Source organism: Halosimplex salinum (assembly GCF_003730195.1).
GTDB classification, from domain to species: Archaea; Halobacteriota; Halobacteria; order Halobacteriales; family Haloarculaceae; genus Halosimplex; species Halosimplex salinum.
Genome location: NZ_QWGG01000014.1, coordinates 54,389 through 99,529, shown reverse-complemented (window position 1 = coordinate 99,529; position 45,141 = coordinate 54,389). Strand labels below are relative to the sequence as shown.

40 protein-coding genes, 2 pseudogenes and 1 riboswitch (1 of these 43 running past the window's edge) are annotated in these 45,141 nt (G+C 58.1%); of the genes and pseudogenes, 19 read left to right on the top strand and 23 right to left on the bottom strand.

Translation table 11 applies throughout. The features are described 5' to 3' along the window. Nucleotides 1-2,307, top strand: a 2,307-nt coding sequence (locus D1409_RS23000; protein WP_123539298.1) for an Eco57I restriction-modification methylase domain-containing protein, incomplete at its 5' end; no start/stop codon positions are given. Between the two features lie 8 nt (nucleotides 2,308-2,315). On the opposite strand, the gene D1409_RS22995 is transcribed toward D1409_RS23000, so the two are convergent. The 4 genes from D1409_RS22995 to D1409_RS25485 form a co-directional block, all read right to left on the bottom strand. Continuing rightward, nucleotides 2,316-6,122 carry a helicase-related protein gene (locus tag D1409_RS22995; protein ID WP_123539297.1) on the bottom strand — a complete coding sequence of 1,269 codons (3,807 nt, stop codon included), beginning with the start codon at nucleotides 6,120-6,122 and terminating at the stop codon, nucleotides 2,316-2,318. Between the two features lie 81 nt (nucleotides 6,123-6,203). Continuing rightward, entirely contained in the window at nucleotides 6,204-6,425 is a 222-nt protein-coding gene (locus tag D1409_RS25785) for a hypothetical protein (RefSeq protein WP_071401626.1), read from the bottom strand. Nucleotides 6,426-6,436: 11 nt separating this feature from the next. Then, nucleotides 6,437-7,216, bottom strand: a complete 780-nt coding sequence (locus D1409_RS24960) for a RipA family octameric membrane protein (protein WP_164471862.1) — start codon at nucleotides 7,214-7,216, stop codon at nucleotides 6,437-6,439. A 212-nt stretch (nucleotides 7,217-7,428) separates the two neighbouring features. After that, complete coding sequence (locus tag D1409_RS25485; protein WP_235853703.1) at nucleotides 7,429-8,262, bottom strand: TIR domain-containing protein; 834 nt, start codon at nucleotides 8,260-8,262, stop codon at nucleotides 7,429-7,431. A gap of 224 nt (nucleotides 8,263-8,486) precedes the next feature. Between D1409_RS25485 and D1409_RS22975 the strand changes: the two genes are divergently transcribed. Further along, nucleotides 8,487-9,515, top strand: coding sequence for a Cdc6/Cdc18 family protein (locus D1409_RS22975; RefSeq protein ID WP_123539296.1), 1,029 nt, complete (start codon nucleotides 8,487-8,489; stop codon nucleotides 9,513-9,515). Nucleotides 9,516-9,540: 25 nt separating this feature from the next. Here D1409_RS22975 and D1409_RS22970 read toward each other — a convergent pair. From D1409_RS22970 to D1409_RS22960, 3 genes and pseudogenes are all read right to left on the bottom strand, one after another. Beyond that, a pseudogene (locus tag D1409_RS22970) lies at nucleotides 9,541-9,807 on the bottom strand (SOS response-associated peptidase family protein); the annotation flags it as partial. 73 nt (nucleotides 9,808-9,880) lie between these two features. Beyond that, a complete protein-coding gene (locus D1409_RS22965) occupies nucleotides 9,881-11,134 on the bottom strand; it encodes a hypothetical protein (RefSeq protein ID WP_123539294.1) in 1,254 nt (417 codons plus the stop codon). 256 nt (nucleotides 11,135-11,390) lie between these two features. Beyond that, nucleotides 11,391-12,617 (bottom strand): hypothetical protein, encoded by a 1,227-nt coding sequence (locus D1409_RS22960; protein ID WP_123539293.1) that lies wholly within the window; start codon nucleotides 12,615-12,617, stop codon nucleotides 11,391-11,393. Between the two features lie 340 nt (nucleotides 12,618-12,957). On the opposite strand from D1409_RS22960, the gene D1409_RS22955 reads away from it, so the two are divergent. Then, a complete protein-coding gene (locus tag D1409_RS22955; RefSeq protein WP_394339050.1) occupies nucleotides 12,958-13,899 on the top strand; it encodes a hypothetical protein in 942 nt (313 codons plus the stop codon). Between the two features lie 2 nt (nucleotides 13,900-13,901). Continuing rightward, nucleotides 13,902-14,225, top strand: coding sequence for a hypothetical protein (locus D1409_RS22950; protein WP_123539291.1), 324 nt, complete (start codon nucleotides 13,902-13,904; stop codon nucleotides 14,223-14,225). Nucleotides 14,226-14,400: 175 nt separating this feature from the next. On the opposite strand, the gene D1409_RS24955 is transcribed toward D1409_RS22950, so the two are convergent. Then, nucleotides 14,401-15,459, bottom strand: coding sequence for a hypothetical protein (locus tag D1409_RS24955; RefSeq protein WP_164471861.1), 1,059 nt, complete (start codon nucleotides 15,457-15,459; stop codon nucleotides 14,401-14,403). 345 nt (nucleotides 15,460-15,804) lie between these two features. Between D1409_RS24955 and D1409_RS22945 the strand changes: the two genes are divergently transcribed. Together D1409_RS22945 and D1409_RS22940 are read left to right on the top strand one after the other, a co-directional pair. Beyond that, nucleotides 15,805-17,970: a type B DNA-directed DNA polymerase gene (locus tag D1409_RS22945; RefSeq protein WP_123539290.1), complete on the top strand. Its 2,166-nt coding sequence runs from the start codon at nucleotides 15,805-15,807 to the stop codon at nucleotides 17,968-17,970. Nucleotides 17,971-18,144: 174 nt separating this feature from the next. After that, nucleotides 18,145-19,413, top strand: coding sequence for an orc1/cdc6 family replication initiation protein (locus D1409_RS22940; protein WP_123539289.1), 1,269 nt, complete (start codon nucleotides 18,145-18,147; stop codon nucleotides 19,411-19,413). A 562-nt stretch (nucleotides 19,414-19,975) separates the two neighbouring features. Here D1409_RS22940 and D1409_RS22935 read toward each other — a convergent pair. Then, nucleotides 19,976-20,299: a hypothetical protein gene (locus D1409_RS22935; protein WP_123539288.1), complete on the bottom strand. Its 324-nt coding sequence runs from the start codon at nucleotides 20,297-20,299 to the stop codon at nucleotides 19,976-19,978. 137 nt (nucleotides 20,300-20,436) lie between these two features. Between D1409_RS22935 and D1409_RS22930 the strand changes: the two genes are divergently transcribed. Together D1409_RS22930 and D1409_RS22925 are read left to right on the top strand one after the other, a co-directional pair. Next, nucleotides 20,437-21,363: a helix-turn-helix transcriptional regulator gene (locus D1409_RS22930; protein ID WP_123539287.1), complete on the top strand. Its 927-nt coding sequence runs from the start codon at nucleotides 20,437-20,439 to the stop codon at nucleotides 21,361-21,363. After that, on the top strand, nucleotides 21,360-22,163 hold the full coding sequence (locus D1409_RS22925; RefSeq protein WP_123539286.1) for a DUF6036 family nucleotidyltransferase: 804 nt from the start codon (nucleotides 21,360-21,362) through the stop codon (nucleotides 22,161-22,163). Before D1409_RS22930 ends, D1409_RS22925 begins: the two co-directional genes overlap by 4 nt. Nucleotides 22,164-22,176: 13 nt before the next feature. Here the strand turns inward: D1409_RS22925 and D1409_RS22920 are convergent, their stop codons facing one another. From D1409_RS22920 to D1409_RS22910, 3 genes are all read right to left on the bottom strand, one after another. Then, nucleotides 22,177-22,992: a hypothetical protein gene (locus D1409_RS22920; RefSeq protein WP_123539285.1), complete on the bottom strand. Its 816-nt coding sequence runs from the start codon at nucleotides 22,990-22,992 to the stop codon at nucleotides 22,177-22,179. A 99-nt stretch (nucleotides 22,993-23,091) separates the two neighbouring features. Continuing rightward, complete coding sequence (locus tag D1409_RS22915) at nucleotides 23,092-24,030, bottom strand: ArdC-like ssDNA-binding domain-containing protein (protein ID WP_123539284.1); 939 nt, start codon at nucleotides 24,028-24,030, stop codon at nucleotides 23,092-23,094. Between the two features lie 303 nt (nucleotides 24,031-24,333). After that, nucleotides 24,334-24,681, bottom strand: coding sequence for a hypothetical protein (locus tag D1409_RS22910; RefSeq protein WP_123539283.1), 348 nt, complete (start codon nucleotides 24,679-24,681; stop codon nucleotides 24,334-24,336). 187 nt (nucleotides 24,682-24,868) lie between these two features. Next, nucleotides 24,869-24,933: riboswitch (Fluoride riboswitch) on the top strand. Nucleotides 24,934-24,941: 8 nt separating this feature from the next. Here D1409_RS22910 and D1409_RS22905 point away from each other — a divergent pair. Beyond that, nucleotides 24,942-25,355: a fluoride efflux transporter FluC gene (locus tag D1409_RS22905; protein WP_123539282.1), complete on the top strand. Its 414-nt coding sequence runs from the start codon at nucleotides 24,942-24,944 to the stop codon at nucleotides 25,353-25,355. Beyond that, the gene (crcB, locus tag D1409_RS22900) at nucleotides 25,355-25,696 is read left to right on the top strand and encodes a fluoride efflux transporter CrcB (protein WP_123539281.1); all 342 of its coding nucleotides are present in this window, start codon (nucleotides 25,355-25,357) and stop codon (nucleotides 25,694-25,696) included. The genes D1409_RS22905 and crcB overlap by 1 nt, the downstream gene beginning before the upstream one ends. 67 nt (nucleotides 25,697-25,763) lie before the next feature. Here crcB and D1409_RS22895 read toward each other — a convergent pair whose 3' ends face one another. Together D1409_RS22895 and D1409_RS22890 are read right to left on the bottom strand one after the other, a co-directional pair. Then, entirely contained in the window at nucleotides 25,764-26,765 is a 1,002-nt protein-coding gene (locus tag D1409_RS22895) for a DUF6610 family protein (RefSeq protein WP_123539280.1), read from the bottom strand. Between the two features lie 124 nt (nucleotides 26,766-26,889). Further along, on the bottom strand, nucleotides 26,890-27,105 hold the full coding sequence (locus tag D1409_RS22890; protein WP_123539279.1) for a hypothetical protein: 216 nt from the start codon (nucleotides 27,103-27,105) through the stop codon (nucleotides 26,890-26,892). Nucleotides 27,106-27,237: 132 nt separating this feature from the next. On the opposite strand from D1409_RS22890, the gene D1409_RS22885 reads away from it, so the two are divergent. After that, on the top strand, nucleotides 27,238-27,444 hold the full coding sequence (locus tag D1409_RS22885; protein ID WP_123539278.1) for a heavy-metal-associated domain-containing protein: 207 nt from the start codon (nucleotides 27,238-27,240) through the stop codon (nucleotides 27,442-27,444). Here the strand turns inward: D1409_RS22885 and D1409_RS22880 are convergent. Next, on the bottom strand, nucleotides 27,441-29,717 hold the full coding sequence (locus D1409_RS22880) for a heavy metal translocating P-type ATPase (RefSeq protein WP_123539277.1): 2,277 nt from the start codon (nucleotides 29,715-29,717) through the stop codon (nucleotides 27,441-27,443). The two genes, D1409_RS22885 and D1409_RS22880, sit on opposite strands and share 4 nt — an antisense overlap. A 131-nt stretch (nucleotides 29,718-29,848) precedes the next feature. On the opposite strand from D1409_RS22880, the gene D1409_RS22875 reads away from it, so the two are divergent. Next, nucleotides 29,849-30,403: an ArsR/SmtB family transcription factor gene (locus D1409_RS22875; protein WP_123539276.1), complete on the top strand. Its 555-nt coding sequence runs from the start codon at nucleotides 29,849-29,851 to the stop codon at nucleotides 30,401-30,403. A 58-nt stretch (nucleotides 30,404-30,461) separates the two neighbouring features. Here D1409_RS22875 and lpdA read toward each other — a convergent pair whose 3' ends face one another. Together lpdA and merA are read right to left on the bottom strand one after the other, a co-directional pair. Then, entirely contained in the window at nucleotides 30,462-31,844 is a 1,383-nt protein-coding gene (gene lpdA / locus D1409_RS22870; protein WP_123539275.1) for a dihydrolipoyl dehydrogenase, read from the bottom strand. A 116-nt stretch (nucleotides 31,845-31,960) separates the two neighbouring features. Beyond that, entirely contained in the window at nucleotides 31,961-33,415 is a 1,455-nt protein-coding gene (gene merA / locus D1409_RS22865; RefSeq protein WP_123539274.1) for a mercury(II) reductase, read from the bottom strand. A gap of 78 nt (nucleotides 33,416-33,493) precedes the next feature. On the opposite strand from merA, the gene D1409_RS22860 reads away from it, so the two are divergent. Further along, the gene (locus D1409_RS22860) at nucleotides 33,494-33,838 is read left to right on the top strand and encodes a winged helix-turn-helix transcriptional regulator (protein ID WP_123539273.1); all 345 of its coding nucleotides are present in this window, start codon (nucleotides 33,494-33,496) and stop codon (nucleotides 33,836-33,838) included. An 18-nt stretch (nucleotides 33,839-33,856) separates the two neighbouring features. On the opposite strand, the gene D1409_RS22855 is transcribed toward D1409_RS22860, so the two are convergent. The 4 genes from D1409_RS22855 to D1409_RS22845 all read right to left on the bottom strand — a co-directional run bounded on the left by D1409_RS22855 (nucleotide 33,857) and on the right by D1409_RS22845 (nucleotide 36,591). After that, nucleotides 33,857-35,014 carry a hypothetical protein gene (locus D1409_RS22855; RefSeq protein ID WP_123539308.1) on the bottom strand — a complete coding sequence of 386 codons (1,158 nt, stop codon included), beginning with the start codon at nucleotides 35,012-35,014 and terminating at the stop codon, nucleotides 33,857-33,859. 199 nt (nucleotides 35,015-35,213) lie between these two features. Next, nucleotides 35,214-35,603, bottom strand: a complete 390-nt coding sequence (locus tag D1409_RS22850) for a hypothetical protein (RefSeq protein WP_115862197.1) — start codon at nucleotides 35,601-35,603, stop codon at nucleotides 35,214-35,216. 170 nt (nucleotides 35,604-35,773) lie between these two features. After that, on the bottom strand, nucleotides 35,774-35,905 hold the full coding sequence (locus tag D1409_RS25630; RefSeq protein ID WP_268895837.1) for a hypothetical protein: 132 nt from the start codon (nucleotides 35,903-35,905) through the stop codon (nucleotides 35,774-35,776). Beyond that, on the bottom strand, nucleotides 35,905-36,591 hold the full coding sequence (locus D1409_RS22845; protein WP_123539272.1) for a DUF6166 domain-containing protein: 687 nt from the start codon (nucleotides 36,589-36,591) through the stop codon (nucleotides 35,905-35,907). Before D1409_RS22845 ends, D1409_RS25630 begins: the two co-directional genes overlap by 1 nt. 118 nt (nucleotides 36,592-36,709) lie before the next feature. Between D1409_RS22845 and D1409_RS22840 the strand changes: the two are divergent. Further along, a pseudogene (locus tag D1409_RS22840) lies at nucleotides 36,710-38,074 on the top strand (restriction endonuclease). A 13-nt stretch (nucleotides 38,075-38,087) separates the two neighbouring features. On the opposite strand, the gene D1409_RS22835 reads toward D1409_RS22840, so the two are convergent. Both D1409_RS22835 and D1409_RS22830 read right to left on the bottom strand, forming a co-directional pair. Further along, on the bottom strand, nucleotides 38,088-38,660 hold the full coding sequence (locus D1409_RS22835) for a hypothetical protein (protein ID WP_123539271.1): 573 nt from the start codon (nucleotides 38,658-38,660) through the stop codon (nucleotides 38,088-38,090). A gap of 102 nt (nucleotides 38,661-38,762) precedes the next feature. After that, complete coding sequence (locus D1409_RS22830; RefSeq protein WP_123539270.1) at nucleotides 38,763-39,506, bottom strand: Lrp/AsnC family transcriptional regulator; 744 nt, start codon at nucleotides 39,504-39,506, stop codon at nucleotides 38,763-38,765. A 416-nt stretch (nucleotides 39,507-39,922) separates the two neighbouring features. On the opposite strand from D1409_RS22830, the gene D1409_RS22825 reads away from it, so the two are divergent. The 5 genes from D1409_RS22825 to D1409_RS22805 all read left to right on the top strand — a co-directional run. Then, a complete protein-coding gene (locus D1409_RS22825) occupies nucleotides 39,923-40,378 on the top strand; it encodes a hypothetical protein (protein WP_206425162.1) in 456 nt (151 codons plus the stop codon). 3 nt (nucleotides 40,379-40,381) lie between these two features. Continuing rightward, a complete protein-coding gene (locus tag D1409_RS22820) occupies nucleotides 40,382-40,801 on the top strand; it encodes a universal stress protein (protein ID WP_123539269.1) in 420 nt (139 codons plus the stop codon). Between the two features lie 63 nt (nucleotides 40,802-40,864). Continuing rightward, on the top strand, nucleotides 40,865-43,141 hold the full coding sequence (locus D1409_RS22815) for an amino acid permease (RefSeq protein ID WP_123539268.1): 2,277 nt from the start codon (nucleotides 40,865-40,867) through the stop codon (nucleotides 43,139-43,141). A 5-nt stretch (nucleotides 43,142-43,146) separates the two neighbouring features. Continuing rightward, nucleotides 43,147-43,833 (top strand): potassium channel family protein, encoded by a 687-nt coding sequence (locus D1409_RS22810; RefSeq protein ID WP_123539267.1) that lies wholly within the window; start codon nucleotides 43,147-43,149, stop codon nucleotides 43,831-43,833. A 60-nt stretch (nucleotides 43,834-43,893) separates the two neighbouring features. Next, a protein-coding gene (locus D1409_RS22805) for a TrkH family potassium uptake protein (RefSeq protein WP_123539266.1) crosses the window boundary here: on the top strand, nucleotides 43,894-45,141 show its 5' portion. The gene runs 303 nt beyond the window's last position; the window shows 1,248 of its 1,551 coding nt (coding positions 1-1,248); its start codon is at nucleotides 43,894-43,896; its stop codon lies off the right edge, out of view.

The window sequence follows — 45,141 nt, the reverse complement described above, 5'->3', positions numbered from 1 at the left end:
ATGCAATGCATTGAGTATTTCCAGCGACTCGAAGCTGAAGGGAAAGGCTGGGAGCTAGAATCCAGAACGCGAGAAGAGATAGAGGTAATCGAGTCTGGAAAAGGCTCCTCATCATTGTACGCAAAGCGAACGGCCATCCTCAACAATTTGTACGGAGTCGATATCGACGAAGGTGCTGTTGAGATCTGTAAGCTCAGGCTCTGGTTGTCGATGGTCGCTGATATCGAGGATGAACCGAGCGAGGTGGAGCCGCTCCCCAACATCGATTTCAACGTACGACAGGGCAACAGCCTAATCGGTCAACTCGATACGGACATCGAGAGTAACGAAGACGGAGACAGCGATCTCGATTCTTGGGAGGTGAAAACTCGTTTTGAGGACGTGAAAGAGGCCATCAAGAAGCACAAGAAAGCGGAGACCAGTACTGAAGCTCAAGAATGGCGGAAGGAGGCAGAAGACAGAATAGAGGAACACCGGGACAAATTTGATGAAATCCTTCGGCGAGAATTCCAAGACGCTGGCTTTGACGACATAACGATCGAGGAAATTCGGGAGTGGTCCCCCTTCCACTGGCCGTTGGAGTTCGCCGACGTCTTCGAGAAAGGTGGATTCGACGTGTTCATCGGGAACCCACCATGGGACATGCTCTACGCGAATCGCGACGACTTCTTCATCCGCTACGATGAGCAGTTCCGTACCTATCAGTCGGAGGAAAAAGACGGTGTGATGGAAGACCTCCTCTCAAGCCCTGAAGTTGCGTGGGAATGGGAGGACTACAAGGACTCAATGGAAACTCAGGCAGACTTCTTCACGCAAGGAGATGTCTATAAGCTCCAATCTCCGGTGGTGGGCGGTCGAACGATGCCGACAAAGAACGAACTTTCGGCTCTTTTTCTTGAGCGGGTCTTCCGACTCTCCAGAGACGGCGTGAAGGTGAGTCTGCTCCTCCCCGGTACTATCTTCGGGGGAGTAATGGGGAAAGACCTCCGAATGCATCTGCTGGACCACACGGACGTGGAGAATCTCATCGGGTTCGAGAACAAGGGTATCTTTGAGGCTATCGACGATAGATACCGGTTCGCGATTCTGACGTTCGAATATGGGGGGAAGACATCAGCTCTTCGGGGGATATTCAACCAACGTGACATGGATATAGTCTACAGGATCGAAGATGAGGCAGTCAACATTCCGCGCGACGTACTCGTCAGTTATTCTCCAGAAGGGGGAATCTTCCCATCCATCACCTCGCAGATCGAAGTAAGCGTCTTGGAGAAGGTAGTTGAGCAGCCTTCCTTGGGTGAAGATTTAGAGGACGCTTGGACAGTTGATATGCTCACTAAGGAGTTCGTTGAATCGACTGATAAGGATAGGCTCCTGACATCGCCGGAGGAGGCCGACTATCCCGTCTATGGCGGCAAAAATATCCACCAGTTCCAGTACGATAATACCCACACAGATGCGTTAGATGGACCGCAGTACTGGAGTCGGGGGATGTACGATCCACCGAATAGTGCTCAGTACCGTGTTCGAGAGAAGAAATTCAACAGAGGTAATCTCAAACGGGCAATCTACGACGCCTTTGGAGGTTCAGAGACGAGCAAGTCCCAAGTTCAATTCGTAGATGAACTACTCGAAGAACACCGTAGTCACGGACTTGAGGAAGAAGATGTCCTGCTCGATTGCACTGAATACCGAATCGGCATTCGAGACGTTTCTCGATCCCGGGACGAGCGGACGATAATAGCGACGGTACTTCCGAAGGACGTCATCTGTCTCCACACCATTAACACGTTCAAGCCGTTCGCTATTGAACCGGAAGAGGAACACCTCACAGAGTCCCCACTTCGGTCACCCTACGTCCGGCGATTTACGGATCAAGAACTCTTCGTGGCAACGGGACTCCTGAACAGCATTGCGTTCGATTTCCTGATGCGAACTAAAGTCGAGACGCACATCGTCAAGCGCGAGCTATTGGAATCCCAGCTACCACGGCTCACCGACGGAGATGACTGGTTCCATTATATCGCTGAACGAGCTGCCCGATTGAACTGTTACGGGGAAGAATTTAAAGAAATGCATGAGCGACTCGGCGGAATCGAGGCAGCGGTAGAAGATCAAGAACGCAGAGAATTACAGGCTGAAATCGACGCGGCCGCATTCCAAGCGTATGGCCTGGAACGTCGTGACGTGAAGTTTATTCTCGACGACTTCCATCGCGTTGAGAATCCGAATCTGATGGACGAGATGTACTTCGATCTGGTCTTGGAGAAATATGATTTACTGGATCAGAAGGGGCCCCTACCGTAGCTCCCGAATCACTGTCCGACAACCCCCCAACATACGAGCTTCGCTTGTACATCACTCTCTCCCATCAGTTTCGTCTGGTATTCAGTAGAGGCTTCGACGTTCTTTTCTAAGAACTCCTCAAGCTGACTGAGGAACTCCCCGGTCGGCCACTCTGGGAAAGAGTCGTACTGCTCATTCTGGCGAAAGATCTCTCGTAGGATTCGGTCTTCATCCGTGTTCGCCAGCTTTACCTCCTGCAGCCGCTCTTCGATGTCGGTAGCCCATTCTCCTATCGTTTCAAACTCTTCGACAGGAGCCGGCTCATTGCCGTGATTCGGCTGAACGTAGTGACTGATGAAATCGAGGATCGTCTCCTGTTCCTTCGAGAAGGCCTCCCCCTGTTTGAAAGCACCCTCAACTTGGCCTTCTCGAATCACCTCCAGGCGCTCGTCAAGCACTGCTTGAATCTCACTGCGATTCGATAACACCGTATCTGGATTTCCAGTAATCGGTTCGCCGTCAACTGAAGGGTCAATGTTGAGCGTGCTCACGGGCCGCTCTTTGACCTCGTCGGCGAAGGGCTTGTAGTAGAAAGCACGACGGACGCGACCAAGAGGGGACTCGTGGTCATCATCGTCGAACCAGAGGTGGGCAAGGGCGAATACGCCCGGACGAGGACCGGCATCGTGGTCAGTTACATTCGTGTAGAGGAATTCCCGTTCTTCGGGCGGGTCATCGAAGAAGTCCTCAGCGTACTCGAAGTCTTCCGCAGTTAGGTCATAATCCTCGTTCAGTTCTCGCTTCAGAAGGTACCGCTCGAACGCAGCGTGTTCATTACTCCCAGCATTGCGGAGGAGCGGATTCTTGCTCGTGTCGTCGAGTTCATTCACGTCGTCAATTTCACGGGACTTCTGGAGAGAGTCCTCAATCTCGTCCACCTGTAATTCCCCGATTGTCTTCTCCGTGTCTACACCTGTCTTTTCGAGAATCTGGTCTTCGTTCGGATCGAGGATATTGTTCTCCTTTCCGACGATGAGCGCGATATCGTTGATCTTTGCCTGCAGGCGTTTCAGGAGCTTAATCGCCGCCTCGATGTCGCCGTCCGGGTAGAAGTTGTGGACGTGTTTCTCGGCGGTACTCCCGATCCGGTCGACTCGCCCGACACGCTGGACAATCCGCATCGGGTTCCACGGCAGGTCGTAATTGACCACCACATGAACGTCCTGGAGATTAACCCCTTCACTCAGCGTGTCAGTGGCCACTACGTACTGTAGCTCTGAGTCCCCCGACTCGGCGAGCGTTTGCTGGTAGCCTGACGCCTCGGGAGCAAAGCGTTGAATGATGTCCTGTTTATTCTCGTCGCCACCCTTGACGACGGCACTGTTCGCCTCTGTGAGTGGTGAATCCTCGTTGTCACAGAGGGTTCGATAGACGTAGTCTGCAGTTGCCCGATACTGCGTGAAGATGAGTACCTTCTGATCGTGGTTAGTGAGGACATCTGCAAGTCGGTCGATCTTCGGGTCGCGGAACTCGCGGAGTGAAAAGACGGCCTCGTAAAAGTCGCGTGTGGCAGGGTCGACTTCACTCAGGTCACTATTCGGGTAGAGAATCGGATTCATCTCTTCTTCAGGAATATCGGGGAGGACACCAGCGTCGTGGTCAGCGAGCCATTGACGCGTGGAAACCGCATAATCGCTCACATCACCCGCATCACGGGCGACATCACCGATGAACTGCGAGAGGAAGTACGAGAGAAGGGTGAGGTCCTCCCTGATGTACGTCTTCACCTCGCCGATGGTGGCGTCTGCCAGTTCATCTCCCTCGGTATCAGCTCCTTCTTCCGATTGAATAGCGGTGGTATCGAAACCGAATTCTTCGAGTGTTTGTTCGAGATCTTCAGCAGCGTCGGCTCCTTCGACAAAGTCACCGAGTTCAGAGTCATCCCCTTCCCGAACAGTTCGGAGCATATCGATGTCTTCGTCCTCGGGAAGTTCACCAAGAAGGCCGAGAAGCTGGCGTTCGCTCTGATGTAGCGTCTCGATCGACTGGACGAACGCGTACGTTGAGGACTCGAGCCGTTTGAGGAGGTTCAGCTTGTAGAGAGCTTTCAGCGTGCTCCCTGCTTTCGGGTTTTTGACTGTGATGTGGGGTAGGTGGAGGGCGTCCATCACGTCGGGAAGCATCCGATATATTGGCTGGTAGGCCGCCGGCAGGGAGTACTGTTGCTTGTTGAGTTTCGGCGGCTTGAAGCTCATCTCGAAGTCTTCGCTGTCCTGTATCTGGTCTTTGACGTGCTTGCGCGTTCGGAGAACCATCACTTCGTTAAGGATATTCGATATCTCAGAGGAGTGTCGCTGGAGCTGCTCGGTGATTTCTTGCTGTTCGTCGTCGCCGACCTCCTCTTTCCCGGATGCGATGCGTTTTCGCGTCTCCGAGAGTTCGATATATTCGTCGAACGCATCAAAGTCGAGTGACGCCTTGTTCCGAAGTTCCTCCGGGCTGGTGAACAAGCTGATGAGGTTCTTTAGGTCGGTAGCGCTGTTATTGATCGGGGTCGCGGTCAGCATAATCATCGTCTTTCCGCGGAGTTGCCTGAGATTCGCGTGTCGTCGCGTCCCCTTGTAGTCATCATCGTGGTCCGGATTCGGTCGCCACTTCCCGTAGTTCCGGAACCGATGAGCCTCGTCGATAAGCAGGACGTCGAACTCGTCTTTGAGGTCCTGCACCTCGTCGTAGGAGAGATTCTGGAACTTGCTGATACTCATCACGTCAAGGTGCGTGCCGTCTACCTCTAACCCGAAGTACGGATTGCCGTCTTCGTCAGTGTCGTTCTGGAGTAGGTCTTCCCACTGATCAGTCAGGTTAGCCGGGACAATGAGGAGACAGTGGTCGCCACGTTGGCGGTAGTCGTGGAGGAGTTCACCGCCAATAAATGATTTTCCCAGGCCGACCGAGTCGGAGACGATGCACCCGTTGAACTGGGAGAGCTTCTCCTTTGCACTCTCGTACCCGAGCTTCTGGAAGTAGTACAGTGGGCTGTCACGGATGTTGACGTTCCCACTCAGTTCGTCGTAGGCGAGCAGCTTGTAGAGCTCGAACGGTTCGAGATACGTGCCCAGCTCCTCAGATGACGTCTCCTGGTCAGACTCGTTCTCCTGCTGTTCCTTCCAGTCCTGGTACTCCTCGCTGTTCTCGATGATTCGGATGATCTCCTCACTGAACTCCTCGGCGTTGGCCCACTGGTTGTCGTACCACTCCTCGAACGCTTCGGCCTTGTGTCGATCCTGACTCGTGAGGTTCAGTTCGATGTTGTTCTGGTGGCCGCTCTTGGTGAAGTTCGAGGAGCCGACAACTGTAGCGCATGGGCGGGTGTCTTCATCCTCGTCTTGTCCCCAATCTTCGTCGTCTTCGAGTGGTGCTCGAAATGATGCACCCTTTGCGTGGAAGTAACCGTTTTCAGGATTTCGCACACGGACGCTCACCTCGCCTTCGGCGATAAAGTCTCGTAGCCGGTCTAGTCGCCCGATCTGAGCGTTATTCAGCTCCGAGATGCTTTCTCTCACCTCTCTTTTGAGCTCCTCTTTGAGATTCTGCCCCTCACCGATTTCGTCAGCAGTTCCCCTATTCGTCTGACGACCCATCAAGATCCGAAGTGGAGCGTGGCCGAGTTCCTCGGGGTCAGCCAGATTTTCAAGGTCTTCCCGGTAGAGGTCGAATCCTGAGAGATAAAAGTATCCAGTTGCGATACGGCCTTCCTCGATCTGGGGAATAATCCGCTTGTAAGCGTCTTCTAGTGTTCTATTGGCGTTATCGACAAGCGGAGGAAGCGAGAGCATCGTAATGCCGAGATGTATTCAGTACGCTAACTTAGTGTTTAGTGAACTTAGACTACAGAGGTGGCACCAGACAATAGCCAATCAAACTGGCCGAAGATCCCGCCAGCGGACGTCAACGGTGTCACCATTGGCGATTTCAACCCGGAAAAGATAGCCTTCTCGTTGATCACCAGTCACAGTTCCTGCATCGTCTGAGAGGATCTCAACGATTGTTCCTCGACGTCCATGGAGACGCTCGTGATCTGGATCTGTCACGTCCGGGATATCGATTCGGACCGTGTCTCCAATATCGAATCGTTTCATAGTAGGTGTCATCAGCTCTGAATCCAGAATAGCCCTATCGAACCAGCCATAACGGTCGCACCGGTTATTAGCCCGACTGCCGTCGGAGACGGCAGAGAATAGCCTGCACCCGTGAGCAAAGGAGTTAGAATGAACCCGCCAGCGTATCCTCCGACAGTAAGATATCCAGCGGCAAGGAGACGGACAAACCACTGTTCGACAATCGTATGCGAGCGGTGATCTGGGTCGTCATCAGGTCGGGGCTCAACGATTTCCGGATCGGGCTTTTCCCGCTTGAGGTATCGCCATTCATCAAGATACATTCGGACAGGAAGGGCAGACTCGATTTGGTTGAGAATAGCATATCGGGCCTTGTTCAGCCGGCGATACGACTGTAAACTCTGATACCAAAAGTAACAGATCAGACTTCCAAATCCAGAGGCGAATAGAACGATTGCAGCACTCGTAGTCGTCAAATTTCCTCGGGCGAGAGCGAAGAGTCCGGCTAGTATCGACGTCAAAATCAAGCCGAAAAATCGGTTCATCTGAACCCGCTGATTCGCAGTCTCGATTGCCACCTCCCCATAGTGGATGTATTGATCCATCAAGCGATCCGTCTCTTCGTCGTTCAGGTTCGTTAACGGCCCATTCTCTACGGCATTGGGCTCGGCCGATTCGGCCGGGTCTCCCCCAGTAACCTCTTCGGGGTGTTCCGGCTCTGTTTCAGGCGTGTCTTTGTCCTCGGTATTTTCGCCAAGATTTGCATTATTCGGCTCGCTCTCGCCAGAGGTCTCGTCAGTTGATTCAGACATATTCCGCTAAGGTGTCGGCGAATGATGCTTTGCGCCATTCTAAGAATAGGGGACCGTAGAAACAGTTCAGATCCAAACGCTGTTCGGTCGCCATTACGCTTTCTGTGTAGTGCCTGTACTGATTGATGAGAGTCTTATCACGCTCTGGCCGTCTGGGTGAAGATCGTGTACTGCCATCCCTCTGTCTTGGGCCATACTCGACCGAGGGTGAATCATGCATGCTTCGCGATGGCGTTCACGATAGACTTCTGCCGCCAACCGACAATCTCATCGGCTTCCTCCTTTACCACAGCTGGAAGTCGCTCGTTCCCGTTCGGTCGCACACCGATAATAGGTTTCTCGAAATGGTCTGCCATCTCAATCTCCTCCTCGATCCACTCGCTGTGCGAGACGTACATCCCAGCGACGACGACGACCACATTTGCCTGGCCAACCTGCTGATAGAGCTGCTGACGAAGATCATTCTTATCTTCAAACTCCATCGGATCGTCCTCTGGGACACTGAAGTTCTGCCAGTCCAGCCGATTTTCATCATCGAGGAACTCCTCAATACGTTCACGCTGTTCGGAGTACTTCCACGAGTGACTCACAAACACCCGATACGGCCGATCTTCCAGAGGGAGACGCGGCTGCGTCGACGTGCCGGTCTCATCTGTTGTTGAACCAGATGAAACTAGGCCACCAAGTCCTTGAGCGCCCTTGTATGTGAAATAGCCTGCCACAGCAGCAGCGATAATGAGTTCAGGGGCGTCGTGCCAAAGGTAACGAAGTGGATCGTCGTGTGGATCATGATCAACTTGTCCACCTTTCCAGTCGGCATATCCGGCGAGGAGGTCTTTTCCGAGATCGACGACATCGGTGTTTTGTTGGTTTGTAGTTGGAACGGATGTCGTATCGGAGCCTCCAGTAGTATCCTCGAACAGGCCAGCAAACGGATCGTCTTTCCCGTTTGATTTGATAAGGGTATTCACGTCAAGGCTTCCGGTGGGGCTTTGCACCTCGACGGTCGGCACGTTGGTGACAGGGTCGTTTTCGTTGGGTGTCACAGGCGATACATCGCAATTTGGATATTTAAACCCAAGGGGATATTTGCTATTCAGGAAGGTTCGTGTTTCCCTGAACTTCCGAAAAGCCACCACGGCAGATTCCTTCCGAATCACCACAAAGAGACCCGGTATTCAACCGATGTCCAATTGGTGAGATTTGCTTTCCGGAAACAACCCGATCACGTATTTATGGCCTGACGCAGAACCAGTCACTTACTGACACAATGATCCGCGATGCTCGCGTACTCCGCGCCGGATTCGTCCCTCGGGAAGTTGAGCATCGCGACGCCGAAGTCAACCACCTCTCCAGCGTCCTCGAGCCTATCACGAACGGGGAACCCGCCGACACGGCCATCGTCACCGGGCCCAGCGGGACGGGGAAGACGTGCATTTCGAAATTCGTCACGGAACGTCTGCGTGAAGAGGTCCTCGACGTCGAGACCACCTACGTCAACTGCTGGCGCAACTACACCCGGTTCCGCACGCTCTACCAGATCCTCGACGATCTCGGCGCGACCATCGACATCCACCGGCAGTCGACGCCACACGACGAACTCGTCGATCGCCTTCAGCAACACGACGGCCCGCGAACGGTCGTCATCCTCGATGAGGTCGACCAGCTCGAAGACCCGAGCGTCATCTACGACCTCCACAGCCTCCCGCAGTTTGCAATCATCTGCATCGCGAACAAGGAAGAGGAGCTGTTCAGCCGCGTCGACGACCGCCTCGTGAGCCGCCTGCGCTCCAGCGAGCACGTCCGGATGGACAAGTACCACGACGAGCAGCTGTACGACATCCTGAGTGCACGGGCGAAGTGGGGGCTCGACGAGGACGTCATCACCGGCGACCAGCTCTATCGAATCGCCGACGCAGCTGCCGGCGATGCCCGCCTCGCTATCGGTATCCTTCGAACGGCAGCCGGCAAGGCTGATCGAGAGAACCACGAGCGCATCACCGACGACATTCTCCTGGACGCCGCGGAGGATGCTCGGGCCCAGATCAAGCAGAAGAGCCTCGACTCGCTCACGCCGCACCAGCGCGTCGTCTACGACATTGTTCGCGAGCACGGGCCGGTCGGGCCGAGCGAGATTCACGAGCGCTATTCCGAGGGCGTCGATGATCCGCGGACGAAACGGACTATCCGCACGTACCTCTCGAAGATGGAGCAGTACAACCTTCTCGAGGCGGAAGGGACGAGTCGGGACCGAGAGTACTCGCTCGTCGATTCAGCGGCGGCGTCGCCAATTCAGTAAGAACGAGGACCCCCAACAGCTGCCCCTAACTGAATTCATCGATCCCTGATTTCTCGTAGTCCAACAGCTCGATGATCTGCGGGTCGTCGTTTCTGGGGTTGACCCGCATCGAAATCTCGTAGGCGTTCAAATCGTCCTTCGGACACTGGCGACACAGCTCCTTTCGAGCGTCCGGCCTGGCAGAGAGCCATTCGCACTCGGCATCGCGCGGCAGGACAACCGGCACCGGGTCGTGAATGGACTTCATAAGGTCGTTCGGGTTCGTGGTCAGTATCGTCACGCACGAGGTCGTTGTCTACGAGGCCCGGCACCGGGAAAAACTGTACCGGTAGTGGGAGCCCTATACTTCCGTCAGGAAATTCGGTTTACGACTGACATTCCGGACTAGGGTTCAACGGTCCCACCCGTAGATCCCACCCAGAATCAAGCGACTGAAGATCTTCTTCCTGCTCAAACTCCTGCACGGTAGCTACCTCGTCATCCGTGAGGAACCCGTATTCCTCGATATCGCGGGTAAACGACTTGATCTTCCGGAGCGTCTGCTGAATACCCATTTCGAGAAGATTGTACAGCTCTCGGAGCAACACCAGATACGCTTTGAGTCCCAGCACTTCACCGATAATCCCGAGCAAATACGTGTGCGCTCGCTTCACACCGAAAGACGCAACACGGCTTACCAAGCCGAACTTCGCTAGTAACAGGTCAGCCACAAGAATACCCAAGCTCAGCAGGAGATCTTCCACGGCATCCGTCAACGCACCTGGCTCTGCTCCCACAACACGGCATGCATCATTAATCACATGGTCAATGCTGTTGACGACCGGGAGCACCGACCGCCCCCATCGTGCCCATGTGGATGCACCAGCTAGCAGCTGCCGGACGAATGTCGGCGTATACCCAAGTTTGTCGTCGAGGACCGCGAACACGATCCGTGTGACGGCCACTGTCTCCACAGCGCGTGGCGCCTCCGTCTGCACATCAGCGACGGACAATGTTTTCATTTTGTCCGGGACTCGGCTGCAGATTGCTTCAGCGACGGGTACCATCGCTTCGACAACTGGCGACTCTGCGGCTCCGACCGTCGTGTAGAGGGTGGAGGCCTGCGCTGGAGCTACTTCTACCGCTTCCTCCGGCTTGTTTCGGCGGACGCGGGCGGATACCTCGACGGTCACATCTTCGCTCCCCGGACTAGACAGGACCTCGTCGGTCCAGTCGAAGACCAGATGATAGTCGCCGCCAGCGATGACGTTCGCATCACGCCGTGGCCGGGAATTGGTCAGACAGTCCAACGTCTCAATGTCGACCATCCCCCCTTCCACATTCCATGACTGCACTTGGTCTAGCTTTCGCGGGATGTTGTCGAAATAGACGACCGGCCAAGGGACCGAACCGAACCAGCCGAGGTCCCGTGATTGAGTGTCGTATAGGGGAATCGATGCGACCTGTGTCCGGTATTTCTCCAGTCCATCGTCGTCCACGACCAGCACGTCCGGAAGGTGGCCGTCGTCTTTCGGCCGGACCTCGTACTCGATGATGGCATCATCCGAAAAGTAGGGAATGTCCCACGTCCAGAACGGGTCGTCCTGTGGGAGTTCGAGTTCGCCATAGATCTCTGCCATCACCGGGTCGACGGGGTCCGATTCGGGGCTAGATGGTGTGATCTGATCAGATTGCTCCGCTGTAGTTACCTGAGCTCCACCCGCAACTGGGAAGGTCAGGGCAGCCGCAGACATCGAGAGAAACCGGCGGCGAGAAGACCTCATTTACCTATAGATATCTTGCAATCAAAAAGAAGCTTCTGCCATCTACTCTGAGACTACCGTAGATCACTATTCGCACTCAAGGAGTAGAAGAACTGGACCAATCGCACTATGCCTACTCCCGGACATCGAATGCTTTCACCGCGACTCTGACCGGATGCCCACTCTCCGACTCCAGTCGATATACACCGTGATCTGCAATCTCCGACACCTCAGAGACATACCGTTTGTGATCCATCGTCGCCTCCCGTATCCGGTCCTCAACCGTCCCGAAGTCCTGGCGCCGTGAGAAGATCAAGAGTGCAGCGTGTGAATCCCGGACGGTCAGGTTGTTTAGGAGCTGGTGAACCGCGTCGGCATACACAGATGGTCCATCCCAGAACTTGCACTCCGCGATGAACAGGTTCTCGTTATCATACCGGAGCAAGATATCCGTCTTCCCACCGCGATTGAACGTTTCTCCGGTTGCGAACCCGGAGTAATGCGAATTAATCCCCATCAGGAAAATATCGCGAAGTGACTCCTCATCCAGACCCCGGACCGGCGTGGCGGACCGTTCCAGATCCCGTCCCAAGTCATCAAGCAGATCCAAGACCTCGATAAAGGTCCGGTCCTGTAGCACCTCGTCATCACTGTTTGCGGCCGGTGAAGGCAACTCAATCTCTCGTTTTTTCTCCGGCACTACATATCCTGGTTCCGCGGTGTCACCGGTGTCGACACCCAGTTCGGCCATCACCGCATGGTTTGTATCAACGATCTCCCGCCGTTCCTCAATTGAGCGGCGGGCGGTCCGCCGCAGCTGCTCTTCCATCTCCGCGATATCATCCTCAAGCTGTTCCACGAACCACGCCACCTTGTCCACCCATTCGTCAACCTCGGACTGAATCTCGACTTGGACCTGTTCCGCATCCTTGTTCCCGATCGTGTAGTCGACGTAGTAGACGATCTCGTTCCGGTTCAGTTCATTGTAGCGCGGTTTGTTCAGCTTCGAGGAGCTGGGATTGATCTGCAGGAGGTCGCGGTCGCCGTGGAATGGCAGCTTCACACGGATCCGCTGGTACGTCTTAGTAGACCGGCCGCGCTGATTGAGGCCGGGCAGGCCTTGGCCACGCGGGATCTCTTTCTCGACCTCGCCCGCCTGTTCCAGGTCGTAGTCGTTGAGCTGGATCGGGGATGGTGTGTATCTCGACGTGAATATCAAGGTCAGGAGGTCGGTGCTGTCCTGTAGCTCGTCATTGGACAGTTCCTTGATTTCGTCCTTCAGCTCTGTCTCTTGCTCCCGCCGGTACTCGTGGATCGATTGGTCGGAGAAGAGATGGTCAACTGATTGTCGTCGTCTCATTACCATGTAGTTGTGACGTGATCTGTCATAAAATACCGGATCAACTAGTAGATCGGTCGTATTACAGGATCACGAACTACGGACTTCGCGTTCGACCTCGCGCTCTACCGCATCCTTGTCTTTAGAGGTATTTGAATATTCGAGCTATGCACTGTGTATTCAATACAGCGCCTAAGAACGATCACCACTTGAGAAGACCATTCTGGAAACATTCTCAGAAGCAAACGAAGCATGCCAGAAATCCAGTGACTGAGTCTGGTTCTAAATTTGTCCCAAGCCTTCCCGGAAACGCGGAAGCGACACGCCGCGGCTTATCGGGAACGTAGACAACTAGTCGAGTATGGGAGAACACTCAACGTCGAACCGATTGGCGGTGGACCAGCCGACACGGGGCGCTGACCGCAATCGGTCCCTTGCTGACCAGGCCGATCCGGCTACGGACGAGATGTTGTTGCCGTCACTCGGCGACGGCATCACGCTGCTCGACGTCGAGGGAGACCGCGGCGTCCCGATCCTGCAGTCGCTCGTACTCGACCATCTCCTCCTGCACGACGGACCCGCCTTCTGGGTCGACGCAAACGGACACGCGACGACGACACTCGCCCAGATCGCGCCCAGTCAACGGTTGCTCAACCGAATCCACGTGGCACGGGGATTCACCGCCTACCAGCACTACGGCGCCGTCTGTGATCTCCCGACGGCAGTGAACAACTCAATCCAGACGTCCACCACCGACGCCAGGGCGGCCGGTCGAGGGGAACCGAGTCGTGACGAGGACACGTCGCCCCACACACCCGCCCTCATCGTCGCGCCGGCCGTCGACGCCCAGTACCGCGCCGACGATACCCTCGGCGAAACCCACGCGAAAACCCTCCAGGCCCGCACCCTTGCCCGGTTGGCGACCTACGCCGATGGGTACGACATCCCGGTGCTCGTTACGCGAAACGAACGAAACGAATTCACCGAGCCAGTCGCGACGGTCGCGGACCACCATCTCGAGTGCGAGCAAACTCGGATGGGCCCACGGGTTGTCGGCGAGGGCTTCGAGACGCTCGTCTATCCCGTCGACGACGGCGCGTACTACCAGACGACGTTCGCGTACTGGCGGCAGCTGCTCGCGGCACGCGCCACACAGGTCGGCGTGGAACCGACGACGCCTGCGCCGTCGACGCCGACCCCGGAGGGCGTCGGAACGGGCGTCACAGCTGACGGTGAGACGGTGGCGACAACCGCCGACCCCTTGCTCGATGCGTGGACCGCGACCGGGACAGGAGGCCGATAGCGATGGGGCGCACAAACCCGACGTACCGAGATGCTCTGCGGGCCATCGAAGAGCGCTGGGCGGAGTTCCGCCGGGCACTGCGGCGTCGCGACCAGCCGCGCTTCGACCGGCTGTTCGAGTACGCCCGCGAGCACGCCGACGCGAGCGGGCTGTTGAACCACCAGAACCCGCTGCTGCCGGCGCTGCTCAGCATCGATCTCGAACAGGAGGCCCGCCTCGACGACCACGAGGAACGCCTCGAGGAACTCGAGGCCGCGGTCGCAGCGAGCGGAGATGACCACGGGAGGCAGTCTCGCTATGTTAATCCCGACCAGGAAGGACAATAACGATACTCGAAATTCCACTCCACGATGCAGTCACTCAATCCCATCGAGTGAGAGATATGTCTCCCCAGTTCCAGAGTTCTGCCAAGGGCTGATCTTTAGATTGAGAGGCGGAATATCTACTCATAGAGTTCCTCTTATTTGGAGAAACACGGCTCAACCAATATTCGTACTGAAATCACCAGCTGACACTGGCTGTAAGATTCCACGTACTGTTTCGGTTGAAAAGGGGCTTGATGTATGTCGCAGATAATCCCTTGAATTCATACTCCCGATCCTCAGACAATCCGTGGTTGTGAGTAAGATCACAGTACAACTCGTCGTAATTTTCTAACACCTCAATGTGGTGTTCTGCTTCTGATTTAGACTGATCAGGTCCGCTAAGTTCCGATTTGAGATGGGAAAGGAGATCGTCGTTATTCTGTAATGGATTCTCGATGATAAGCCCGTTAACACTTGGGTCATCGTAGTTCTCCTCTTCCGTGGTGATCTGTTCGGAGACAACGGGTATGCTACCTTCTGGTGCGTTGAATCCGGTTCGTGGAAGATCGAACGCCGTGGCGTTGAAAAGTTCATTAAAACCAAAGGCGCGAGCCAGTCGTTGATAGAGTGCTCCAGTGACGGGAACGCCTTCCGTGATGAACCGGAGTTCGACATTTGAAAGGACTTGTTTGTCACGGGATGATCGGGGAAGTTCCGCCCTGATAAGCAAGTATTCGTCTTCGTAGGCGAGGTTGGCAATATAGATGAGGTGTCCATTCTTGTACGTCGGAACGTCCTCATCAGCAAACGTGGCGTGGGCTTCTCTGACTGCCGTGGCAAAGTTAGCAGGCCCCCGACCGACGAGTGCTCCACCCAGCTGATGAACTGTGAACCAAGACGTGCTAAGTCTTCCTACGTTGTGGAGCCTTGCCAATCGGTCTGTGAACTCATCAGCATCCATATCATCCGTCCGTGTTCGGATTTCCATTGAGTTCTCACCGAGGTGGAAAAACGGATGGAACGTCACTGAGTCATTAATATCCGGTGAGTCTGTTCCTTGCGTTCGGATAAGTCGTGGCCCAAAATCGTTGTAACCGGGACTTGGAAGAGTAACTTCTCCCCGCTGTTCGGGCAGATCGCGGACTCCATTCTCAAGGGTTTCAATATACGCTTCCTCGATTGTTTGGTCGGTCTGCTCTGCGTGCTCCTTGATTCTCCCATGGATGGACCACGGAATGTCAACATTCGGCCTCATATACCAATACCATACTCCAGATACTAAATAAGTCTTTGGTCCGTGTATACTCAGAGTATGATGTCCTGGATAGAGATGACCGCCAAAGGCTCTGATGGCATATAAATGAGATATACGACGATCAAATTCGTTCTTAACCAACAAATGACGCCAGCACCCGAATTTGTTGGTTAATACTTGGCTGTGTTCCCGGAAAGCACCCCGGAAAAGAAAGTGTACGCGCCAAACAAGACAAGATCGGATATTAGAGACGTTTTGTACCGATTCGCTTGAAACTCGGAAACGACACGCCTCAGCTTATTAGACACGCAATCGTCCAGTTTGGTAGAGGCGAAAGAGCCACAGATGCCGTTCAGTATCGACTTTCTGGACGACGGCCGCGTCCTGGAGTGGGAGGCAACCACCGGCGGCGCCGTCGCGACCGAGCGCGATGACTACACTCCACACTTCTACGTCGCCCCTCGCGACCCAGCGTCCGACCTCGACCTCACGACACTCCAGTCGGTGTACGACCAGCACCCGGACGTCGTCGCGACCGAGACGGAGGCGCGACGGCCTGGCTTTCGACGGGACGAGGAGACAGTCCTCGCGGTCGACATCGCCCACATCGACCGCGTCACGCCACTCGCTCGGCAAGCACGCCAGCTGTCGCACTATCCAGTCGGGGATCTCGCCTGTTTCAACGTCGACTTCTCGCGGGGGTTCCGGTACTGTCTGGAGACCGGCGCCGATCCGACCCCGGCGAGCGAACTGTCGACGCTCCGGCTTAGCGTCCCGGTGACCGAAACGAGCAACGACGTCTACGAGGAACTGTCCGTCGCCGGCGACACCGTCACTGGCTCGCCGACGGAACTCCTGACCGCCGTTCAGAGGGCGCTCGAAGCGCACGATCCAGATGTCCTGGTCTGCTCGACGAGCGAGATCGTCCCGACGCTGTACGAGATGGCGACGGACGCCGGCGTCGACGACTTCTCGCTGAGTCGGTGGCCGGACGTCGACTACCAGCAGCTCGCAAGCCGGTCGACGTACTCGAGCTACGGTCGCGTCGGTCACTCCCCGGCGCGGTACAACGTGCCCGGCCGGGCGATCATCGACGAATCGAACACGTTCTTCTACGGGGAGACGAACCTCGAGGGCGTCCTCGACCTCGTGTCGCGCTCGAAAAAGCCCGTCCAGGAGCTCGCGTGGGCGTCGATCGGGAACGTGCTCACGGCGATCCAGATCTGCGAGGCCCACGACCGCGGTGTCCTCGTCCCGTGGAACTCCTGGCGCCAGGAGTTCTACAAGCCGATGGGGACGCTCCACGACGCCGACCGCGGTGGCTTCATCTTCGCACCCGAGGTCGGCCTCCACGAGAACGTCCACGAACTCGACTTCTCCTCGTTGTATCCGAACATCATCTGTACCCGGAACGTCTCACCGGACGTCATCCAATGTGACTGCCACGGCGACCGCGACGACGTCCCCGGCCTCGGGTACTCGATCTGCGACGACCGGGGCTACCTCGTCGACGTGCTGCAGCCGATCATCGACGCGCGCGACGAGATCAAGGCGGCCATCCGTCACGAGAAGGATCTGGACGAACCCGACGAGGACCGGCTGGCGGGGCTCGAGGGACGGTCGGGAGCGCTGAAGTGGATCCTCGTCGCCTGCTTCGGCTATCAAGGGTTCAGCAACGCAAAGTTCGGCCGCATCGAGTGCCACGAAGCAATCAACGCGTTCGCTCGCGAGATTCTGCTGACGGCGAAACAGCGACTGGAAACTGGCGGCTGGCGGGTCGTCCACGGCATCGTCGACTCCATCTGGGTGACGCCGGACCCCGACGTCGACGACGAGGACCGCGAGGACCTCGAGACGCTCGCGACGGAGATCACGGAACGCGTCGAGATTCGGCTCGAACACGAGGCTCACTACGACTGGGTGGCATTCGTCCCGCAGCGCGAGAGCGACGCCGGCGCGCTGACGAAGTACTTCGGGAAGGTCGCCGGCGACGACGACTTCAAAATCAGAGGTATCGAAGCCCGACAGCGTTCGACCCCGCCGTTCATCGAGGACGTCCAACGGGATTGTCTCGACCGGCTCGATGCCACGCGGTCACCGGACGCAGTGCTCGGACGTCTCGAACGAGCAATCGACGAACTGCAGGCGGGCAACGTTGCAGTGGAGCGGCTCGTCGAGCGGAATCGTGTTTCCAAGCCGCTGGAAGGCTACTCACAGAATACCCAGAACGTGGCGGCCTTGAAACGGGCTCGCGAGCAGGATCTGGCAGTCCACCCGGGCCAGGATATCGAGTACGTGGTCGTCGACGACGAGAAATCCTCGCGAGACCGGGTCGCCCTCGCCCACGAAGAGATCGAAACCTACGACGCTTCGTACTACGAGACGCAGCTGGTTCGAGCGATTGAGAGCGTGCTGTTGCCGCTGGGGTGGGGTCGTACAGATATTAGACGGAGACTCGCGGAGACACGGGAGGTGGAGCTGACGGAGTTTACAGCAGTCCGGAACGGATGAGTAGTCTCAAATGTCTTCTGAGGTGAGCAAAATCACAAGTGGGCGACGAGGTCGATTCCATTCACACTCTGGGGGGCCCTGCTCTCTGGAACACCCCCCGGAGTGTGAATGGAGGTAAATCAATCACACCGAGGGTGGGCAACCTATATGTGAATGGGGCGAATTGGTCCGCTCATGCCAAACAACGATTCCACGCAAACAACCGTCGACGAGATATTAAATGTCGACGAGGGGGATAGCGAAGACGAATCGGATATTTTTGAGAAGCCGTGGTTACTCGAGATCGATAACGTCCCTGACGCCAATCGAATCGTCGGACGAGACGACCATATCACGTTCTTGGCCAAGAATCTCCGAAAGATGCGGACAAACAGCGTCCCGGATAACGTCCTGGAGTGGGGAGAAACCGGGACGGGGAAGACACTAGTTGCAAGACACGTCTGCGAGCGGCTCGAAGCAGCAACTGCAGGAACGGACTCCCCGATCGTTACTGCCTACATTAATCCGGACCCCATCTCTACGTATACCTCCACCTTCCGAAAGATCGCAGAGCAGGTGAACGCAAAAGCAGAGAACCCGCTTGATGTCCCCTATCAGGGCCTCTCAGCCGAGCATTATCGGGATCAGAAATTGTGGCCCGTTGTTCAGCGGGAGTTTTCTGGCGGCCTCGTCGTCATCATCGATGAAATCGACAAGCACGGAGAAGTCAACGAGGTCCTCTACACGCTATCACGGACACAATCAAAAGACGACGTTGACTTCCCAGTCGTTACAATCGGGATTTCGAACGACATCGAATTCAAAGGAGAAATCGAGTCACGGGTTCAATCGACTCTCCAGCCAGAACACCGAACGTTCACACCGTACGAAGAAGACCAGCTCATTGCAATCCTCGAAAATCGACGGGACGCATTTTACGACGGTGTCCTCGATGACGAGGTAATTCCAACCACAGCTGAACTCGCAGCTGAAGAACACGGTGACGCTCGACGGGCAGTCCGATTGTTCCGGAATGCGGGCGAGATCGCCGACGAAGAAGGCGATAATATCGTGACCGCGAATCACGTTCTCGAAGCTGACGAACTCGTCGAAGTTGAGCTCTTTATGGAGATGGTGAAAGGGACTCCGTTGTCCGGGAAATTACTCCTGTTTGCTCTCACACGTCTTGACCGCAATAACCCGGAGAAAGAATGGTTCCGGACGTCAGAGATTCACGAGGTTTACCAAACAGTAGCACGGGACGTCGAAGTAGAGCCCAAGGGGTACAATCGTGCGCTTGAGCTTCTGAACAAGCACGTGACGACAGGAGTTCTCGAATCGAAAAAGAAGGAGGGCGGAGATCAAGGTAAGTTCAGGTCGTATTCGCTCCAAGGAGACGTAGAGAGTACACGAACTGGATTGATCAACTCAACGCCGGAACTCCAGACGTTGATGGGATGGTGACACCCCCACCCCTCGGTGTGAATGGTCCCCCATAGGTCACGACTGTAGTAAAGACGGAGCTGGACTCAATCCGTAGAAGCTGTGTCGTCTGTCTGAGTCCCATTACGGCACGGAGAGCGGCTTACACGTTCTGCCACGGTAGCTGACCCGGTCCGCTACTGCACCGCACCGCAGTTGTAGTTATCTTTATTATACTACAGTCTAAACAGTCCTCCGAGTAGACGTATTCTAGAAGGCGAGGCCTTGTGCCGAAGCCCAAGCTTCGTTACTGAAGCGAGAACCCTCCCTACGGCGAGAGGACTTCTGCTGTTAAGGACTTCTTAATCGCGGTACCCTGGGTGGTGGACCATTCACACTGAGGGGTGTGGGGGTAAACGAGGCGTAATCTATCCACGTGTTGCTTTGTCTCTTCCAACGTAAATTCCCGTCAGAGAGTACCCGTTGGTAGGCCATTCACACCGAGGGGTGTGGGGTAAACCGATCCCATTCACACTCTGGGGGGTGTCATCTGCTACGCTACGAATCACGTTGAAACGAACATCTGGCTACAGCTGAATCTCGTCTACTCGTCGGGATTCACCGGTCCTTTGTACTTCGACTTCACTGAATCACCTTCCCGCCACTGCCAGTAATAGTAGCGATTGTCGTTGATTTCTTTGATCGTGATCGTCGCTTTGGCAGGGACGTCGTCTGGGAGATCGTCTGGTCGTTCTTCGACCTCTTCTTGATCTGCCGACTCCTCGAGACGGGCCTCTCGTTCCTTGTGCTCGGCGAGCGCTTCAGCGTACGTCGCAACGTCTCGGAGTTGCTCCGGCTCCGACTCGTTGAGCGTGTTGACGATCTCCGTCGGGAGGTTCGTCGGTGGGGTCGGGGGTTCGTAGGACATCGGCTGCTCTCGTGTTAACCAACACGGCCCGCGAATCCATAGTTTTGTTGGTTAAGATGGTGGAGACAGCTCTCGTGCTGCTGGCTGTAACACTACTCGGAACTTCTTTATATACAAGTTTCGTACTATGTTACACCGTGCTCCGTCGCATCGAACTCGAGGTCCTCGCCACGGTCGACCGTGGCGACACGATCTCCGAACTCGCGACGAAGCTCGACCACAGCGAGAGTTACCTCTCTCGTGCCGTCGGCGATCTCGTTGAAAAGGGACTCGTCTACACGGAACGCGACGGCCGCCGAAAACGCGTCGTCCCATCGGATGCTCGCGCCATCGAACTCTATCAGGACCTCGTCCGCCAGCACTCCCACATCGACTTCCCCGAACTGCTGACCGGCAAGGCACTCGAGGTGCTGTACTACCTCGACCAGCCGCGAACCGTCTCCGAGATTGCCAACCGGAGCGACAACTACCGCAACACGGTCAACCGCGTCCTCAAGCGGTTTCGCGACCGGGGTCTCGTCGGGACGGCCGACGGCCACTACGAGTTCAACGCCGACTTTGACCGCCTCCACGAGTTCGCCCGTGAACTCGCACACCATCTGCATCGCCAGCGCCTCGAAGCCGTTGCCCCGAAGGGCACGATTCTCTGGGAGGACTACGACGAATTCCTCGCCCAGGCCGAGACGGAGATCGACGCGGAGGCGTTCCACGAAACCGGCCTCGCTCGATTCGCAGCCTTCGACCTCCAGTTCCTGCTTACCGGCCACCGCTACTACGTCTACTCCGAGGACCTCGACGCAGTCACGCCGGCGGAGCTGTGTTGTCACACCCTCTTGATCGACGACGGCAGCCGCCACCGCTCGTACTGTCTCCTCCTGCTCAGCCACGTCGACGTCAACGAGGAGGACCTCCGAGAGCAGGCGGCGAAGTATGGCCTCAAAGACGAAATCGACGCCTTGCTCCGCTACCTCGAGACCCACGGTGAGGTAGACGACGACCGGCTCCCGGAGTGGGACGAGTTCCAGGAGCTGGCGGCTGACTACGAGGTGCAACTCCCACAATGAGACCAACATTCGGACGTGAGTACATCGAGAACGAATTCCAGCGGATCGGGGATGGCCTCTCAGCCCCGCTCACGGTCTACCTGATCGGTGGTGGCGCGATGTCGCTGCGCGACCTCAAGGGGGCGACGAAAGACATCGACCTAGTCGTCCCGGATGGCGACGCGTACGGCCAGCTGTGGGCCGTCCTGATGGACCTCGGGTATGCGGAGGTGCAATCGTTGGATCCAGATTACCGGGCGCTGGGGGCGACGAGCTGCGTCGAGAACGACGACGGGTGTCGCCTCGACATCTTCAACCAGCAAGTCGCGAACAAGCTCGTGCTCACCGACGGAATGCAAGAGCGCAGCGAGCCATTCCTCGACATGGATCGACTGACGGTCCGGCTGGTCAGCAACGAGGATATCTTCCTGTTCAAGGCGATCGCCGGCCGCGACGACGACATCGAGGACATGAATATGCTCGTGCAGGCCGGCCTCGATTACGACGTCGTCCGAGATGAACTCGAAGCCCAGATCGAACGCCTTGGGGACGATCAGTTCGCCACGTTCGCGAACGAGGCACTAGTCGAACTCGAGGACCGGTACGGGGTAACCACGCCGATCGAAGCCCGCGTCCAGGAGCTCACGAATAGGTACTACCGGGGGCTCGAAGTCCTCCAGGCACTCGATGAGCCGATGACCGTCGACGAACTGGCCGCCGAACTGGAGCTGGATACCGACGAAGTTCACGACCGGATCGCGTATCTCTCGACGTTCGACCGGGTCCGTCGGGATGGTGACACAGTCCGTCCCGTGGAGTAGCTCAATCGTCGCCCTACGGGGAAGGAAGGCGGCCGTCTGGTCGGGGAACGCGGCCCTGTTTGATCTCGTGATCGACGCGACGAAGGTGTTTGCAGCCGCCCTCGGGTGAGCGCTGCTGCCAGTCGGGACAGGTACACGATTCGTCGATGACGTCGACTTCGTACCTGTTGCCGGACGCGGACTGCACCTCGTAGCGGCCACCCTTCGAGAGGAGTGAGACGTCCATCGCTTCGGCGACGGCACGCTTCGTGCGGGGCTCAAGATCGTCCTGTGACTCTGCGTTCTCGTCGACGACCAGTCGGTCGCGAACGTCGCCCGTTCGGCCACCGTCCGGGGCGACGGCTTCCGCAGGACCACTGAGCCGCTCGTGAAGCACTTCCTCCACCGGATGGCCTTCCGGCCAGAGGTAGTGGACCTCGCGACGCTCGCGATGGTCGTAGGAGCCGCACGCGGCTGCGCTCCCAGTCCAGACGCGCCAGGCACCGAGCGCGGCCATCACGTCGACAATGGCGCGAGGAACTGCCTGGTAGTCGTCCGGGAAGAACACCCGGAAGCGGGTACACGCCTCCTGCGGTGGGACGGTCTCCCACCAGTCTTCGCTGGAGCCCCAGCTATCGAACATCGCCTCGTCGCTCCCGTACCCGACGGTCACGCCGTCGATCGGCGTCCAGTCTGCTGGGAGGTGGTCCGCCTCGCCTTCGAGCACCCGAAGAACGGCGTATCGGAGGTACTCGTGGGCTTGGTTGTCTGTCGTTCGAGCGACCTGGTTGTGCTGCTCGGCAACGTGCTCGGCTTCCTCGAGGACCGTCGTGAGATAAGGTTCAGTCATTATTCGACGGAGGTCAGAACGCGCCTCCGCCCCTCTGCGGGCGTAGAAAAACTTAACCAACAGAACGGAAGGAATCCATCACCACGTTGGTTAACTGAGTTAGGACGACGATTCGCCCTCGAGAACGTCGATGAGCTCCTCTGCCGTTCGACTAATCCGTCCGAGACGCTCGCGAACGACCTCGGGATCTTCCGACTCCCACGCAGCGAGGTAGAACGCTGACCCGCTAGTGTCGAGCCCGCAGTAGCGCCCGACAACGTACGCGACGGCTTCGGCCTCGACTTCGCGTTTCGCCCGCTCGGTGTCGTCATCGATGTCGAAGTGGAGCAGGGCGTGCGCGTACTCGTGAATCAGCGTCCGCACAAGGTCGGCCTCGTTCTCCCGATCACGTACCTCGACGAGCGGCTGAACGTCGACGAGGCTTAGCTGCTCGCAGATGCCCTTTGCCTCGCCGTGGGTCCACTCCTCAGCTGGAACGATTCGCACCGTCACGCCGAGGTCGTCAGCGGCGACAGTCAACTGTTCGACGAGGTCGCCGGCGTCCCCGGTCGCTTCCGTGTCGAGATCAGGAAGCGGTTCGCCTTCGGTCTGAGAGACGTCGAACACCGGCGCGGGCTTGAACCCGACTAGACCCTTGGACCACTCTTCAGGCGGCGTCTCGTCGTACTCACAGTCACTGTCCTCGTGGTAGCTCGGCGAGTTCTCGCACTCCGGGCACTGATTCGTAACGATCGGCGCCCAGATCCAGATAGCCGACTCGCCTTCCTTGACGTGGCGGTCGAACTCCTCCTGCCACGTCCGGTAGCCAGCCACGCGGCTCGCCTCGGGACACTGCCGCTTGATGAGGAGCGTGTTCCGATACGAGTAGTCGTGGAAGCGACTCTGTACGTCGAGCCACTCCTGGAACTCCGCGCTGGCCTGCGCGTCGTCGACGCCCGCGACGAGGTCGTCGATCCACTGTTCGATGGTGCTGTTCATCTCGTCTGATCGTGTGTCGGTCTGGTCGAAGGAGACCGACGAGTCACTGGTCGTAGCCATTGTGTTCACCGAATCGAGTTCACGGCGACTGCATCAGTTCAGAACGCGCCGCACCCCTCAGGGGCGAAGAAAAACACATCTCCGCGACTCCGCTTTAAATCGGGATGGCTGTCAGGGGATGGTTTTTAAAACTGCGCGTACATCGAGTAAGCTAGGATGGGTCTCTTGAGTACACTCCGCAGGGCCGTCGAAGGGGAATCATCGACCCTGTGGGAGTGCCGAAACTGTGGGGAGACACTCTCAGAGGACACCGATGAGTGTCCGAGCTGCGGGGCTGAAGATGTCGCCTGTTACGAGCTCTGATTAGCGAAGCGCTTCCTTTTCATCAGCGAAGCCGACCGTGACGAGGTACTCAAGGAACTCATCGAACCGTTCGACGTCACTGGGCGTGTCAGTCGCCAGATGACGCGTCCATTCGATGGCCCACCGGAAGGCGGGATCCGTTCCGCCTTTGCCGTGAATGTACCACCAACGAGCCGCTTTGAGAACCACGATGGGATTCGTCGGCGGCTGCTCGCTGGCGAGCCCACGGGTGATCGACTCGATTTCGTCGGGAACGTCGGTTGGATCGATGTCACCTGATTGCGTGTTCGCGATATCGACTGGAATGTCGTCGATCGAGACGTTGTCGGCGCTCTGTTGTTGACTCACAGGAAGTCACCTCGGGACGAGGACTCTCGATGGAGCCCTCGCCATTTCCGGGGCTCGAAAAACAGTCCAATCAGATGCCCTCTATTGGTCACTCTCAACGGTGAATTACGCCGACATCTGCTTTTAGGTGGACATTCATCATTTTGGAGAACGGTGAGTTTATTTGTCTGTTTACCGGAGACAGAAGCGAAACACAGGCGATGGAGTCCGCCTTCCCCAACCGCCGATTCGGCTGATGACTCCTATTTCCGGTTCGTCAGATGCTACGGAGACAACTCATTCGGCACGGGGAAGCGATCGTACTGATTGCACTTGGTGGAATTGTCGGTGCGAATCTTCGGTACGCTGTCGGGGCAGCAGCGGGTGACGCACTCCTGGTCACTCTTCTCGTCAACACCATCGGGAGCTTCGGACTCGGGGTACTCCTCTTCGATGCTCGAGCAGATGAGTCCCTCACGAAACGGGTGCGTTATGTCTTCGGAACGGGCTTCTTTGCCTCGTTTACCACCTACAGCACGTTCGTGGCCGACATTGCGTTGACCACACCGGAACTTGCAGTCCCCTATATTATTGCCAGTTACGCGTCCGGATTTGGTGGAGTATTCGCCAGTCGAAAAATCGTGGCCACGACGTCTACTACTGCAATTCAGCCTCCAACGCCGGGTGATGACTAATGGAGATTCTCCTCATCAGTATTGGTGGAGCAGTCGGTGCAGTCCTGCGTTATCTGGTCGGGCAGCTGATCGATAACATCTCGTTCCCGTGGGCAACCCTCGTCGTAAACGCGCTCGGAAGCTTCATCCTCGGTTCAGTCATTTTCGGGGTAGCTGATACCGACATCCTCCTCTTGGTGAGTGTCGGATTCTGTGGGGCGTTCACGACATTCTCGTCGTTTAGCTTTCAGACCGTTAGCCTCTGGGAACAGGGCGAACAAAGAGATGCATTCTTGAATGCGCTCGGCAATCTGACCGTCTCTCTGCTTGCATTCGGAGCTGCGTGGCTTCTCATATCCTAAGTACTGAGAAACCCCCGCTCACCAGTCGGTTCGGGAAGATCGGGAAGAGAATAGAACTCCATCTACGTCACGCCGGCGGGAGGTAGACGCTCTGCTCGCCGGCGATCTCCTCGAGGTTGTTCCGGTGACGGTGGCTGAAGTAGCACTCGTAGCTGCAGTATCCACAGATTGCGCCGGTATCGTATTCGGCGACGTATGGGCCGCGGCGGGTTCGCCAGACGTTCGTCCCGCACTTGGTACAGGCAGCTTGCTCGAGATCAGCTGGACTCGGTCCCTCGTACTCGACGGCCAGCCCCTCGTCTTCCGGTGTCGATTCAGGCCAGACCCCGTGTTGCTGCCAGAACTCGCGGACGCGAGCGAGGCTGTGGCGCACTGTCTTTCGCACGGTGACGTGGTCGGCGTCGCGACCGCTGTCGTCCCAGCCGTCGGCCGTCCAGAACTCACCGAACTGTGCGCCACGATGCAGCCCGTTCCAGTCGACGCCAACGATGTCGGCCGGTGGCTCGTCGGTGAGTGTCGGTCTGGTCAGCTGTTGAATGGCGTCGAGCTGCTTGGGCGGACTCCCGCCGAGGATGTGGACGCGCCGCCCTCTCCAATCGGCTGGGTCGGAGAATTCGTGGGCCAGGCGGTCGGCGTATCCCCGTGAATATCCGAGGACGAGGTTCTCGGGTATCGCGTCGATCACCGCCCGCGACTTCGGAACGACGATGAGCTCGGCCTCGGGGTAGCTCGCTTGGATCTCACGAGCAGCAGCGACGTGGGCGTCGACGTCGTCGATTTCGTCGACGTCCCCGATGACCCCGACCTCTGGTTCGTGCTTGAAGAACCGGTCGACGAACCGCTCCAGATCTGGATTCCGAAAATCGTTGTCGAGCATCCCGACAGGGAGGCTGAGGTTCTGATACTGCGTCTCTTGGTACCCACAGTCCTCGCGAAAGCCAGGAAGGAAGCCGAGGTCGATAGCGTCGACGACAAACGGCGCTCGATGCAGAAACGCCACATAGTCTGCTTGTCTGGCGGCAGCGATTTCGCGGGCGGTGCTGGCGCTGGAGCTCAGTTCGAGGGACATGATTAGGCTCGCGAGGCCGCTGCTGGCTGCCCCGCACCCATTCAGGGGCCCGAAAAACCGAGGCACAGCCTATTAACCAACAATAGGGGGAACTCACGCGGAGTGTGTTGGTTAAGAACAGAGCTTACTCTTCGTTCTCACGCAGCTCCTCAGCCTTCCACTTGAGCCGTCTCTGGATCTGTGTCCGATTCTGGTGGGCGTTCTCGTAGGCAACACACTCCTGAAGGGTCTCCATATCGGGAATCGTCGCGATCCCTGCCTTGATCAGGCGTGTGTTCGGTGCTTCCAGACGCTTCTCTGGAGGGAATTCGTTACTCTCTTTGTCGTCAGTGGTTCCCATTTCAAAGAGCCTCCACCCCTTTGGGGCCGACACAAACAACTCTCCGGACGGTGACGCCTCACCTCTAATAGAGATAAAACCGATACAACAGTTACCGTAATGGTCATCCCCTGCGAGTGTTTACCGGTCCGTATGGAGCGAAAGACGATTTCCGTCACCGGGATGTCGTGCAACGGGTGTGAACAGAACGTGGAGACCGCCCTGCGAAACCTCGATGGTGTGAATCGGGTCGAGGCCGACCACGACGCTGACACGGTCGACGTCGTCCTTGAGGATGGAGTCTCAGACGACGACGTGAACGCGGCAATCGAACAGGCTGGCTACGACGTAAAGGCTTAATCGGCTGTCACTCGGCCGTCTCCACGTTCGCCGTCGGTGCGTTCTTCTAGGGCGAACTCGGTGTTGACACCCTCACCGGAGAGGAGTTGACCAGCGAAGCTGTTGGCGAGAACGGCCGAGACGGACAACACCATCGCGAGCATCGCGAACACGGGATGAACAAGCCCCGTGGTCGCGGCGGCGACACCGACCCCGTTGAACGCGAAGGCCGTCGCGAGGTTCTGACGGGTCTTCCGGTAGCTCTCTTTCCCGATCTCGTAGGCGTCCATCACGCCACCAAGCCGGTCGCCCATCAGGACGATATCCGCCGATTCGATGGCGATGTCGGTCCCGGCGCCGATGGCGATCCCGATATCGGCCTGCGTGAGTGCGGGAGCGTCGTTGATGCCGTCGCCGACCATGGCTACGCGGTGACCCTCGTCCTGCAGGCGATCGATCTCCTCGCGTTTCTCGTCGGGTAAGACGTCTGCCATAACGCGGTCGATGCCGACCTCGTCGGCGACCGCGTTCGCGGTGCGCTCGTTGTCCCCGGTGATCATCACGGGCGTGATGCCGGCGTCGCGAATCCGCCGGATGGTCTCGGCGGCGTCTGCTTTGATTTCGTCGCCGATGCCGATCAGGCCGATCAGGTCACCATCACGGACGACCCCGGAGACGGTGAGCCCGCGGCCCTGGAGTCGCTCGATGTCGTCGCCCTCCTTCGACAGGTCGATCCCCTCGTCGCTAAGCCATCCCGGTTTCCCGATTAGCACGTCGTCGCTGGCCACGGTTGCCCGGACGCCCTTGCCGGTCACGGAGTCGAAATCATCGGGGTCAGCGTACTCGACATCTTGCTCGTCGGCGAACTCGAGGATCGCATCAGCGAGAGGATGCTCGGAGAACGCCTCTGCACTGGCCGCAGTCGTGAGTACATCCACCTCGTCGGCACCGAACGCGACGACCTCACTGAGGGTGGGTTCGCCGACGGTGATGGTGCCGGTCTTGTCCAACACGATGTGGTCGACGTCGGGAAATATCTGGAAGGCGTCGCCCGACCGCATCAGGATGCCACGGTTCGCGGCCTTCCCGCCGCCCCGGATCAGGGCCAGCGGTGTCGCCATCCCGAGCGCGCATGGATAGCCGAGCACGAGGACGGCCAGCGCCGCGAACGCCCCGCGCTGGACGTTGGGGGCTGCCCCCCACGCGAGTGGGGCAACCACCCAGAAGAGGAACGACAACCCAGCGATCGTCAAGACGCCGGGGACGAAATACTTGAGCACGCGGTCGGCGAGCTGGATGATGCCGGGCTTCATCGCCCGGGCCTCCTCGATCTCGCGGGCCACCTGATTGAGGAACGCGTCCTCCCCGGTTGCAGTTACCTCGATGAGGAGCGTTCCGGTCTCGTTGACGCTGCCACCGATTACCCTGTCGCCGCCCGTTTTCTCCTCGGGGATGGACTCGCCGGTGGCGACTGACTCGTCGACGGTGGACTCTCCCTCGACGACCGTCCCATCGACAGGGATGTTCTCGCCAGGCTTGACCCGGACGTAGTCGCCGACGTCGAGGTCGTCGAGGGGGACTTCCTTGACGTCACCGTCATCACTGACGCGGCGTGCTGTGTCGGGCTGGATGTCGAGCAGGTTCTGCACGGCCTGTGAGGCGCGCGTGCGGACGATGAGGCTCGTATATTCGGAGAGGATGTGGTAGGTGGTGATGAACACGGAGACGGCGAAGAAGTGGACGGTCGGGAAGCTCGGGAAGACAAACAGGCCGAGTAACCCCCCGAGGAGCCCGGCGAAGGCGCCCGCTTCCAGAAGGACGTGCTGGTTGAAGATCCTCCGACGAAGGCTCTGGAACGCTTTCTGTTTGATGTAGCGCCCGGGACCGAACATCGTCCCGAGCGCTAGCCCCAGCGTCACCAGGTCCATCGCGAGCGATGCCGACTCGAAGCGTCCCATTACGAGAATCATCCACCCCATCAGGGCAGCGACAACGATAGATGCGCCGCCGGCGATGAGGAGACGGCGCTTCCCGTCGGCGAGTTCGGCCTGCTGCTGCTCGTATCGTTTTGCCTTGTCCGGATCTCGGATGGTGTAGCCGAGGTCCCGGAGTGTGTCCTTCACCGCCACCTCGCTCAGGCGGTCATCGTCGTACTGGACGAGGACCTCCTCGTGGGCGAGACTCACGTCGACGTCCTCGACACCATCGGTTCGGCTGTAGGCCTTCTTGATGCTCTCGGCACAGAACGAGCAGGACATCCCCCCGACGTTGAATTGTTCGTGTGTCGTTCCCATCGTGCCTGTTGGTTATCGTGCGACGCGGATAACCATTACGACGAACGTAATAGCGGTTTCGAGATACTAATACTGCTGCCGGGAGAGTGGCGTTACTATTACTGTTGTTGTCCGCTTATGTCGTCACACGAATGGCGCTCCTCGAATCTGACGTGCCGATCCGCGAAGTCGTGACGACGGACCCGGAGAAAGCGAAGGCGCTGGAGAACGACGTCCGGGCGAAGATCCTCGACATGCTCGCGACCGAGGAGATGACCATCGAGGGGATTCACGACGAACTGCATCGTCGCGGCGAGGAGAAGGCGGAGACGACGGTGCGCCATCACGTGAACGTTCTGAAGGAAGCGGGGATGGTCGAGATCGCACGTCTCGAGGAAGCTGGTGGGGGGACGCGGAAGTACTACAAATCGAACACACGGGTCTTCTCGTACGACCTTCCAGAAAGTAGTGGAGAGCAACTTGCTTCGGCACAGGATACGACTCGTGAAGAGCTAGCTGCGCTGATCGAGACCCTCGCGGAGCAACACGGCGACGAGATCGAGGCTGTGGCTAGGGAGATGAAGCCGTGTGAATACTGCCAAACCCAGCACTACGAGGAGTTTGTCGTTCGGGAACTGCTCAATCGCGCGCTCATCGACCTCGGCGAAACCGGGGAGCTCGACGATCTCCTATCGACAGCTGAGTAAGCGATTTCGAGGTGAAATATCGCCTGCTCTGTGACGTGATGACCCTCTTTGAGACGCGTTACGATGGCTTATGAACACCACCAGCGGCGGAGTTGATGCTCTCGGGGAGCGTGGGGTGGATGTGCATCGTGTCGGCGACCTGGTCGGCGGTCGCGCCGAGTTCGATGGCGAGGACGAGTTCGTGGACAATCTCAGCTCCTTGTTCGCCGACGACGTGCGCGCCGAGGAGCTCGTCGGTGTCGGCGTCAGTGACGAGCTTCACGAACCCCTCGGTCTCACCCAGCGCCTTCGGCTTGCCCTGGTCGGCGAAATCCTGGCGGCCGACGCCCACCTCGTACCCCTCGTCGCGAGCTTCCCGTTCGGTCAGCCCGACGTGCCCAACCTGCGGATCGGTGAACACCGCCCACGGGACGGTTCGGCCCTCAATGCTGATCTCCTCGTCTTTCGCGAGGTGCCGATACAGGAGGTCTGCGTCGTCGCGAGCGGAGTGGGTGAACATCGGCGGCCCACTCACGTCGCCGATGGCGTAAACTCCGTCAGCAGTCGCTCTGAAGCTGTCGTCGGTCTCGACGAATCCCCGATCGTCGAGCGACACGCCGATATCTTCGAGCCGGAGACCGTCCGTATTCGGTGTTCGGCCCGCGGCGAGGGCGACGTCCGAGACGGTGATGGAAACGTCGTCGTCAGCATCGGCGTCGACACGAATACCGTCGTCGGCCTCCGCAAGTGCCGTCACGGGCGCACCGGTCTGAACGGTGATTCCCTCGTTTTCGAAGGCGCTCTCAATGACCCCGCTCACCTCTGGATCTTCTTGTGGAAGGAGGCGCTCACTTCGCTGGAAGACGGTGACGTCAGCACCGAACCGGCTGTACATCTGGGCGTACTCGCAACCGACGTAGCCACCGCCGATGACGGCCAGCGAGTCGGGGACTGAGTCGAGGGTGAGCAGGTCGGTGCTGTCGTGGACATCCACATCCTCAAGGCCGTCAATCGGTGGCTTCGCTGGGCGAGCACCCGTATTGATGACGACCCGTTCGGCTGATAGCGTGCGGTCGTCGACGCAGACCTTGTGTGGGGATTCGAAGACGCCATGGCCCTCGACGAAGTTGATGTTCTCGTTGCCCTCGACGTTCTCATAGGCCCCCTCGCGGATGCTCTCGACGACGTCGTCCTTGCGGTCGACGATTACGTCCATGTCGGCCTCGATGGCGCCGTCGATGTCGATACCGAACTCTTCGCTCCGGCGAGCGAGGTTTGCGACCTCTGCGCTCCGGAGCATCGTCTTCGTCGGGATACATCCACGATTGAGACAGGTGCCGCCGAGGAGGTCTTCCTCGATGAGCGCCGTCTCCATCCCGGAATACGCACACTTCATCGCGACCGGGAGGCCAGCCATCCCGCCGCCGAGGACAAGCAGGTCGTAGTCGTATCCGTTACTCATCGGTCTGCCCTCCACAGATGGTGTCGTCGCTAGCCGTTGCTTCTCGGTCTATACACAATGCGGATGTCACTGTATTCTTGGCCTCGGTCATAATTTGGATAATGCTGGTGGGGGGGTTACTCGATACAGCAGCTCATCGTAGCCGTGTCCCGGCGGAACGCCTGACAGGCGTGTTTGAACGCCTCGGAGAACGTCGGGAACGGGTGGACGGTGTCGATGATGTCGTCGATGGTGAGGCCGAACCTCACAGCCAGTGTGGCTTCCATAATCATGTCAGCGGCACGGGGCCCGACCATGTGGACGCCGACGATTTCGTCGGTCTCGTGGTGCTTGACGACCTGGACGAGGCCATCCGTGTTTTTGACAGCTTTCGCTCGCGGTACGTCCTCCATCTGGACGGTCCGACAGGAACAGATGCCGTGTTCGTCCATGTACTCGAATTCGGTCGTCCCGACGGCTGCGACCTCGGGACTTGTGAAGACGACTGCGGGGACCGCATCGTAGTCGATGCTGACGCCTTCATCGCCGAAGGCGTTCTTGACGGCGTGATTGCCTTCCTTGGCGGCGACCGTCTCCAGTTCGGGCTCGCCGATTACGTCGCCACCGGCGTACACGTCGGGATTCGTGGTCTGGAAGTGCTCGTCGACGTGGATCGTCCCGTCGTCGTTCGTTTCAACTCCCACTGATTCGAGGGCGATACCCTCGCTGTTGGGCTGAACACCGGTCGCGACGAATAGTGCGTCCCCGGTCACCGTCTGCTCGGTGCCCTCGACGACTGTCTCGACAATGACGCTCGATTGGATTGCTTCGACCCCGCCGTCAGTTGCTGATGTGCGCACGCGCTGGAAGTCGTTGCCGGTGACCACATCGATCCCTTCGTCTTCGAATGCGCGCTGCATCTCTCGCCCGAGCTGGCCTTCCATTCCCGAGAGGACACGCTCGGAGCGCTGGAGGATGGTCACGTCGACGCCGACGCGGTGGAGAATCTGCCCCCACTCGAGGGCGATATAGCCGCCTCCGATGATGACGATGCGCTCCGGGAGGTCCCGCTCTTCGAGGATGGTTTCGCTCGTGTAGTAGTCGATGTCGTCGAGGCCGTCGATGGGTGGCGCCCATGGTGAACTTCCGGTCGCGATCAGGGCTTTCTCCCCGGTGATACGCGCACCTTCGTCGGTTCCTTCAACGACCTCGATGGTTGTGTCGTCGACCAGCTGGCCGTAGCCCTCGTAGATGTCAGTCTCGAAGTGTTCAGCGACGTCGACGTAGTTCTCCTGGCGGAACCGTTCGACGAGTTCGTCGGTTCCGTCGAGTGCGTCGGCCCAGTCAACGGTCGGCTCCTCGGGGTATCGAACGGCGTCGAAGGGGTTCTCCGACGCTGCAGCGCCGCTCTCGGTGACGGCAAGCAGATGCTTACTCGGCACACAGCCGACATTCACGCAGGTCCCACCGATCGGCAGGCCGGTGTTCACCATCGCCGTCGAGAGATTTCGGCGGCTTGCTTCGGTAATCGCGGCGAAGGCTGCGGCACCGCCGCCGAGAATCACGAGATCGTATTGAGAGTCGCTCGTCACGCGTACTATTACTTTACGACGGGAAAGGCTTATACTTCGGAGTCCAAAGCTATGGAGTAAGTTGGAGGCCGCAAAGCTATGGCAGATACCACCTCATCAGCACCCGTCTGTGACGTCGACGGCACGTGCTATTGTCCACTCACGGGTGTCATCGACACGTTGAGCCGGAAATACGCGATGCAACTCGTCAGTATCATCGGCGCGCACGACTCACTGCGGTTCGCGGAGATCGAGGACCACCTCCCGACGGCGAGCACGTCCACGATCTCGAAACGCCTCGACGAGTTCAGGGAGGCAGGGCTCGTCTCACGGACGCAGTACAACGAAATTCCGCCGCGTGTCGAATACGCGTTGACTGACGACGGCGACGAGGTTCGAACACGACTGGAACCGTTACTCCAGTGGGCAACAGAAAACAACTGAGAGACGGAAGTTCGAGTATCAGCTCATCGCTTCTTGGAACCGCTCACGGAGCGCATCCTCACGCTTCTCGAACTGATCGACCTTCTCCTGCAGATCGTCGCTGACGCGCTCGATGCTCGCCAGCGCTCGTTCGCCGGCCAGGGAGGCCTGTGACCCGTCGTCGTCCGCCTCTAACTCCTGCTTGTACGCCTGCTCGACGCGCTCGATCGTGCCTTCCGGGTTGAACAGAATGTCGTTGGCGATGCGGACGTACTGATCGAGAGACGCCCCTTCTTTCCCCTGGAAGAAGTGGGTGAGCGCGTACGTCGCGCCGGAATGCAGCGTCCACATATCGATCTCGAACGGTGACGCGGCGTTGGCTTCTGCATCGCCGGCGGCGCGCTCGGCCAGGTAGTCCGGGAAGCCCAGCAGGGTGTAGAACTCCGTGACGGTGAACGGGAGCTCCGAGAAGTCGAGGTCGATGTCCTGAGCGTCCCGGATGAACTCGAAGAGGTCGTCGGCGACGAGTTCGACCTGTGCGAGGAGTTCCTCCCACCAGCTCCGGAAGTTCCGCACGTCGCCGACGTGTTTGATGACCTCCTTGTCGGTGAGCGAGCGCATCGTGTTCGAGCAGTAGCCATCCTGGGCGAACCCCTCCACGTAGACGGCGTGCTCGCCGAAGAAGTCGTAGCCCGACGTGACGCCCATCGTGATCGGGTCCGACCGGCCAGGAAGGCGCACCTCGAGGCCGTCGAACATGATGTCCATGTGGACCTCGCCGCCGCCCCGGTAGCGCCGAATCTCGCCGAACATCACCTCGCCCAGCGGCGTCCCGTCGATGGTCTCCTCGCGGAGGACCTCCTCTAGCGGGCCGTAGACGTCGACCGGGTTGATGATCGAGTACGAGTCAGTCGGGATATGGAACAATGGGTCTGTCCCCGCTTCCGCTTCACGGCCCTGCGAGCGGGCGCGACTCGGCTCGACGAGCGCGTTGAACCGCTCCGTCTCGACCCACTCGTCGGTGTATGGATTCTGGTACGCCACGGTCGTCTCGACGGCTTGCGGAAGATCACGAACCGCCTCGGCGAAGGTCACGGTGTCTGCATCCCTGTGACGCTCTCGGTACCACTCAGGTAGTTCGGTGTCGGTACGTCCATCGACGCCAGCGAAGATGGTTCTGGACTCTGGATCTTTCATTTCGGTCACCTCACTTGAGGAATCCTCGTCGACGTGCGACTGCATCGTCGCGCGCCCTGCGCCCCTCTCCCGGGCGCAAAAACTACACTACTTTAACCAACACTCGTCTTCGGTCCCGGAACTCGTTGGTTAATTGGGCCTTCGCAGATTGGCGCGAAGAGCCCCTCAAAAATGAGACTGGATGGCCTATTGTCGGCGACTACTCTCGTTCTTCGAGGACGATCCGCCTTGCTTCAGCTACAAGTCCGTGAGCATCAGCCATCGCTTCCGCATCAAGTGCGACTGCGGCTCCAACTCCATCTTCGAGAACGAAATTCATCTCGATAACGTTCTCGAAGCACTGCACAAGGCAGGTGAGCTGTCCGTGGTCTTCTGAGAAGGTGTTCTCGTAGATTGGCGCCGTCAACGATTCCATCCGGGAATCGTCAATTGCTGATTCGAGTTCGTCTGTCGTATATTGCTCAGCGACGTCGTCCCTGAGATGGACGATCTCGTACGTGTCTTCCTCGTATTTCACGATACTTCGGAGATTCCCGTCGGTTCGTTGCTCGAAGAAGTTCTCGAGCCGGGTGGCCATCCTTGTCGCCATATTACCAACTCGTGTCTCTTTCAACATAGGTTTAAGCCAAAGAAATCACAATATTGTATCAAATCCGGCCAGATTTTGCTCTTCGCTTCTCCCTGTACGGTCAATCTGCTCGGGAGTTTGCATATACTGGAATCCGGCACTCCGCCATTAGTCTACAGACTATGGTTGGGTTACGAGTCGGTGTCGTCGGTGGTCTCCTGTCGGTCGTTGTATCGCTCCAGTTCGCGTCCGATCTTCTTGAGCGCCTCGACCCCACGTTCGAGGAGCTGGTGGGTGGCTCGCGCCAGTCGAAGCGTCTCCATCAGGGCTCCCCCTCTGGGGGTTCGATGAGGTCGTTGCTCTCCTCTGCGAGCTTCTGGATTACCTGTTCCACGTCAGCCTCCTCGGCAACCGTCCGATGTGCAAGCGGGGCAGGATACGCATGGTCGCCCTGGCTGCAGAGAACGACCAGCCACTCGTCGCTTCCATCCCCGTGTACGATGTAGTGGTCGCGATCAGCGCGCTGGAAGACCCGCCGGTCCGGGTGGGAGACGGTTCGCCAGTTCTCGGGGAGCGTCGGCGACGGCCGTCCACCGTCGGGGAGGGCGACGCCGTCGTCGGTAAGGGTCGCCATCGCGGCGTCGATCTCCTCGCCGGTGAGGTGCCAACACGCCGCGGTACCGTCGCACTCCAGCTGCGAGACCACCTGATTCCGGAACGCGATGTAGTGCTCACGGGCGGCCTGTTCGTCGTCGTAGTAGTCGAGTAGGAGTGCGCACGCGAGCTGGGCGGGCCCGCTACCACTGTACCCCCACTCGAACCCGCTTGGACTGTGGTTGATGAGGTCCAGACTGCGCTCGAGGGAGAGTCGCCGATGCTCCGAGAGGTTCAGGACGACGGCTTGGCCGTCGACGCGGAAGCCGACGTATTCGACTGTGTCTCGGTGGAACTGTGCGGACGATGCGACTGAAACGGATTCCGAACTGGCTGCAGGTACATTCCCGTTCATTCGTTGCTCGCGGGCGGTTCGGTGACCCCCGCACCCCTCTCAGGGGTTCAACAAACAGGACGGCGTAGCGTTCGGCAACGTATTTGGCAGTTGCAACGTACTGTTCACATAATTGAGGATGGCTGTACTGGACGATCTCTCGGGGTTCGAGTTCGAGGACGTGATGGAGGACGTGTTTCGCAACCTCGGCTACGAGAACGTCCGCCAGGCCGACCGCACGGCTGACGAGGGTCGCGACGTCATCATGGAGGAGGTCGTCGACGGCACCCGGCGTGCGATCATCGTCGAGTGCAAGCACACGGGGACAGTCGGGCGGCCGGTCGTCCAGAAGCTCCATTCGGCGATCGCGACGTTCGACTTCGACGGCCCGAAACGCGGAATGGTCGTCACGACCGGCCGGTTTACGAACCCTGCTCAGGAGTACGCCGACCGCCTCCAGCAGAACGACGACCCCCATCCAATCGAGCTGCTCGACGGCGAGGATCTCCGGGAGATTGCGGACGAGATCGGCCTCGACCTCTACAACGGTCGCATCGAGATTCTCTGCGACGAGACCCTACGCCCGTACGACCCGGCTGCCGACGTCGACGCGCCAGTCACGGAGGCGTTCCGCGACATCGAGAACATCGAGGCCGCCGACCTCCTAGAACCGCACTCATCGGTGACGTTCCGCCCGGTGGTCGCGGTCACCGCGGACACGAACGCCGTCTTCGAGACGTCGGTGGGCGTCATCCACCGGATCAACGACCGATCGCGATTCGTCGCCCACGCCGAGCGCGGGCAGCCGCAGGTCGTCGATGAAGACGTCGCGACGCTGGTCACCGAGAACCTCCACGCGACGGTCGACCTCGACACCGAGCAGTTCGGAGAGGTGTTCGACGACGTCGAGGAGCGGCGGTACGGGCAGACCCAAACGGAGTACAAGGAGTGGGCCGTCAAGCGACTCCAGCAGCATCACACGACGACGGTCACCTACACCGGCGACAACAACGTCACGTACAACAAGACCTGCGAGCCGAACCGCTCGGATATCTCCGTCCAGTCGATCGAACCGGTGTACCTCCCCGCGGTTCGGCACACCACCGACATCTAGGAGTACACCTATCCCTACGAGTACTACACGGCAGGCCCGTCACGAGTGACCGCCGAGGACGGCATCCATCGGTGCGTCCACTGTGACACGAGTGGCGTCGACGAGACGTACACGTACTGTCCGAACTGCGGGGCCATCGCCTGCACCAGCCACATCAAAACGGAGCGGCTGGAAGGTGAGCCGATCTGTACGGGCTGTGCAGTCACCGAGCGGTTCGCGCTGAAGACGAAGTACTTCTACGACGAGGAGAACCTCGAAGCGTTCCGCGAGGAGTACGCCGACATGCCCCTCCACGAGAAAGCGATGGAGAACAAGTGGCTGGCCGGTGGGAGCGTGGTCGCGACGCTGCTGCTCGTCGTCGGACTACTCGTCATCGGCGGCATCATCTGAGCGGGCTCGGTGTTTACGCCGCCTCAGCGACCAGCTCTTCGAGTGCGTGCTCAAGCGGGCCGTGGAACTGCCAGCTGGCCCGCTCGAAGGCTTCCTCGGTCGGGCCATCCCAGCGCGGGAATGCGGAATGACCGCTCACCTTAACGGTCCACTCGGAGGGCTCCTCGAATGGGTTCCGGGTTGGGAGCTCGACGACGTAGAGATATTCCTCGTCGCCGTGGATGCCGTCGGCCGGATTCTCGACGCCATGACCGAGCAGGAACAGCGGCTGGTCAAGATGCTCCATATTGTCCGGCTCGAGGAGATCCGAGGGGTGGTCAGCGTGGATGCTCCGGTCACGCCCTTCGTCCACGTAGAGGGTCATGGTCGAGAGCGTGTCGAGGAACAGGAACTGGGCAGCGGCGTACGCAGGCCCGCGCTCAGTTCGCGTCTCGTCGAGCAACTGCTTCAGCTGGACAAGGTCACGGAGGACGCTGTCGGGATAGCCGTCCGAGTGTCGGTAGATTTGTGCGATGCGGTCGGTTTCGGACTGTTCGTCTGCGGTCTCGCTCCGTTGGATGAATCGGAGTTGACTTCGTGTCGACATCGATAACCGCCGACGCGTGTGCGCCGGCACCCATCGCCGGCGCCAGAAAAACAGTCACTGACGTGAACCATCGAGCCCGCTTGCGAACCCTCAGCTCCTGTCTTAGTCTCCGGTAAAGGCTTCGAGTGTCTCTTCAGTCACCCCTGAGCGTGAATGGATCGTGACGAAATCGTCCTCCTTGATCAACGTCTCCCCCGTCGGAGTGATGGTCCCCTCATCACGGTTGATCCGGACGACAAGCACATCGGAGGGGATGAGCTCCTCTTCGTTCGCTTCTTGGAGCGTTTTCCCGGCGATTGGGGCCTGTTCTCTCACAATGATTTCAACGACATCGGCATCGCCCGCAAGCCCCGCGACGCCGGTCACTGGTGAGGCTCCCTCTTCGTCGCGGGGCCCGAATGGGGCGTATGGGCGGAAATACTCTCTGTGTATCAAGTCTTCGTCGTCGATCTCGATACCGAGCGATGTAATCCCTTGCGCGATCCGCGTAAGATCGTCGGTGTCCGTCCCGACGACCGTAATCCGGAGGTCACCTTTTCCGGACATGATCTCTCGAACGTTGATCACTCCCGGGACGTCGAGTACACGGTGGGCCATCTCTTCTCGGTCTCGATTCCCCGTACTACAGACGTAATGGTTGGTCAGCCGGCCACCGACCTTCTGATAATCAATATCGGCGTGGTATCCTCGAATCACGCCCTCCTCCTCGAGACGCCGGATTCGGTTTCGCACGGTCGGTGCCGAGACGTCGACTTTCTCTGCGATATCGGGCGCAGAGGTGTGTCGGGCCTCTTGAGATAGATAATACAGAATCTGCTCGTCAACCGTATCGATCTGAAGGGGCATATTTATAGCTTAAGATTGATTCCACTAGCTCTTTTAAGTTATCATTAAGTATCTGTTTGGGATGTGGTCATCTCTTCAACCTCACTACGTCTGAAATCGCTGAATCACCGTCTAATCCCGCAGTAGACACTCTGAAACAGGGTTTGAACGAATAAAAAATTTATGACCTTCTTAGTACTGGTTCGTTTGAAAATCCGGAGCATATTTATCATTCCGAAGTGTGGCCTCGTATATGGCCCTACTCTGCACCCTCGTTACTCCGTCAGTCGATGCGACTCAAACTATAGAGAACACGGCAGTCAGTCGGCCTGTTTCGCTCGACTTCAATGTGACTAAACCGTATTTGTGGCGTTTCTCAAGCGGTTCTCTTCGTGAGGCGGATGAGCGTCGTTCTTCTGAAAGGAGGGGGTGAGAACATGAGTAACCCCAATGAAGATCCAGAAGCACCCGATACTCTGTCCGATGCGCTGATTCAACGGATCGATTCGTTGGAACTCTCTGAGTTGAAAGCGGTTCTCTCGTATGTCGAGCGCCGTATTGAGGCGCTTCGTACTCCAATCGAAGAGGAGATTGAAGCAACCGCAGCTGGGGAAGTTCTTCAGATCGAGAATCACGGCGCGTACGCACTCGTGCGAAAGCATCCTCCGAATCCGAATGGCCCCGGCGCTAATACCGAGATTGTCTCACTGTATCACGTCCGTCGGGAACCGCAGCTGGATGGAACGGAATCACTGCACTGGGCGTATCTCGGAGACGTCCATAACTCGGAACAAATTCGCTGTGATTCCTGCGGTGGTATCCTTGACAAGAAAGCATCTGCCTGTCCGCATTGTGGCAGTGAGAACGTCCACCAATCAGAGACGGAGGAGTAAGCCATGCCAGAATCACTTACAAAGCATCTCGTTGTCCCCGTTGCGGACGAAGAGGATGCACGTGAAACAGCGCAGATACTTGATGACTATGAACACGGTCAGGTGACCGTCGTTCACGTAATCGAGAAGGGAGAAGGGGTCCCTGACAAGCTCCCGCTCGAACAGGCAGAACAACGGGCTTCGAAGGCATTTGGAGCGTTCCGTGGACTTATCCCGGAGATAGACACGGAAACTGCATACCGGAGAGATGTCGTTGCTGCAATTATCGAAGTTGCAGCAGATTTGGATGCCAGCGCTATTGCGTTTCGCCCCCGTGGTGGGAATCGTCTCGTCCAGTTCTTGTCCGGTGATAAGGCGCTCAAGCTGGTCACAGATGCGGACCGGCCGGTGATTGCACTCCCAGAAGAAACCGAACACGAATGATGGTTGAGTTGATGCGAATATGCACACACGTAGCGACGCGCACGGCAACGAAGGTGGTATCGTATGAGTGAGACTGAGCAAGAACTTGCCCGCGATCTCGGGTTCCTCGAGGCTTACACGATCGGTCTCGGGACGATGATTGGAGCCGGGATTTTCGTCCTCCCGAGTATCGCTGCCGAGCAAGCGGGCCCTGCCAGTATGATTTCGTTCTTCGCCGGTGGGCTCGTGTCATTGTTAGCGGCGCTCTCCCTCTCAGAGTTGGCGACCGGGATGCCGAAGGCCGGGGGTAGTTACTACTACGTCAATCGAGCGCTCGGGCCGTTCTTCGGAAGTATCGTCGGCTGGGGGATGTGGGCTGGACTGACATTCGCTTCGGCGTTCTACATGATCGGCTTCGGCCAGTACCTCCTACCAGGACTCGGCCAATACATCGGCTTCCTCGCTGGCTGGGGCCAGATGGGGATTACCGTCGCGGCACTGGTGATGGCAGCGTTGTTGACCGCCGTCAACTACTACGGTGTCAAGGAAACGGGAGCACTCCAGAATGTTATCGTCCTTACGCTCGTTGCACTCATTCTTGCGTTCCTCGCTCTCGGTCTCTTTAGTGGGCCGACTATTGGGGAGTTCAATCCCAACGGCTGGCCGGCCGTTGCAGCGACGATCGGGACCGTCTACGTGACGTTCATCGGGTTTGAGGTGATCGCAACCAGTGCTGAGGAAATCAAGAACCCCAGTCGAAACCTCCCACTCGCGATGATTGCGGCGGTCGTGACGCCAACTCTGATGTACGTCGGTGTGATGTTTGTCTCAACAGGAACGCTGTCGATTGAGGCCCTCACCGTCTCGCAGATCCCGGTTGCTGACGTGGCAACCGAATTTATGGGGCCGATCGGAGCGCTGGCGATGATCGTCGGCGCTGTCCTGGCGACGGTATCGAGTGCAAACGCGAGCATCCTTTCGGCTGCACGAGTTAACTTCGCAATGGGGCGGGACCGAATCCTCGTCAACTGGCTCAACGAAGTCCATGATCGGTTCCGAACACCGTACCGAGCGATCACAGCCACTGGGATACTCACCCTCGTACTGATCGCTATTGGCGTTGGAATCGGCACGCTCGCCGAGGTGGCGAGCTTCATGTACCTGGTGACGTACGCCCTCGTTCACGTCGCCGTCGTTGTCTTACGGCGGGCGAATCCCGAAGCGTACGATCCAGCTTTCAAAATCCCAAAGGGGTTGTATCCTATCGTGCCGATCCTGGGATTCGTGGCCTGCCTGGCGATTCTTGTGCAGATGAGCATCATCATTCAGGCTATCGGAACCGTTATCGTCGTCTTCGGTGTGCTCTGGTATCTCGGATACGCACGCGACCGGGCACTCAGTACCAGCCTCGTCGGTGAAGCAATCGCACCCGAACCGACTGCGATGGCGAACGGTGAAGGCCGCTATCGCGTGGTAGTCCCCGTTGCGAATCCGGAGACTGAACGCGATTTGCTTCGAATGGCTGCAGCTAGCGCACACGCCCACGAGGATGAACACGCTGAGGTAATCGCGGTCAACGTCATCGAGGTTCCGCGCCAAACCTCGCTCTCCCAGGATCTTACGTTCGAAGAGGAGCGCGTCGAACGGCAACAGGAACTGCTGGAGTCCGCTCGTGATATTGCCACCGACCTCGATATCGGCCTCCAGACGCGAGCGATAGTCGGTCGCGATGCTGGATCTGTCATCTTAGACGTGATCGAAGAGGAAAATGCAGATCACGTCTTGATCGGTTGGCAGGGCACCCGGAGCCGCCGTGAACACGTTCTCGGGTCAACGATCGACCCCGTGATTGGGCGTGCTCCCTGTGATGCGACGCTGGTGAAGCTCGGTCCCGAAGGCGGACGCGGTGAAGGGGATGTCATGGTGCTTGCTGGTGAGGGGCCGCACGCGCCGGTTTCGGCCCGGCGTGCTGCTGAGTTCGTCGCCGCATCTGACGAATCGTCGTTGACGCTTCTCAACGTTCAATCGCCAGAATCCGAGAGTGACGAAGATCTCTCGCCGACCGAGCGTGGTGAAGCAGTGATTGCCGAATTAGCCGAACGTGCTGGAATCGAATACATGTCGTATGATGCCAAGGTGATGGTAGCTGAGGATACTGAACAGGCGATTATCGAGGCAGCTCAGGAATACGACACGGTCTGTGTCGGTGCGACACGATCGGGAACTATTTCACAGGCTGTCTTTGGGTCACTGCCGGAGAAAATCGGCGCAGAACTAGCTCAAACCGTTGTAATGGCTCGCGGACCGGAAGAATCACCTATGTCAGTTCGTGAAGCGCTCAGGCGGAGACTGGAGGTGTAAATTCTATGTACATTATTATCATCGGCGCAGGCGATATCGGGACACCGCTTATCGATGTTGCGACGCGGTCTGGCAACGAGGTTGTCGTCATCGAGCGTGATGAAAAACGTGCGAATCGGGCCGCTGATCGATTTGATTGCCTCGTCTTGAACGCTGATGCGACGACGAAGGACACGTTAGCTGACGCCGGTGCCGATCGGGCTGATGCGTTCATCTCGACCACGGACCAAGATGCAACGAACGTGATGACCTGCCTGCTTGCGAAGGAATTTGAGGTTCCTTCGATTCTTTCAGTCGTTCACGATCCCGATCACATGAATCTCTTCCGGCAGATCGGCGTGAACACGATGGAGAACCCTCAACAGCTGATCGCTGATTATCTCTATCGGGCCGTGGCACGGCCGGCGATCGTCGATTACATGCGCATCGGTGAGGAAGCCGAGGTCTTCGAAATCACGGTTACCGAGGAGGCGCCTATCGCAGGCAAAACACTCCAGCAGGCCACACAGGCGGAATTAATCACAGACGATATGCTCGTTGTTGCAATTGAACGTGAAGGAAATGACCATCCGATTACTCCACGTGGTAACACGACTATCAAAGAAGGTGATCTGCTGACAGTGTACTCCGGTGTCGGTGCGGACCCGGAAATCACGGACATCTTTGGGCATTATGAAGACCGGGTTGAATGAACTGATGTCGTTGAATTTCAGGGCGATCGTGGCAGCTCTAATCGAAAACACAGAGAACGTATGAACGGGTCCATTGCAACAGTCGGCCGAGATATCGGTCGCATCCTGGAGGCGCTTGGCGGGCTGATGCTGGTCTCGCTCGTCGTTCCGGTTGTCTGGGGAGAGTTCTATGCACTCCCGGCACTGCTGGTCTCCGCAGTCATTCCGTTGGGGATTGGTCGGTTACTCTATCGACGATTCCAAGATGCGGAAGCTCCGGGTCGGTTCCACGGGATGATCGTTGCCGCGTCGGGGTGGTTTTCGGTCGGGCTCTTCGGCTCACTCCCGTTCCTGCTGATCGCGTGGAGCGTCCAGCTCGGCCTGCCGGGCTTCACAACGCCTGCTCAAACAGCAACGCTTGCTGCGTTCACCGAGCCACTCAATGCCCTCTTCGAGAGTATGAGTGGCTTCACCGGCACGGGCCTCACGATGACCGACAACGAGGAGGTGCTTCCGCGCACGTTGCAGTGGTGGCGGACGTTCAGTGAATGGATCGGCGGGGTCGGTGTGATAGTCTTGACGACGGCGATCCTTTCACGTCCTGGGAGCGGTTCGCTAACTCTCTACGAGAGTGAGGCTCGCTCCGAGAAGATCCACCCGAGCATCGTCTCGACAGTCCGAACGATCTGGTGGATCTTTATCCTGTTCACGTTCGTTTCGATTCTCGCGCTGTGGCTGGCAGGGATGCCGATCTGGGGCGCGATTAATCACGGGATGACCGGCCTCGCGACCGGTGGATTCTCGATCACGGATAACTCGATTGCGACATACGACAGCGTGGCGATCGACTTTGTGTTGATTCCGATTATGCTATTGGGGAGCATCGCGTTTCCCGTTCATTATCTCATCCTGCAGGGTGACCTGCGGAACTTTTACTCGGACCTCCAGACCCGATGGGTCTTCGGCTACATGGGTCTCGGATCGGCGCTGCTGTGGAGTTTTCTCTATTTCGCTGGCCCCTACGAGACGCCGTTCGCTGCCCTCCGGTACGGTCTCTTCCAGTTCGTCTCTGCCGCGACCTGTACAGGGTTCCAGACAGCCGTCGACGCGACCAACGTCGCACTCGGTCGCTGGCCGTCGTACGCACAGCTTACAGTCACCTTCGGGATGTTCGTCGGCGGAGCTGCCGGGTCGACCGCGGGCGGTATCAAACTCATCCGGGGACTAACACTCGCTAAGGGTATTCGGCACCAGATCGCGGACGTATTCTACCCCGAGAGCGCGATCCGGCGGCTGGAAATCAATGGCCGGCGACTGAACGAGGAAGAG

Coding starts and splice junctions, on each gene's coding strand:
- D1409_RS22850 (WP_115862197.1), bottom strand. CDS start 35,603: ATGGCGACAAGGATGGCCACCCGGCTCGAGAACTTCTTCGAGCAACGA.
- D1409_RS22995 (WP_123539297.1), bottom strand. CDS start 6,122: ATGCTCTCGCTTCCTCCGCTTGTCGATAACGCCAATAGAACACTAGAA.
- D1409_RS22935 (WP_123539288.1), bottom strand. CDS start 20,299: ATGTCCTACGAACCCCCGACCCCACCGACGAACCTCCCGACGGAGATC.
- D1409_RS22815 (WP_123539268.1), top strand. CDS start 40,865: ATGAGTGAGACTGAGCAAGAACTTGCCCGCGATCTCGGGTTCCTCGAG.
- D1409_RS22845 (WP_123539272.1), bottom strand. CDS start 36,591: ATGAACGGGAATGTACCTGCAGCCAGTTCGGAATCCGTTTCAGTCGCA.
- D1409_RS22915 (WP_123539284.1), bottom strand. CDS start 24,030: ATGGCTACGACCAGTGACTCGTCGGTCTCCTTCGACCAGACCGACACA.
- D1409_RS24955 (WP_164471861.1), bottom strand. CDS start 15,459: ATGAGGCCGAATGTTGACATTCCGTGGTCCATCCATGGGAGAATCAAG.
- D1409_RS22965 (WP_123539294.1), bottom strand. CDS start 11,134: ATGGCAGAGATCTATGGCGAACTCGAACTCCCACAGGACGACCCGTTC.
- D1409_RS25630 (WP_268895837.1), bottom strand. CDS start 35,905: ATGGAGACGCTTCGACTGGCGCGAGCCACCCACCAGCTCCTCGAACGT.
- D1409_RS22820 (WP_123539269.1), top strand. CDS start 40,382: ATGCCAGAATCACTTACAAAGCATCTCGTTGTCCCCGTTGCGGACGAA.
- D1409_RS22950 (WP_123539291.1), top strand. CDS start 13,902: ATGGGGCGCACAAACCCGACGTACCGAGATGCTCTGCGGGCCATCGAA.
- D1409_RS22925 (WP_123539286.1), top strand. CDS start 21,360: ATGAGACCAACATTCGGACGTGAGTACATCGAGAACGAATTCCAGCGG.
- D1409_RS22940 (WP_123539289.1), top strand. CDS start 18,145: ATGCCAAACAACGATTCCACGCAAACAACCGTCGACGAGATATTAAAT.
- D1409_RS25785 (WP_071401626.1), bottom strand. CDS start 6,425: ATGAAACGATTCGATATTGGAGACACGGTCCGAATCGATATCCCGGAC.
- D1409_RS22955 (WP_394339050.1), top strand. CDS start 12,958: ATGGGAGAACACTCAACGTCGAACCGATTGGCGGTGGACCAGCCGACA.
- D1409_RS22810 (WP_123539267.1), top strand. CDS start 43,147: ATGTACATTATTATCATCGGCGCAGGCGATATCGGGACACCGCTTATC.
- D1409_RS22875 (WP_123539276.1), top strand. CDS start 29,849: ATGGCGCTCCTCGAATCTGACGTGCCGATCCGCGAAGTCGTGACGACG.
- lpdA (WP_123539275.1), bottom strand. CDS start 31,844: ATGAGTAACGGATACGACTACGACCTGCTTGTCCTCGGCGGCGGGATG.
- D1409_RS24960 (WP_164471862.1), bottom strand. CDS start 7,216: ATGTCTGAATCAACTGACGAGACCTCTGGCGAGAGCGAGCCGAATAAT.
- D1409_RS22860 (WP_123539273.1), top strand. CDS start 33,494: ATGGCAGATACCACCTCATCAGCACCCGTCTGTGACGTCGACGGCACG.
- D1409_RS22825 (WP_206425162.1), top strand. CDS start 39,923: ATGAGTAACCCCAATGAAGATCCAGAAGCACCCGATACTCTGTCCGAT.
- D1409_RS22920 (WP_123539285.1), bottom strand. CDS start 22,992: ATGACTGAACCTTATCTCACGACGGTCCTCGAGGAAGCCGAGCACGTT.
- D1409_RS22880 (WP_123539277.1), bottom strand. CDS start 29,717: ATGGGAACGACACACGAACAATTCAACGTCGGGGGGATGTCCTGCTCG.
- D1409_RS22855 (WP_123539308.1), bottom strand. CDS start 35,014: ATGAAAGATCCAGAGTCCAGAACCATCTTCGCTGGCGTCGATGGACGT.
- D1409_RS22835 (WP_123539271.1), bottom strand. CDS start 38,660: ATGTCGACACGAAGTCAACTCCGATTCATCCAACGGAGCGAGACCGCA.
- D1409_RS22895 (WP_123539280.1), bottom strand. CDS start 26,765: ATGTCCCTCGAACTGAGCTCCAGCGCCAGCACCGCCCGCGAAATCGCT.
- D1409_RS22830 (WP_123539270.1), bottom strand. CDS start 39,506: ATGCCCCTTCAGATCGATACGGTTGACGAGCAGATTCTGTATTATCTA.
- D1409_RS22960 (WP_123539293.1), bottom strand. CDS start 12,617: ATGAGACGACGACAATCAGTTGACCATCTCTTCTCCGACCAATCGATC.
- D1409_RS22905 (WP_123539282.1), top strand. CDS start 24,942: ATGCTACGGAGACAACTCATTCGGCACGGGGAAGCGATCGTACTGATT.
- D1409_RS22885 (WP_123539278.1), top strand. CDS start 27,238: ATGGAGCGAAAGACGATTTCCGTCACCGGGATGTCGTGCAACGGGTGT.
- crcB (WP_123539281.1), top strand. CDS start 25,355: ATGGAGATTCTCCTCATCAGTATTGGTGGAGCAGTCGGTGCAGTCCTG.
- D1409_RS22890 (WP_123539279.1), bottom strand. CDS start 27,105: ATGGGAACCACTGACGACAAAGAGAGTAACGAATTCCCTCCAGAGAAG.
- D1409_RS22945 (WP_123539290.1), top strand. CDS start 15,805: ATGCCGTTCAGTATCGACTTTCTGGACGACGGCCGCGTCCTGGAGTGG.
- D1409_RS22975 (WP_123539296.1), top strand. CDS start 8,487: ATGATCCGCGATGCTCGCGTACTCCGCGCCGGATTCGTCCCTCGGGAA.